Here is a 50,223-nt window from a genome sequence, read left to right as displayed (position 1 = left end):
CCCCTGGCCGCCCCCCGCCCCCTGCTCGCCCTCGTGGCCGAGCCCCCCGCCGCCGGCCGTGCCGCCCTCGCGCCGGCCGCCGCCGGCCGCGCCCGCGAACCGCGCCCGTCGGCCGCCGTGCTGGTCGGTGACGGCCCCGCCGCCACCCCTTTGGCCTGCGGCTTCGCTCCCGCCACCGTGCTGATCGGCAACGCCCGCCGCCACCCCTCCGGCCTGCCGCGCACCCCCGCCGCCCCCGGCTCCCCGCTCGTCCTGGTCGCCGTCAGCGGCGGCGCGGACTCCATGGCGCTGGCCACCGCCACCGCCTTCGAGGCCCCCAAGCTCGGCCTGCGGGTCGGCGCGGTCACCGTCGACCACGGCCTCCAGGACGGCTCCGCCGACCGGGCCCGCCAGGTCGCCGACCGGCTGCGCGCGCTGGGGCTGGATCCGGTGGAGTCCGTCCCGGTGCGGGTCGGGCGCCAGGGCGGCCCCGAGGCCGCCGCCCGCGACGCGCGCTACGCCGCGCTCGACGAGGCCGCCGAGCGCCACCAGGCCCTGGCGGTCTTCCTCGGCCACACCCGCGACGACCAGGCCGAGACCGTGCTGCTGGGCCTGGCCCGCGGCTCCGGTGCCCGCTCGCTGGCCGGGATGCCCGCGCAGAAGGGCCGCTACCGCCGCCCGCTGCTCGACCTCGACCGGGCCGCCACCCGGCAGGCCTGCAACGCCCAGTCCATCCCGGTCTGGGACGACCCGCACAACCTCGACCCCGCCTACACCCGTGCCCGGGTGCGCCACGAGGTCCTGCCGGTGCTGGAGAAGCACCTGGGCCACGGCGTGGTCGAGGCGCTGGCCCGCACCGCCCGGCTCTTCCGCGACGACGCCGACGCCCTCGACCAGTGGGCCGCCCGCGCCGAGCAGGAGCTCTACCGCCGCGATCCGCAGGGCGGCCAGGGCACCCTGGCGGTGGCCGGGCTCGCGGAACTGCCCTCCGCGGTGCGCCGCCGGGTGCTGCGCCGCACCGTGCTGCGCACCGGTTCCCCGGCCGGCGACCTCTTCGCCCGGCACCTGGAAACGGTGGACCTGCTGGTCACCGGCTGGCGCGGTCAGGGACCGCTGCACCTACCCGGGGGCGTGGAGGTCACCCGCAGGTGTGGCAACCTGGTGTTTCGGCGGCAGAACGACTGACCGCCGACACAGGACCACGAACCCTTGAGGACGTACTCCCGGTGGACGACAAGGACATGGGCGCCGACCTGGCGAAGGTGCTCATCAGCAAGGACGAGATCGACGCCAAGCTGATCGAGCTGGCGGAACGGATCGACCGGGACTACGCCGGGAAGGACCTGCTGATCGTCGGCGTCCTCAAGGGCGCGGTGATGGTCATGGCCGACCTGGCCCGGGCGCTGCACTCGCAGGTCACGATGGACTGGATGGCGGTCTCCTCCTACGGGATGGGCACCAAGTCCTCCGGTGTGGTGCGGATCCTCAAGGATCTGGACACCGACATCGCCGGCCGGGACGTGCTGATCGTCGAGGACATCATCGACTCCGGCCTGACCCTGTCCTGGCTGCTCGGCAACCTGGGCTCGCGCGGCCCGGCCTCGCTGGAGGTCTGCACCCTGCTGCGCAAGCCGGACGCGGCCAAGGTCGAGATCGACGTCAAGTACGTGGGCTTCGACATCCCCAACGAGTTCGTGGTGGGCTACGGGCTCGACTACGCCGAGAAGCTCCGCAACCTGCCGTTCATCGGTACGCTCGCCCCACACGTCTACGGCGGCTGACCCCGCTCGTCGGCGCTCGCGGAGCCGGTGGGCCAGTTCCCACCGGCCCTTTGGGGAACAGTCTGCCGATTCCACCCGTTGGAGTCGGCGGACGCACAACTACACAGGCCGTACCGCCACGCTGCCACAGAGCGTGGCAGCACTGAGGTACGGTCCCATTACCCGCTCTTCCTACAGATTCCCAGGTGGCTGGGGCGGGGTGCACTCGCACATACCGGATGCGCCGACGGCCGAAGGCCGTGCGACGCCGTTGAGTGGCAGGAGGGACGGGGCGGCAACGCCCCGCATGGATGGACGTCAAGCGATACTTCCGCGCGCCGATCGCATGGATCCTCCTGGCAGTCGTCGCCGTCATTGTGCTGATGAACGTCGTTTCGGACTCGAACGGCTACAAGACGGTGGACACCGGCCAGGTGGTGGCAGCGATCGACGCTGGCCAGGTCAAGCAGGCCCAGCTCACCACCGGTGACTCGAACACCATCAAGATCGAACTGAACTCCGGCGCGACCCTGACCAACATGGGGTCCGGCGGCAAGAGCCCCTCGGGCAGCAAGTTCCAGGCCTCCTACATCGGGGACCAGGGCCAGAACCTGGCCGACAAGCTGCAGGCCCAGGTGGACAAGGGCACGCTCGCCCAGGGCTACACGGTCAGCCCCGAGAAGCAGTCGACGATCGTCAGCCTGCTGCTGTCGATGCTCCCCATCGTCATCATCGTGCTGGTCTTCCTCTTCCTGATGAACCAGATGCAGGGTGGCGGCTCGCGGGTCATGCAGTTCGGCAAGTCCAAGGCCAAGCTGCTCACCAAGGACACCCCGAAGACCACCTTCGCGGACGTCGCGGGCGCCGACGAGGCCGTCGAGGAGCTCCACGAGATCAAGGAGTTCCTGCAGGAGCCGGCCAAGTTCCAGGCGGTCGGCGCCAAGATCCCCAAGGGCGTGCTGCTCTACGGCCCGCCCGGGACCGGCAAGACCCTGCTGGCCCGTGCCGTGGCCGGCGAGGCCGGGGTGCCGTTCTACTCGATCTCCGGTTCGGACTTCGTCGAGATGTTCGTGGGTGTCGGTGCCTCCCGGGTGCGCGACCTCTTCGAGCAGGCCAAGGCGAACGCCCCGGCGATCGTCTTCGTCGACGAGATCGACGCGGTCGGCCGGCACCGTGGTGCCGGGCTCGGCGGCGGTCACGACGAGCGCGAGCAGACCCTCAACCAGCTGCTGGTCGAGATGGACGGCTTCGACGTCAAGGGCGGCGTGATCCTGATCGCCGCCACCAACCGCCCGGACATCCTGGACCCGGCGCTGCTGCGCCCGGGCCGCTTCGACCGCCAGATCGCGGTCGAGCGCCCCGACCTGCAGGGACGCCTGGACATCCTCAAGGTGCACCAGAAGGGCAAGCCGGTCGCGCCGGACGTCGACCTCAAGGCCGTCGCCAAGCGCACCCCCGGCTTCACCGGTGCCGACCTGGCGAACGTGCTCAACGAGGCCGCGCTGCTGACCGCCCGCTCCGACAAGAAGCTGGTCGACAACTTCACCCTCGACGAGGCGATCGACCGCGTGGTGGCGGGGCCGCAGAAGCGCACCCGGATCATGTCCGAGAAGGAGAAGAAGATCACCGCGTACCACGAGGGCGGTCACGCCCTGGTCGCGGCGGCCTCCCCCAACGCGGACCCGGTGCACAAGATCACCATCCTCTCGCGCGGCCGGGCCCTGGGGTACACCATGGTCCTGCCGGAGGAGGACAAGTACTCCACCACCCGCAACGAGATGCTCGACCAGCTGGCCTACATGCTGGGCGGCCGCGCGGCGGAGGAGCTGGTCTTCCACGACCCGACCACCGGCGCCTCGAACGACATCGAGAAGGCCACCGCCACCGCCCGTGCGATGGTCACCCAGTACGGCATGACCGAGCGGCTCGGCGCGATCAAGTTCGGCTCGAGTGACTCCGAGCCGTTCCTGGGCCGTGAGATGGGCCACCAGCGCGACTACTCGGAAGAGGTCGCCGGGCTGGTGGACGAAGAGGTCAAGAAGCTGATCGAGAACGCCCACAACGAGGCCTGGGAGATCCTGGTCGAGAACCGGGACGTGCTCGACAACCTGGTGCTGGAGCTCCTCGAGAAGGAGACCCTGAACAAGGAGCAGATCGCCGAGATCTTCGCCCCCGTGGTGAAGCGCCCGGCGCGGCCCGCCTGGACCGGCTCCTCGCGCCGCACCCCCTCGACCCGGCCGCCGGTGCAGTCGCCGAAGGAGCTGGCGCTCACCAACGGCGCGGCCGCCTCCGTCGAGGCGACCCAGGTCGACATCGTCAAGCTGCCCCCCGTGACCGGGGAGTCGTCCGGCGAGGTCTGACGGCGCAGTTGAACGGAATGGAAGCCGCGCCTGCGGGGTTTGTACCCTGGAGGCGCGGCTTTCGTGCTGCTCAGACCACCCGTCCAGAGAATAGTGAGGCTCGCATGATCGACCCGGTGACGCTCGACGGGCAGTCCGCCATCGGAACCTTCGACCAGAAGCGGGCCGAGAACGCCATCCGCGAGCTGCTGATCGCCGTGGGGGAGGACCCGGACCGCGAGGGTCTGCTGGACACCCCGGCCCGGGTGGCCAGGGCGTACCAGGAGATATTCGCGGGCCTGTGGCAGGAGCCCGAGGACGTCCTGACCACCACCTTCGACCTCGGCCACGACGAGATGGTGCTGGTCAAGGACATCGAGGTGTACTCGACCTGCGAGCACCACCTGGTGCCGTTCCGGGGCCTGGCCCACGTCGGCTACATCCCCTCGACCTCGGGGAAGATCACCGGGCTGTCCAAGCTGGCCCGCCTCGTCGACGTCTACGCCCGCCGGCCCCAGGTGCAGGAGCGCCTGACCAGCCAGGTCGCCGACTCGTTGATGCGGATCCTGGAGCCGCGCGGCGCCATCGTGGTGATCGAGTGCGAGCACATGTGCATGTCGATGCGCGGCATCCGCAAGGCCGGCGCGAAGACCATCACCTCGGCCGTCCGCGGCCAGCTGCGCGACCCCGCCACCCGCGCCGAGGCGATGAGCCTGATCATCGGCCGCTGAGGGCTCCCTCTCGGGGGCTCGGTTCGCCTCCGGGCGCTCTGGTCCCGGTGTCCACGCCCCTCACTCGCCCCTGTCCTCAGCCGCGCGGTTCGCGGTCGGGGGCGGGGGCGAGGTGGTCGCTGAGCCACTCCAGGGCGGCCGGGAACTCGCGGCGCCAGGTGTCGAAGCTGTGGCCGCCGTCGGGCAGGAAGAGCGAGTCGATCTTGAGGTCGGGGTGCGCCGCGGTGACCGGTGCGGTGGCGTTGAGGAACTGCTGGGTGGCGGGGAAGTTGTCCTCCGTCCGGGTGCTGACGATCAGCAGCGAGGCCTTGGGCACCGGCAGGTTCTGCAGGCGCCAGGCCAGGTCGTACTGCTGGGCCAGGCCCGGGTTGCCGCTGAACAGGTCACCGCTCTCCCACGGCTGGGACACCACCTGGTAGTCGGCGTGCAGGGCGGCCGCGGTGGTGTAGGCCGCGGGGTCGCGCAGGGCCAGGCGCAGGGCGCAGCTGCCGCCCGTGGAGTACCCCAGGACGCCCCAGGACTCGGCGGAGCGGCTGACCCGGTAGGCGGAGCGCAGCGCGGCCGGGACGTCCTTGGCGAACCAGGTCTCGGTCTGCGGGCCGCCCGGGACGTCCAGGCACTCGGTGTCGCGCGGGGCCGCCACGGTGGGTCGGGCCATCACCACGATGGTGGGCGCCATCTTGCCGGTGCGCTGCAGGTCCCAGACGGTCGTCGGGGTGTGCAGTTCGCTCAGCAGGTGCAGGGCGGGGCCGGGGTAGCCGGCCAGGGTGAGCAGGACGGGGAAGCGCTCGCGGGAGTACTTCGGGTTGAAGTACTCGGGTGGCAGGTAGATGAACATCTGGTCGGAGAGGCCGCTCTGCTTACCGACCACCCGGATGGAGTCCACCCGTCCGACCTCCTCCGGCTTGCCCTGCGGCAGGTCGGTGATGGTGGACAGGCCGCCCTCGGTGGTCGGCTGGACCAGTGCGTCGCTCTGCGGCGGGCCGCCGCGGGTGCCGCTGCCGGAGCCGGTGGGGCCCAGTGCCAGTTGGCTGCCGCCGGGGTGGACGAGGTCGTGCCACGAGGAGTAGAAGCCGTACGTGTCATTGACCGTCAGGCCGCAGACGGCCAGGACCGAGAGTTGGACCGCGGCCAGCAGCGCGACCCGCCCCAGCACCGGCAGGGGCCGCTGGCGGGCCAGCCGCGGCCAGAGCCACAGGGTGGCCAGCAGGGCCAGCACGGCGGCTGCGGCCAGTGCGTACACCAGCCCGCTGCTGGTCAGTTCCATCAGTGGGTCTCCCCCTGGCAGGCCGGCGAGGTGCCGGTACGTCAGTTCGGTTCGTCGGGGTACGGCGTGGTTGGCCACGGTGGTGACGGGTACTGCTGACTCATCATCGGAGACCTGCCGGGGAGCAGCCACCCGAGCCGTGACGTCCACAGGGGCAACGCGGCGTGAACGTCGCGCGGCACGGTCGGGCCGCCGGCCGGGCCCCGGCTTCACCCACAGGAACCAAAGCCCTAGACTTCGGCGTCGCACCTCCGAGGGGCCCCGCCCCGTCCGCCGGACGATCTCCGTCAGACGGATCGGCGCTGGTGGGCCCACGGATTACCCCCTCTTGACGGATCCTTGGTCAAGGTAAGGAAATAAGCATGAAGGTCCATCACGGCTCATCCTCCGGGGTGACCGGTCACCCCGCCGGAGCCTCTACGCTGAGCTTCCATGAGCGTTCCCGTGTCCGCTGAGTCGTCCCCGGAGCAGCCCCCCCGTCGGGGCCTCCAGACGCTGCGCAGCCAAGCCGCCGCCGTTCCCCGAGCCTGGCTGCCGGGTGCGGTGGGCTACGCCTGTCTGTTGATCGGCCTGGTGGACATCGCCAGCGCGATCTTCCCCAAGCTCCGCAAGACCCGGATGCACAGCTGGGCCGGCCAGCTGCCGGGCGGCACCACCACGCTGGCCACCGCCGGCACCCTGGTGGTCGGCATCCTGCTGGTGCTGCTGGCGCACGCGCTGCGCCGCCGCAAGCAGCGGGCCTGGCGGATGGTCTGCGTGCTGCTGCCGGTCGGCAGCGCGCTGCACATCCTGCGCTGGCACCAGGTCGGTCCGGCGGTGGTCTCGCTGACCCTGCTGGCCGTGATGCTGCTGCACCGCCGCGAGTTCTACGCCAAGGCCGACCCGCGCACCCGCTGGCGGGCGCTGCTCAACCTGGTGGTGATGGGCTCGATCAGCCTGGGCCTGGGCCTGCTGATCGTCAGCGCCCACCCGCCGCGCGAGATGGGCCGTCCGAGTCTGTTCGACCGGCTGCACGAGACGGTCTGGGGCCTGTTCGGCCTGGACGGCCCGATCGTCTACCACCCGGACCGGATCGGCGACGTGGTCGGCTACTCGCTGGCCGGACTCGGCCTGCTGACCGCCTTCTCGACCGCCTACCTGCTGCTGCGCCCGGAGAAGCCCGAGCCGGAGCTGACCGCGGCCGACGAGGTGAAGGTGCGCGCCCTGCTGGAGCGGCACGGCGAGCGCGACTCGCTGGGCTACTTCGCGCTGCGCCGGGACAAGAGCGTGCTCTTCTCGCCGACCGGCAAGGCGGCGATCTCCTACCGGGTGATCTCCGGCGTGATGCTGGCCTCCGGCGACCCGGTGGGTGACGTGGAGGCCTGGCCGGGCGCGATCAAGGTCTTCATGGCGCAGGCCCGCGAGCACGCCTGGGTGCCGGCCGTGGTGGGCTGCAGCGAGGTGGGCGGCGAGGTCTGGACCCGCGAGGCGGGCCTGGACGCGCTGGAGCTGGGCGACGAGGCGATCGTGGACGCGACCACCTTCTCGCTGGCCGGCCGGGCGATGCGCAACGTGCGCCAGATGGTCAAGCGGATCGAGCGCAACGGCTACTCCTGCCAGGTCCGCCGGGTCAGCGAGCTGACGCAGGCGGAGAAGCACCGGATCGCCGACGCGGCCGCCCGCTGGCGCGGCACCGACACCGAGCGCGGTTTCTCGATGGCGCTGGGCCGTTTCGGTGACCCGGGCGACGACGCCTGCGTGGTGGTCACCGCGCACAAGGCCCCCGACGAGGCCGAGGCCGCGGCCGGCGCCGTGGACGACCTGCGGGCGGTGCTGCACTTCGTGCCCTGGGGACCGGACGGCATCTCGCTGGAGCTGATGCGGCGCGACCGGGCGGCCGACCCGGGGCTGAACGAGCTGCTGATCGTGGCGGCGCTGCAGGCGGTGCCGGAGCTCGGCATCCGCCGGGTCTCGCTGAACTTCGCGATGTTCCGCTCCGCGCTGGCCCGCGGTGAGCGGATCGGTGCGGGCCCGGTGCTGCGGGCCTGGCGCGGTCTGCTGGTCTTCCTGTCGCGGTGGTTCCAGATCGAGTCGCTCTACAAGTTCAACGCCAAGTTCCAGCCGGAGTGGGAGCCGCGCTTCCTGGTGTACCCGAACACCCGCGACCTGCCGCGGATCGGCTTCTCGGTGATGCAGGCGGAGGCCTTCATCACGCTGGGGATGCCGCGCTTCGGCCGCAAGCGCCAGCGCGAGGGCCTGATGCCCGCGCCGGTGGGTCCCGAGTCGATCGCTCCGGCGGCCTGAGCCGCCCACCCCCGGGCACCGTCCGACGGGTGTCCACGAGGCCGTCCGCCGTCAGGTGGGCGGCCTCGGCCGATAATGGCTCCATGAACAACCCGCTGCCCGGTCTTCCCCCGCTCGAGCGCTGCGCCGTGATGGGCGTGGTCAACGTGACCCCGGACTCGTTCTCTGACGGCGGCCTCTGGCTGGATCCGACGGCCGCGGTCGCGCACGGACTGGACCTGGTGGCGCGCGGCGCCGACCTGGTGGACGTCGGTGGCGAGTCGACCCGGCCGGGCGCCCAGCGGGTGACCGAGCAGGAGGAGCTGCGCCGGGTGCTGCCGGTGGTGCGGGAGCTGGCGGCGGCGGGCGTGGTGGTCTCGGTGGACACCATGCGGGCCGCGGTGGCCGAGCGGGCGCTGGCGGCCGGTGCGCGGCTGGTCAACGACGTCTCGGGCGGACTGGCGGACCCGGCGATGGCCGGGGTGGTGGCCGCCGCCGGCACGCCGTTCGTGGTGATGCACTGGCGCGGCCAGTCGGTGGACATGGACCGGCACGCGGTCTACGGGGACGTGGTGGCCGAGGTGGTGGCGGAGCTCTCGCAGCGCGTCGAGCAGTTGGTGGCGGCCGGGGTCCGCGAGGAGCAGCTGGTGCTCGATCCGGGGCTGGGTTTCGCCAAGACCAGCGAGCACAACTGGGCCCTGCTGGGAGGTTTGGACGCTCTCACCGCCTTGGGGCGCCCGGTCCTGGTGGCCGCATCGCGCAAGCGCTTCCTGGGTACGCTGCTCGCCGACCCGGAAACCGGGGAGCTGCGGCCGGCCCGGCGGCGTGACGACGCGACGGCGGCGGTCTCGGTACTCTCGGCCCGGGCCGGTGCCTGGGCGGTGCGCGTGCACGACGTGGCGGGTACGGCGGACGCGGTCCGGGTGGTGGCGGCCTGGCGGGCCGCCGGGTCCAGCTGAATCCGAGGGAGTGGGTGGTCGCGTGACTGGTGAGGGCACAGCGGGGAACGGGTCGCCGGCGAGCGCGCTGGAGGCGGACCGGGAGGCCGTGCTGGCGGCCAACCAGCGGCTCTACGAGGCGCTGGAGAACGGTGACCTGGAGGCGATCGAGGGCGTCTGGCTGTCGGCCGCCGACGCCGACGACAAGAACGGGGTGACCTGCGTCCACCCGGGCTGGCCGGTGCTGCGCGGGCGGGCGCAGGTCACCCGCTCGTACATGTTGATCATGATGAACACGGAGTACATCCAGTTCTTCCTGACCGACGTCGAGGTCGAGGTGCAGGGCGATGTGGCCCTCGTCACCTGCACCGAGAACATCCTCTCCGGTGGAGAGGCCGAGGAGGACGGCGAGTTGGGGCCGCTGGTGGGCGGCAAGGTGGTCTCCACGAACCTCTTCCGGCGCACCGCGGCCGGCTGGCGGCTCTGGTCGCACCACGGGTCACCCGTGTTGACCAGCGGGGATGACGAGGACGAGGACTGAGCCGGGCGGCCGGGCCCGCCCTGGGGGAATGGTCACCAGGTCACCTGATGTTCATCCTCTTCGACGCCCCGCCGCGCGTGGCCGCGGCCGGCGCCGGGTAGGAGCGCTCCGTCCGTGGCGCCGCCATGTCGGCGCACACGGGTAGATTCGATGGACGGCGGGCGATGGCGCCTGCCGTTCCAAGATCAGGAGCAGTGATTCAGTTGCTGGACCGCGTCAGCCTTCGGGGCCTGCGTGCCCGTGGTCACCACGGTGTGTTCGAGCGCGAGCGGATCGAGGGGCAGACCTTCGTGGTCGACCTCGTGCTCTACCTGGACACCCGTCCGGCTGCCTCCGGCGACGACCTCACCCGCACGGCCCACTACGGGATCGTGGCCGAGGAGGTCACCGCGATCATCGCCGGCGAGCCGGTGGACCTGATCGAGACCCTGGCCCAGCGGATCGCCGACCAGTGCCTCAAGCACGAGGCGGTCGAAGAGGTCGAGGTCACCGTGCACAAGCCCGACGCGCCGATCACCGTGCCGTTCGACGACGTGACCATCACCATCCACCGGGGCCGCGCGTGAGGGCTCCCGTGCTCCCCGCCGCCGCGCTTCCTGCCGCAGAGGACATCCGATGAGTACCAGCGACCCGACGGCCTCGCCGACCACCTTCGACCTGGAGCGCCGGGTGGACAGCGCCGACACCACGCTGCACAACCCACGCACCGCGGTGGTGGCGCTGGGCAGCAACCTCGGCAACCGGCTGGAGACCCTGCAGGGGGCGGTGGACGCCCTCGCCGACACCCCCGGCCTGCGGATCACCTCGGTCTCCGCGGTCTTCGAGACCCCGGCCCTGGGCGGCCCCGACGAGCAGCCCGCCTACTACAACGCCGTGGTCGTGCTGCGCACCACGCTGCCGCCCTACTCGCTGCTCGAGCGCGCGAACGCGATCGAGGACGCCTTCGGCCGGGTCCGCACGGTCCGCTGGGGTGCCCGCACCCTGGACGTCGACCTGCTCACCTACGAGGGCGTCACCAGTGAGGACCCGGTCCTGCTGCTGCCCCACCCGCGGGCCCACGAGCGCGCCTTCGTCCTGGCGCCCTGGGTCGACGCCGACCCGGACGGCGAGCTGACCGGCCACGGCAAGGTGGCCGAACTGCTCGCGGGTCTCGGCGGCGAGGGCGCCCAGGGGGTCCAGCGCCGCGCCGACATCCAGCTGCGTCTGCCGGAGTAGGCTCCCGGTAGCCGCGATCGAACCGTACGGAAGGACGCTGTCCGCGTGAAGCCGCTCCGCCTGCGCCTGCTGCTGGGCATGGTCGTGGTCTCGACCGCCCTGGCCTGGGCCGGTGCCAAGCTCTGGAACTCGCTGGACGCGGCGCCCGCGGTGCCCGCCGCCGCCCCGGTGGTGCTGGCGGTGATCGCGGTGGTGCTGCTGGGCACCGCGCTGTCGCTGCGCGCGCGGCTCAAGGCGGTGCGCGACCGGGTCCCGGGCGCGAAGCCGGTCGACCCGCTCGGCGCGGCCCGGGCGGTGGTGCTCGGTCAGGCCAGCGCACTGGTCTCCTCGGTGGTCACCGGCATCTACGCGGGCCTGGGGATCTTCCTGCTCACGCTGCCGGACCTCGGCGCGCACCGCAGCGCGGTGATCACCGCGGGGCTCGCGGTGCTGGCCGGCGGGGGTGTCATCGCGGCGGCGCTGTGGCTGCAGCACATCTGCAAGCTGCCGCAGGACGGCGGCGGCGAGGGCAAGGGCGCGGCCCCCTCGGCCCGCTGACGCACCGTCCGCCACCGGGCACGCCCGGTGGCGGACGCGGGCTGTCAAGGCCCGGATCGGGCCCGAGGCTGACAGGGCCTCTATTCGCACGCTAGTTTCTTGTCCATGCCTCGCGGACGCCACCGACACTCCTCACTCCTCAGCCGGGCCCTGCCGCCCGCCACGGCCGCCGTCCTCACGGTGGGCGCACTGGCCGCACTGGCGGTCAGCGGGGACGAGGTGGTGGTCAGGTCGGTGGGTGTCGCGGCGGTACTCGCGGTGCTGGGACTGGGCCTGGTGCTCCGTCAGCGCGACCGCGCCGCCCAGGCGGCGGCCGACGTCGCCGCGGTGCGCCGGATCCGCGACGAGGAGCGCTTCGAGGAGCAGCTCGCCGAGGCCGAGTACGCCGCCGAGGTCGCCGAGGAGCGGGCCACCCGGCTCGGCCGGCGGCTGACCGCGGAGAAGTCCCGGCTGGCGAAGGCGGAGACCGAGATCGCCCGGCTGCTGCGCGAGCGCGCGGTGCAGGCGGCCGAGCAGGCCCTCAAGGAGGCCGAGGCGGTCCAGCGGGCGATCGAGGCGGCGCGCCCCAAGCACCCGGTGACGCCGGTGGCCTACCTGCGGGCGGCGAACGCGCTGCGCGCGCTGGCCCGGCGGGCCGAGGAGGCCGAGCGCGAGGCCCAGCGGGCCGCCGCCCGGCGCTCGCCGGCGGTGCCGCGCGAGCTGTCCGCGCCGCGCGAGATCGTGGTGGGCCCCAGCGCGGCCGTGGCGGGGGCACCGGCCGAGGCCCGGCCCTCGCACGAGCAGGCGGCCCCCTCCCAGCGGATCGGCCGGCTGGAGCCCGCCGTGCGCCGTCCGGCGCCCGGCGAGCGGGCCGCGGTGGCGGCCTCCCCGGTGCGTCCGGTGCTGACCGCCCCGGCGGAGCAGCAGGCCGGCGCGCCGAGCAGTTCGATGGTCCCCGTCGAGCGCCAGCGCCCGCGCCCGCAGCCGAGCGGTGCGCGCGGCTCGGGCTTCAGCTTCTTCGGGCGCGGCGCGGCGGCGGGGGCGGCCCTGCGGGCGGCCACGCCGGCGCCGGCGGTGGGTTTGGCCGGCGAGCTGGCCGAGCAGCTGGGAGCGCCGGCCGGGCGCCCGGACGACCTCGCCGACGTGCTCGGTGACGAGGTGGCCGGTGCCGAGGCGCAGGAGGCGGACGAGCAGCACCGCGCGGTGGTCGACCTGACCCCCGAGGACGAGACCGAGCTGCTGGACCTGCCGGAGCTGCGCGCCACCCGCTGAGGGCCGCCGGGGGTGGGACGGACGGGCCCCGCGGGCGCGCGCAGCGCGTGCCCGCGGGGCCCGTCGTGCCGGGGGAGCCGAGCCGGGCCCGGCTTCTTCGCTCGGGTCAGACGTCGACGCCGAAGTCCTGGGCGATGCCGACCAGGCCGGAGGCGTAGCCCTGGCCGACCGCGCGGAACTTCCACTCGGCGCCGTTGCGGTACAGCTCGCCGAAGATCATCGCGGTCTCGGTCGCGGCGTCCTCGGACAGGTCGTAGCGGGCGATCTCGGCGCCGCCGGTCGCGTTCAGCACCCGGATGTAGGCGTTGCGGACCTGGCCGAAGCTCTGGTTGCGGGCGATGCCGTCGTAGACGGTGACCGGGAAGACGATCCGGTCGGCCTCGGCCGGCAGGTTCGCCAGCGCCACGTTGATCGCCTCGTCGTCGCCCGCGCCGTCACCGGAGCGGTTGTCGCCGGTGTGCACGACGGTGCCGTCGGGGGTCTTCAGGTTGTTGAAGAAGACGAAGTGCCCGTTGGACAGGGCCTTGCCCTCGGCGCTGAGCACGATCGCGCTGGCGTCCAGGTCGAACTCCGTGCCGGTGGTGGTCCGGGCGTCCCAGCCGAGACCCACGGTGACCGCGGTCAGGCCCGGGGCCTCCTTGGTCAGAGAGACGTTGCCGCCCTTGGAGAGGCTCACTGGCATGGTTCTGGTGTCCCTTCGTTGACGGTTCCCCTGCGGGTAGGAACGCGGGGCACCTCGGCCGCGGTTCCCGGGGCAAGCCAACCACCTTCCGGTCACACCCGGGGGAAGCGGCCCTGAACGGTCCAGATGTTCGCGTTGTCGGCCAGCTCGGGGTGCAGGTCGAAGAGGTCGGCCAGCACGTCCTGGAGGAAGTCGCGGGCCTCGCGGCGCAGCTCGGCGTGGCGCATCACGGCCGGCGGGCCGTCCAGCCAGGTCGCCGAGACCTCCACCAGGCCGAAGCGGCGGGCGAAGCGCAGCAGTTCGGTGGACTGGGTGAAGTCCAGGTCGGCGGTGCGGATGGTGGCGGCCCGGCTGCCGCGCGGGTCCTCGTCCAGCAGTTCGACGATGTCGCACAGGGCCCAGGCGAAGTCCAGCACCGGCACCCATCCCCAGGCTGTGGAGAACTCCTGGCCGTCGGCGTCCAGGTAGACGTCGCCGCAGAACAGGTCGTGGCGCAGCGCGTGGACCGAGGCCGAGCGGTAGTCGGTCTGCGGGGGGTCCGGGAAGCGGCGGGAGAGGGAGTAGCCGAGCTCGATCACGTCGCTCATTGTCCGGCACCGGGCGGGCGGGGATAACCACGTGACGGCGCCCTCGCCGGGCGGGGATGATGGAGCCATGCCCGAGCCCATACGCGTGCGGGGCTCGGTGATCGTCCCCGACGCCGAGCTCGTCTGGCGCTTCTCCCGGTCCAGTGGCCCCGGTGGCCAACACGTCAACACCTCCGACACCCAGGTCGAGCTGCGCTACGACCTGGCCGCCTCCGACGCGCTGCCCGAGGTGTGGAAGCAGCGCGCCCTGGAGCGGCTGGCCGGCCGCCTGGTGGACGGCAGGGTGCTGGTGGTGCGCGCCTCCGAGCACCGTTCGCAGTGGCGCAACCGCGAGGTGGCCGCGGCCCGGCTGGCCTCGCTGCTGGGCGAGGCGACGGCCCCGCCGCCCAAGGCCCGGCGGGCCACCAAGCCCAGCCGCGGCATGGTCGAGCGCCGCCTGACGAACAAGAAGCACCGCGCCGAGCTCAAGCGCGGCCGCACCGCCCCCCGGGGCGAGTGAGCCGAAGGGCGCCGACGGCTGAACCGCCCGCAGGGGATGCCCGCGGGACGGATACGCGCGGGGCGGGGGCGAACGCGAGCCCTCCCACTGACCCCAGCCAGGCACCTCGGCACCGGGTCAAGAGCGCCCGGAGGCGAACCGAGCCACAAAAAAGTCAGCCCAGCTTGCGGTAGCCGCCGCGGAAGTAGAGCAGCGGGCGGCCGTCCGGGGCGGGGACCCGGGCCTCCAGGACGCGACCGATCACCAGCGTGTGGTCGCCGGCGGGTATCCGCTGCTCGGTGCGGCACTCGACGGTGGCCAGCGCCCCGGTGACCAGCGGCGCGCCGCTGGCCGGGCCGCGCTCGTGCGGGGTGTCCGCGAAGAGCAGCCGGTCGCTCAGGCGTCCCTTCATCGCGAACCGCGAGGCCAGCGTGCGGTGCTGCTCGCCGAGCAGCGAGACCGCCCAGCAGTCGACCCGGGAGAGCAGCTCGTCCATCCGGGAGTCCTCGCGCACCGAGACCAGCACCAGCGGCGGCTCCAGCGAGACGGACAGGAACGAGGTCGCGGTCATGCCGGCGTCCTCGCCCGGCCCCCCGTCGTCGGGGTCCCGGTCGTGGACCGTCACCAGCGCGACCCCGGCGGCCAGCTGGGACAGGGCGGCCCGGAACTCGTCCGGCGTGGCGAGGGAGGCAGCGGCGGGCTGCGGCGACATGGACACGTACCGCACGGTAGCCGCAGGCCGGGCCCGGTGGCATCCGGCCGAGGACCTAGGTCCGGCTGCGACCATCGGCCGAGTGGCCGGGCGGTTTCACCCCGTGAGGGCCGCCGCTCACCCCCGGGGGTGAAGCCGTAGGGCCCGGCGGCGGGCAGGGTGCTACAGATCAGGCCGTTCACGACCGACCTCGAAGGTGGCCATCGCAACATCGTGTCCGGGCATGACCGAGATGAACCGGGTTTGCCTGTCTATGCGTTCTGTGATTTGAGTCACAAGTGACGACCTATTGCTGACCGAGCGTGCCGAATGCTGTGCTCGCTGTGATTCAGTTCTTCTGGCAATCGGACGATAACCATCAAGACCTATCCGAAGCAGCCGGGGAGCCCCCGCATGGAAGCCGAGTCGGAGCCCTACGTCCGCCTCGCGACCCTCCGCACCTTGCACCGGGTCGTGGCGGACCTCAACGCTGCCCGCAGCCTGGCGGGCACCCTGCAGGCCGTCGTCGAGGGTTCGGTGCACGGGCTCGGCTTCGACGCCGCCGCCGTCAGCCTGGTGCGGCCGGACGGCGACCTGGTGGTGGCGGCCGTCTGGGAGTACGAGGACCGCGAGTTCGGCGGGCCCGCGGTGCTGCTGGGCCAGGTCGGCTCGCGCGAGTCCTGGGACCGCCTGCTGAGCGTCAGCGACCACTGGGGCACCCTGCGCTTCCTGCCGCACGACCGCGGCTGGGCGGTCGGCGCCGACATCCCGCGCTGGACGGGCGACGGCCCGCTGCCGGTCTACGCCAACGACTGGCACCCCGAGGACGGCCTGCTGGCCCCGATGTACAGCGCCGGCGGCGACCTGCTCGGGGTGCTGAGCGTGGACCGCCCGCGCAGCGGCAAGCGGCCCGGCGCCTGGACCCGCGAGGCGCTGGAGATGTTCTCCCTGCAGGCCTCGATCGCGATCGGCAACGCCCGGCTGCGGGCCGAGATGCAGCGCGCGCTGGCGCGGCTGGAGAAGGAGCAGCAGGCGCTGCGGGCCAGCGAGGAGAGCTTCCGGCAGGCGTTCGAGTACGCCCCGAGCGGGATGGCCATCACCGAACTGCACGGCGCCGCCCGCGGTCAGCTGACCCGGGTCAACGACGCGCTCTGCCGGCTGCTGGGCCGCCCGCGCGCCGCGCTGCGCCAGCAGAGCTTCCTGGACCTCGTGCACCCCGAGGACCGCGCCCTGCTGGAGCGCACCAGCGCCGAGAGCGGCCGCGCCGAGCTGCGGCTGTCCCGGCGCGACGGCGGTTACCAGTGGGTCTGCCTGCGCAACTCGATCGTCGCCGACGCGGCCGAGGGGCCGAGTTTCCTGCTCACCCACGTCGAGGACATCGAGGACCGCAAGCGGCACGAGCTCCAGCTCGCCCACCGGGCCAGCCACGACGCGCTCACCGGCCTGCCGAACGGCTCCGAGCTGCGGGCCCGCCTCGCCCGGCGGATCTGCGCGCTGCCGCAGGGGCCGGGCGGCGCGGCCGCGCACGGGGCCGCACCGCCCGGCCCGTGCGCGCTGGAGGGGGCGGCCGCCTCGCACGGCTCCTCGGGCTCCTACGGGCCGCACAGCCCGCGGACCGGGCAGCAGGTGCTGGAGGGCGCGGCCGGTCCGTACGGCCAGGGGCCCGGCGGTGCCGCGGCCGCCTACGGCGCGGGCCCGCGCAGCGCCCTGGTGCACGGCTACTCGGACCGCGGCCCGGCGCCCGAGCGGCTCGGGTACGGCGGGTACGGCGGCCCGGTGGGCCGCGCCGCCGCGCAGCCCGAGCACGTGCACGCGGTGGTGCCCACCGAGCTGGAGGGGGCCGCGCCCGAGCCCTGGCAGGGTCCGGCGGCGGGCGGACGCGGCCGCCCGCACCGGGCCGGCGCCGGCGCGCTGGGGCCCAAGGGGCTCGCGGTGCTCTTCTGCGACCTGGACGGCTTCAAGTCGGTCAACGACCGGTTCGGCCACAACGCCGGCGACGCGGTGCTGGTGGAGGTGGCCCGCCGGCTGCAGCAGGTGGTCCGTGAGGGTGACACGGTGGCCCGGCTGGGCGGCGACGAGTTCGTCGTGCTGGCGGACGGCATCGGCAGTGAGGAGGCCACCGACCTCGCGGTCCGGCTGCGCAACGCGATCATCCCGCCGATGCGGATAGCCGGGCGGGTGATGCGGGTGGGGGTCAGCCTGGGCATCGGCTGGGCGGGCTGCGGCATGAGCATCGAAGAGGTGCTGAACACCGCCGACAAGCGGATGTACGACGAGAAGCGGGCCCGCGGCGGCGCCGTGCGCGGGGCGCGCGGCGAGCGCTCGCACCGCCGCGCCGTGTAGGACTTGTCGGACAAGCCCCACGGCCGGGCCCGGCGCGGTGTTGAGCGTCCGTTGAGGCTGGCTTTTCGCCCTGTCATGTGCTGCGGGTAGGGTGCCGTGGTACGGCCCGACACGGCTCTGGGGCAGACACGGCTTGGGGAGTTGACCACCGGGATGACGGACGGCAGCAGCGGAGCGCCCGAGGGCGGTGCGGGCGAGGCCCCGCAGGACGACGACCCGTTCGCCTACCTCTACCGCCCGGCGGAGGGCGAGGCGGCGCCCGACCGCGCGCCCGTCGCGCCGCGCACCGCGTACAACCGCCCGATGGAGGTGGGCCGCGCCCAGTACGGGCAGCCGGCCCAGACCCCCTACCAGCAGCCCGGCCGTCCCCCGCAGCAGCAGCCGCACCGGCCGCACGGCCCGGGCGGCGAGCAGACCACGCAGGTGCCGCACCAGCAGTCCCGCTACGCCGAGCGGTCGCGCCCGCAGCCGGGCGAGGACGCCCCGCGCGGGCGCGGCAAGGGCCCGGTGATCGGCGTGGTGGCGGTGGTCGCGGCCATCGCGATCGGCTCCGGCATCGCGCTGTCCGGCAACGACGGCAAGAGCCCCAAGACCGGTGCGGCCGGCTCGCCGGCGACCGCGGCGAGCACCGCGAGCCACTCCCCGTCGGCCCCCGCCAGCGCCTCGCCGTCGCCCTCGCCGTCCGGCGCGGCCAGTGCCACCACCGGTTCGACCACCTTCATCGACGCCTCCAAGGCGCAGGCGCAGAACGCCCCGGCGGCCAGCACGGTCAAGGGCGCGATCTCCGCCGACGGCAGCTACCTGACCCTCCAGCAGGGCTCCACGGCGAGCTGGTCGGTCACCGTGCCCAGCGCCGGGCAGTACAAGTTCTGGGTGCACTACAGCAACAACGGCGACCCGGTGAAGGCCCCGGTCAGCGTGAACGGCCAGGACCACCCGGGCGGCACCACCTTCAAGAGCTACAGCGCCAAGGGCGCCGACCCCTCGACCTCCTGGACCTACACCAACATATGGCCGCAACTCCAGGCCGGGACCAACACCGTGACGGTGACGATCCCGGCTGGAGGTCCGGTGCTGGTGGACCAGGTGGCGGTCACCGGGATGGACGTGAACGGCTCCTACCCGAGCGCGGCCGCGGGCTGAGCCCGGTGCGGCCGGGCGTCAGCGGGTGAAGCGCTCGGCTCCCCTGATCCACTCGCCGCGGCGGACCACGGCGACCAGCTCGTAGCTCTCGGAGTCGAGCACGGCCAGGTCGGCGTTCTTGCCGACCTCCAGCGAGCCGGTGGAGTCGGCGAGTCCCAGCAGCGCGGCCGGGACGGTGGAGATGGACCGCACGGTCTGCGACAGGCTCAGCCGGTTCACCGTGACCGAGCGCCGGAAGGCCACGTCCAGGGTGAGCGTGGAGCCCGCGATCGAGCCGCCCTCGACGAGGCGGGCCACCCCGTCGGTGACCCGCACCTGGAGCGGGCCCAGCGGGTAGAGGCCGTCACCCATGCCGGCCGCGCCCATCGCGTCGGTGATCAGCGCGACCCGGCCGGCGCCGGCTGTTCCGTAGGCCAGGTCCAGCACCGAGGGGTGCAGGTGGGTGCCGTCGTTGATCAGCTCGACGGTGACCCGCTCGTCCTCCAGCAGGGCGACGATCGGACCCGGGGCGCGGTGCTGGATGCCCGGCATCGCGTTGAACAGGTGGGTGGCCACGCTCGCGCCGGCCTCGATCGCCTCCAGCGTCTTGGCGTAGTCGGAGTCGGTGTGGCCGACCGCGGCGATCACCCCGAGGTCGGCGAGCATCCGCACGGACTCCAGGCCGCCGGGCAGCTCGGGCGCGAGGGTGACCATCTTGGCGGTGCCGCGGGCGGCGTCCACCAGCTTGCGCACCAGCGCCGGGTCCGGCTCGCGCAGCAGGTCCGGGCGGTGCGCCCCGCACCGGCCGGGGGAGATGAAGGGGCCCTCGAAGTGGACGCCCGCCAGGACCCCGTCCTCGACCAGCTCGGAGAGCACCGCGGCCTGCCGGCAGACCTCGTCGATCTCCCCGGTGACGGTGGAGGCGACGGTGGTGGTGGTGCCGTGCTCGAGGTGGGTGCGTGCCGCGGTCAGCGCCTCCTCGGCGATGCCGGCGGCGTAGGACGCGCCGCCGCCGCCGTGCACGTGGAGGTCGACGAAGCCCGGCACCACCGTGTAGCCGGTGAGGTCCAGGTCCCCGGCGGTCCGCTCGCCGCCGATCTCCTCGATGGCGGCGCCGGAGAAGACCAGCCGGCCGTCCTCGACGACGCCGCTCGGCAGGACCAGCCGGGCCCCGGCCAGCGCGGTACGCACAGTAGTCACACGATCACTCTCCACTCGGAAGCAGGGTCGCCGCGCCGCCGGGTACCGGTTCGGCCGCGGGCGTGGTCACGGAGAGCAGGTCCCAGGCCAGGAGTCCCGCGCCCAGGGAGGCTGCCGTGTCCTTGAGCGCGGCGGGGACGACCTCCGGTGGCATCTGGAAGGTCAGCCGCTCGGCGATCGCCGCGCGCAGGGGAGTGAAGAGCGTGTCGCCGGCCTCGGCCAGCCCGCCGCCGACGATCACCGTCGAGGGGTCGAGCAGGCTCTGCGCCACCACGATGCCGTCGGCCAGGGCGTCCACCGCGTTCTGCCACAGCGCGATCGCGCGCTTGTCGCCGGCCTCGACGGCCAGCGCGCAGCCGGCCGCGTCGGCGTCGAGGTCCCCGCTCGCCTCGGCCCAGGCCCGGGAGACCGCGGAGGCCGAGGCCAGCGTCTCCAGGCAGCCGCGGGCGCCGCAGCCGCAGAGCGGGCCGCCGGGGCGGACCACCACGTGGCCGATCTCGCCGCCGTAGCCGTGCGCGCCGGCCTCGATGCGTCCGCCGATCCCGATCGCCCCGGCGATGCCGGTGCCGAGCGCGATGAACAGGAAGCGGTCGACCCCGCGGCCGGCGCCGATCCGCCCCTCGGCCAGCCCGCCGGAGCGGACGTCGTGGCCCAGGGCGACCGGCAGGCCGCCGAGCCGCGCGCCGAGCAGGGCGCGCATCGGCAGGTCCCGCCAGCCGAGGTTGGCCGAGAAGACCGCGATCCCGTTCTCCTCGTCGATCGTGCCCGGCACGGCGACGCCGGCCGCCAGCGGGGCCTGCCCGAATCGGGCCAGCCCCTCGGCGGCCAGGTCGGCGGCGAAGTCGAGGATGGTGGCGACGACGGCGTCCGTGCCGTGCTCCCGCCCGGTCGGTCGGCGTGCCTCGAACAGCACGGAGCCGTCCTGGGCGAGCAACGCGGCCTTCATGCCGGTTCCGCCTACATCGAGTGCGATGACGTGCTTCACGGGGGACAGTTTCCCTTGACCGAGGAGGAGAGGTCTAGTCCAGTGGTCGGATTGGTCTGGTCCGGATGGGGTGAGTTTCGTCGCTTCGGGGGCGGTGTGCCCCGAAAATCGGTCAGAGCTGCACCGACCTGGTCAGGCTGCGCGGGTTGTCCGGGTCCAGTCCGCGCGCCGCGGCCAGGGCCACGGCGAGGCGCTGCACCCGGACCAGGTCGGCCATCGGGTCCAGCCCCGAGGTGCCGGAGTCGGCCACCAGCAGGCCGCCGGTGCGGGCGACGTCCTCGGCCAGGCCGGCGGGCAGCGAGCCGAACATCCAGGTCGCCCGGCCGGGCGCGGCGATCGCGATCGGACCGTGCCGGTACTCCATGGCAGGGTACGCCTCGGTCCAGAACCGGGCGGCCTCCCGCATCTTGAGGCCGGCCTCCAGGGCCAGGCCGTTGGTCCAGCCGCTGCCCAGGAAGCTGATCTGATCGACCGTCAGCACCGTTGGCGGCAGTGGTTCGGCGACGGCCCGCTCGGCGTCGGCGGCGGCCTGCGCCAGGGTGCCCACGCCGGGTGCCGCCGGACCCTGGCTCTCCAGGTGGGCCCGCAGCAGGGCGAGCGCGGTGGTGGCGAAGCGGGTCTGCACCACCGAGCGCTCGTCGGCGAAGTCCAGTACCACGACCCGGTCGGCCGCGGACATCACCGGCGTGGCCGGGTCGCCGGTGATCGCGGTGCTGGGCACGCTGCCGCGCAGGCGCTCCAGCAGGGCGAGCACCTCCGTGGTGGTGCCCGAGCGGGTGATCGCCAGGACGCGGTCGTAGCGGCGGCCGTAGGGGAACTCGGAGGCCGCGAAGGCGTCGGTCTCCCCGAGCCCGGCCCCCTCGCGCAGCGCGGCGTAGGACTGCGCCATGAACCAGGAGGTGCCGCAGCCCACCACCGCGACCCGCTCGCCGACCCGCGGCAGGGCGGCGGCCGAGGTCTCGACCAGCGCCGCCGCGCGGCGCCAGCAGGCGGGCTGGGTGGCGAGCTCCTCGGCGGTCAGTGAGCTGTCCGTGCTGGAGCCGTCCGTGGCGGTCATGCCGGTCATGGTCCGCTTCTCCCTTAGTCGTCTGCGTGAAACTGATTGATTTATAGCTCTTTCGCGCAGGATTGCGCAATAGTCTGGACGGTGGCGGCGGACCCGCGGGTCCCGGCGGCGCCGCTGTGCGACGCTGAGCACGCAGTCGTGGCCGAATCGAAGGGATCCAGGCGTGTCCAGATACGAGCGGTGGAACGGGCTCCTCGAACTCCTTGCCGAGCATGGCAAGTTGGAGGTCGAGGAGGCGGCAGCCGCGCTGGGCGTGTCGGCGGCCACGATCCGCCGCGACCTCGACCAGCTGGCCCGCCAGCAGATGGTGACCCGTACCCGGGGCGGCGCGGTGGCGCACAACGTCTCCTACGACCTGCCGCTGCGCTACAAGACGGCGCGCAACGCCGGCGCCAAGCAGCGGATCGGCGCCGCGGTGGCGGACCTGATCGCCCCCGGCGAGGTGGTCGGCCTCAACGGCGGCACCACCACCACCGAGGTGGCCCGCGCGCTCGCGGTCCGTCCCGAGCTGGCCGAGCGCGGCGAGGCGGGGGCCGGCCAGTCGCTGACGGTGGTCACCAACGCGCTCAACATCGCCAACGAGTTGACGGTCCGTCCGGCCGTCAAGATCGTGGTGACCGGCGGGGTGGCCCGCCCGCAGTCCTACGAGCTGATCGGCCCGCTGGCCGCCGCCGTGCTCAACGAGCTCACCCTGGACGTCACGGTGCTGGGCGTGGATGCGCTGGACGTCGAGGCGGGCGCCACCGCCCACCACGAGGGCGAGGCCAGCGTCAACCGGCTGCTGGCCGAGCGGGCCCGCCGGGTGGTGGTGGCCGCGGACTCCTCGAAGCTGGGCCGGCGCGCCTTCGCCCGGATCTGCGGCCTGGACCGGATCGACACCCTGGTCACCGACGAGGCGGTCGACGAGGAGCTGGCGGCGGCCTTCGCCGACGCCGGCGTGCGGGTGCTGGCGGTCTGAGCGGTGCCGGCGGGGCCCCGCCGGGCCCCGCGGTGCCGCGCCCGGTCGTTGCGTGGTGTGCAACGCGAGGTGGCACTTGTGTAACGTTCCGCGCTCGAGGGCATCTGGTGTGGACCACCGGGGGTCGCCTTTGGCAACCTTTGCGCCACCTTCCGTCCCCCCGGCAGGCCCCCACCCTCCCCGTGTGCGTCTAAGGCGGTCTCCGCGTTGAAGTCCCGACTCTGTGCTGCCGTGGCGACCGGCACCCTGCTGCTCTCCGGTTGCGGAACCCTCGGTATCGGCGCCGGAGGCACGGTGACCCTCAAGCTGGTGGCCGCCGACTACGGCGACAGTGACGCCAACAGCTCCAAGCACTACTGGGACGACGTGGCCAGCCGCTTCCAGGCGGCCAACCCCAAGATCAAGGTCGACGTCCAGGTCATCAGCTGGAGCGACATCGACAAGCAGGTCGCCGCGATGGTCAAGGCCGGCCACTCGCCGGACATCGTGCAGACCGGCGGCTTCGCCGACAAGGTCGCCGCCAACCAGCTCTACCCGGCCCGCGACGTGCTCTCGATCGACACCGAGGCGAACTTCCCGGACGTCTTCACCCGGGCCGGCCAGGTGCTCGGCACCCAGTACGGCATCCCGTTCGTCTCCTCCTCGCGGACTTTCTTCTACAACAAGACGATCTTCCAGAAGGCCGGCATCAGCCAGCCCCCGGCCACCTGGGCCGACCTCAAGGCGGACGCCGAGCTGATCCGGGCCAAGGTGCCCGGGGTCACCCCGTACGCGCTGCCGCTGGGGCCCGAGGAGGCTCAGGCCGAGGCGATGATGTGGACCATGAGCGGTGGCGGCGGGCTGACCGACGACTCCGGCGTCTACACCCTGGACAGCCCGGCCAACGTGAGCACCTTCAGCTGGCTCAAGGCGAACCTGGTCGACACCCACCTGACCTATCCCGACCCGGGCACCACCAACCGGCAGACCGCCTTCGACGACTTCGCGGCCGGCAAGGTGGCGATGCTCAACGGGCACCCCGGACTGGTGCAGAAGGCCCAGCAGGGCAAGATCGACTACGGCACCGCGTCGATCCCGCGCAAGGACGCCCAGACCAGGCCCAGCACCCTCGGGGTGGCCGACTGGATGATGGCCTACAGCGCCAACGGGCACCGCGCGGAGATCCGCAGCTTCCTCAACTTCGCGTACACCAAGGAGAACACCCTCAAGTTCGACGAGGAGTACAACCTGCTCCCGGTCACCCAGGACACCCTGGACGACATGACCAGCAGCGGCAAGCACCCCGACCTCAAGCCCTTCCTCGACGCGCTGCCGGCCGCCAACTTCTACCCCCTGGGCGACCCCGCGTGGGACACCATCAGCGGGCGGATCAAGAAGGAGATCGGCGGGGCCGTCAAGGGCGACCCGACCCCGGTCCTCGGCGGCCTGCAGCAGTTCGCCACCGACGAGTACAAGAAGGCGCAGCCCAAGTAGCCGCTGCCCGGCCCCGGGCCCGCCCCGCCGCCCGGTCCGGGGTACGGTCCGGGGCCCGCACGGGCGCGTCGGGCCCCGGCGGCACAATGGGCGGATGACCGCACTGACCGAACGCGACCTGGCCGTGCTCGCCCTGGAGGCCAGGAGCTGGCGGACCCAGGGCGCCAAGGAGCAGGCCGTCCGCGAGGAGCTGGGGATCTCCAGCACCCGGTACTACCAGCTGCTGAACGGCCTGCTGGACCGGCCCGAGGCGCTGGCGCACAGCCCGGTGCTGGTCAACCGGCTGCGCCGGATCCGCGAGGTCCGCCGCGCCGAGCGCTGACCGCCCCCGGCGCGCCGACCGCCGGCCCGGCGCCGACCGGCGGCCGTCCGGCGCGGGCCCGCATCGCCGCGGGCCCGCCTGGGTAGGGTGCGGCCATGGCTATCGCGCTGCACCCGAGCACCGCCGCCGGCCGGGACGCCCTGGCCGCCCTGCTGGCCGACCCCGCCGGCGCCGTCGTCGCGCTGGACTACGACGGCACGCTGGCCCCGATCGTGGCCGACCCCGAGCAGGCCCACCCGGCGCCCGGGGCGCTGGCCGCGCTGGCCGCGCTGGGACCACGGGGCGCCGCGCTCGCGGTGGCCACCGGCTGGCCCACCGCGAGCGCGCTGCGACTCGGCGGCTTCGCCGGGGTCGCGGGACTGGAACGGCTGACCGTGCTGGGGCACTACGGCGCCGAGCGCTGGGACGCCGCCACGGGGGAGTTCACCGCTCCCCAGGTGCCGCCGGGGGTGGCCGCGGTCCGCGCCGAACTCCCCGCGCTGCTGGCCGAACTGGCCGCCCCGGCGGGCGTCGGGATCGAGGACAAGGGCCGGTCGCTGGCGGTGCACACCCGCCGCGCGGCCGATCCGCAGGGCGCGCTGGAGTTGCTGCGCGGCCCGCTGGGCGAACTGGCCGCCCGGCACGGGCTGAGCGTGGAGCCGGGCCGGCTGGTGGTCGAACTGCGGCCCGGCGGCGCCGACAAGGGGGTGGCGCTGACCGGTTTCCTGCGTGAGAGCGGCGCGCGGTCGGTGCTCTACGCCGGCGACGACCTGGGCGACCTGGCGGCCTACGCGGCGGTGGAGGAGCTGCGCGGCGAGGGGCTGCCCAACCCGCTGGTGGCCAGCGGGCCGGTGACCGGCGAGCCGCCGGTGCGCGAGGTCGCCGAACGGGCGGACCTGGTGGTGCCCGGACCGGTCGGCGTGGTCGAGCTGCTGAACGGGCTCTACGGGGCGCTGAGCGCCGCGAGCTGATCGAGGAACCACTGCTGCGGCGAGAGCGCGGTCGCCGCGGCGGCCAGCCGCTTGGTGCGCTCGGTGCGCTCGTCGGCCGGCATGCTCAGCGCCCGGTGCAGTGCCTCGGCGGTGGCCGACACGTCGTAGGGGTTGATCACCAGGGCGTCCTCGGCCAGCTCCGCGACGGCCCCGGCCTCCCGGGAGAGCACCAGCGCGCAGCCCCGGTCGGAGACCACCGGGACCTCCTTGGCGACCAGGTTCATGCCGTCCCGGATCGGGTTGACCAGGGCCACGTCGGCCAGCCGGTAGGCGGCCAGCGAGCGGGCGAAGTCGTCCTCGACCTGGAGTATCAGCGGCTGCCAGGAGTCGGTGGCGAACTCCTCGTTGATCTGCGCGCTGAGCCGGCGCACCTCCTGGGTGTAGGAGCGGTACTCGGCCAGGTCCTGCCGCGAGGGGTAGGCGAAGGCGATGTGCACCACCTTGCCGCGCCACTGCGGCCGCTCGCGCAGCAGCTGGCGGTAGGCCAGCAGGCCGCGCACGATGTTCTTGCTCAGCTCGGTGCGGTCCACCCGGACCACGGTGCGGCAGTCACCCACCTGGGCGCGCAGCGCCGCGAGCCGCTCCGCCACGTCCGGGCGCTGCGCCCGCTCGCGCAGGAACTCGCCGTCCGCGCCGAGGCTGTGCACCCCGAGCCGGGTGGTCCGCCCGCGGTACTCGACGGTGAGTTCGGCGCCGTCGCCCGCCCCGCGGCCCGCCACGGTGGCGCCGAGCACCGTCGCGCAGCAGTCGGCGAAGGCCTCGGCCCAGCGCCGGGTGTGGAAGCCGGCCCGGTCGGCGCCCAGCACGCCGGTCAGCACCGCCTCGGCGACCGCGTCCGGCAGCAGCCGGAAGTAGTCGGCCGGGGCCCACGGGATGTGCAGGAAGTAGCCGATCCGCAGGTCGGGGCGCAGCTCGCGCAGCAGCGCGGGGACCAGGGTGAGGTGGTAGTCCTGCACCAGCACCGCCGCGCCCGGGGCCGCCTCGTCGGCCAGTGCCCGGGCGAAGGCCGCGTTGTAGGCCTCGAAGGCGGCCCAGCCCTTGGTGAACCCGGCGTCGAAGGCGGGCGAGGTCGGGGTGGCGTAGAGCAGGTGGTGGACGAACCAGAGGGTGGAGTTGGCCACGCCGTTGTAGGCCAGGTCGAAGATCTCGGGATCGATGTCCAGCATCCGGACGGCCTGCCGGCCGACGTCGAAGCCGCCGCGGTCCAGCCGCCCCTGCGGTGAGCGCCGGGCGGCCGCGCGGTCCGCCTCGCCGAGGGCCGCGCAGACCCAGACGGCGTTCGGATCGTCGATCGCGGAGAGCCCGGAGACCAGCCCGCCGCCGCCGCGGCGCAGCGTCAGCGACCCGTCGGGCCCGCTGCTGAAGGAGACCGGACCCCGGTTGGAAGCCACCAGGACACGAGCACTCGTGAGATCGGCCATGTCTTCAACCTTGCCGTGGTCCACCGGTGCCAAACGTCGGGTACTCCGGCAGCTCGATCATCGGCGGGCGCTCCACGGCGGTCACCGGGTGGCTGTGGGCGATGAAACCGCTGGTCCGCGCGGAGCGGGAGAACTGGGTCAGCACCGGGCGGGCCAGGTCGTCGGAGGCCTTCAACCGGTGGGTGCGGTCCAACCGTTCGAGTGCGGTGCGGTAGATGGTCGCGGCCATCCGGCCCAGTGCCTGACCGTCCTGGTGGCGGTGGTGGCGCACGCCGACGTCCACCTGGGCGAGTGCGTCCAGGCCCACCAGCTCCAGCGCGTCCACCAGCAGGCCCAGCTCCACGCCGTAGCCGGTCGGGAAGTGCAGCCGCTCCAGCAGCGAGCGGCGGGCCGCGTACTCGCCGCCGAGCGGCTGCACGAAGCCGGCCAGCTGCGGCCAGTGCAGGTTGAGCAGCGGCCGGGCGACCAGCTCGGTGACCCGTCCGCCGCCGGCCGGCACCACCGCGCCGTCGGTCTCCAGCGGACGGTCGTACATCGCCTTGACCAGCTGGATCGCGGGGTCGGTGAGCAGCGGGCCGACGATCCCGGAGACGAAGACGGGGTCGAACTCGCGCAGGTCGGCGTCGACGAAACAGACGATCTGGCCGCGGGTGACCAGCAGCGAGCGCCAGAGCACCTCGCCCTTGCCGGGCACCGCCGGCAGGCGCGGCAGTATCGCGTCGCGGTGCACGACCCGGGCGCCGGCGGCGGCCGCCACCTCGGCGGTGCGGTCCGCGGAGCCGGAGTCGACCACCACCAGCTCGTCCACCAGCGGCAGGCGCTCCATCAGCTCGCGGCGGATCACCCGGACGATCTCACCGACCGTGGACTCCTCGTCCAGCGCGGGCAGCACCACGCTGACCGTGCCGGCCGCCCCGGCCGCCCGTTTGGCGGCCAGCAGGTCGGTCACGGGTCGTTCGGCCGCGGTCCAGGACCGGCGGCTCAGCCAGCTGGCGGCCTCCGGAAGGAGCGCGGGGTTCGGCTCGGCAGGCAAGATCTCACTCCTTGTAGAAAGCGTCTCGCGTTGCGGACACCCGGGGTCTGCGTCCCGGCCTTCGGATACAGTCTTCGTACCGCGATCAGACCTTCGCACGCCGGGGTCGGTCGCCGAGCAGGACCACAACTTCACAGAGCTCATCCAGAGGGACTGAGGGAACGGCCCGTCGACGTCCCGGCAACCTTCTCGTCCGGCGCCTTCGGCCCGGCGGGACAGGTGCCAATTCCGGCCTGTGGCGCGACCGCGTCACGGGGAAGATGAGGAGAGAGGCCTCCGCCATCATGGCTACCGCTACCCCTGCTTCGACCACCGTCGACCTCGGACCCGCCACCGCGCTGTCCTGTCGTGAGTGCGGCACCCGGTTCCCCCTCGGTCCCAGCTTCGCGTGCCTGGAGTGCTTCGGCCCGCTGGAGATCGCCTACGACTTCGAGGGCTACGACGCGGCCGAGCTGCGCAAGCGGATCGAGGCCGGCCCGGCCTCGATCTGGCGTTACGCCCCGCTCCTGCCGGTGCCCGCGGACGTGGCCGGCAAGCCCAACCTGAACCCCGGCTGGACCCCGCTGGTCAAGGCCGACAACCTGGGCCGCGAGCTCGGGTTCACCGCTCAGCTGCACGTCAAGGACGACTCCGGCAACCCCACCCACTCCTTCAAGGACCGGGTGGTGGCCTGCGCGATCGAGGCCGCCCGGGCCTTCGACTTCACCACGCTCTCCTGCTCCTCCACCGGCAACCTGGCCGGCGCGGTGGGCGCGGCGGCCGCCCGGGCCGGGTTCAAGTCCTGCGTCTTCATCCCGCACGACCTCGAGCAGGGCAAGGTCGTCATGGCCGGGGTGTACGGCGGCGAGCTGGTCGGCATCGAGGGCAACTACGACGACGTGAACCGGTTCTGCTCCGAGCTGATCGGCGACCCGGCCGGCGAGGGCTGGGGCTTCGTCAACGTCAACCTGCGCCCGTACTACGGCGAGGGCTCCAAGACGCTGGCCTACGAGATCTGCGAGCAGCTCGGCTGGCGGCTGCCGGAGCAGCTGGTCATCCCGATCGCCTCGGGCTCCCAGCTGACCAAGATCGACAAGGGCCTGCAGGAGCTGATCAAGCTGGGCCTGGTCGAGGACCGGCCCTACCGGATCTTCGGGGCCCAGGCGGCCGGCTGCTCGCCGGTCTCCACGGCCTTCAAGGCCGGCCTGGACGTGATCCGCCCGGTCAAGCCGGACACCATCGCCAAGTCGCTGGCGATCGGCAACCCGGCCGACGGACCGTACGTGCTGGACATCGCGCGGCGCACGGGGGGCGCGGTCGAGGACGTCACCGACGCCGAGGTGGTCGAGGCGATCAGGCTGCTGGCCCGCACCGAGGGCATCTTCGCCGAGACGGCCGGTGGCGTGACCATCGGCGTGCTGAAGAAGTTGGTGGAGAGCGGTCAGTTGGACCCCTCGAAGGAGACGGTGGCGATCAACACCGGGGACGGTCTCAAGACGCTGGACGCCGTCTCGGACGCCGGGCTGACCACGACCATCCGGCCGACCCTGGAGTCCTTCCGGGCCGCCGGCCTGGCGTCCTCCTGACCGTCGGCCGCCCCGTTTCGACGCTGCGGGCAGCGGGCTGTCCGCCGGCGTCCTGACCAGCTTTGCAAAGTTTGCAAACGAGGAGATCCCCCATGAGTGCCACCGTCCGCATCCCGACCATCCTGCGCACCTACACCGGCGGATCCGCCGAGGTGAGTGCCGAGGGCGCCACCCTGGCCGAGGTCATCGCCGACCTGGAGAAGAACCACGCCGGAATCAGCGCCCGCGTGCTGGACGACGCAGGCAAGCTGCGCCGTTTCGTGAACGTCTACGTGAACGACGACGACGTGCGTTTCGCCGAGGGGCTGGCCACCGAGATCGCGGACGGCGCGAGCGTCTCGATCATCCCGGCCGTGGCCGGCGGCTGCTGACGAGGACTCAGTCCCCGGGGCACAGCGCCCCGTTCACGACCCCCGCAGGGCGTCGTGCCATCCGGCCCACCGGCCGGCCGGTGCGGCGCCCTGCGGGGCGTCCGGGGCCCGGAGGCCCCGCGCGGGGCGCGCGGTCCGAGCCGGTCGCCGGCAGGGCATAGGGTGGTGTCCGTCCCATGAGACATGGCTTCCGTGCTCTCCTCCGAGGCCTGTCGGCGACTCGTCAGAATTCTTTGGACAATTCGCGGTTTTCGTCCGCTATGTCCCGGCCGGAATGCAGACTTCTGTCGCATTCCTCCCCGCATATCCCTTAGCGGCCCGACCGAATTTGCGGTGAGTGGGCCTGTTGCAGAGGGCGCCGATGCGGATACATTCAGCCGCGGTCGACGCACTCGCCTGCTTCGCCAGCGCCAACTGGCGCTCGGGGGTGGGCTGGTGCGGCGTAAAGGATCGCGCCCAGGGGGGTTTCCTTCGGAGCGGTCCGACCAGACCCGGGCCCGCGACCTGCGGGCACGTGAAGGGCCAGCACAGCACTAGGGGAGTTCGGAATGGCTCAGGGCACCGTCAAGTGGTTCAACGCGGAGAAGGGCTACGGCTTCATCGCGGTCGACGGTGGTGCGGACGTGTTCGTCCACTACAGCGCGATCCAGATGGACGGCTACCGCACCCTCGAGGAGGGCCAGCGGGTCGAGTTCGAGATCTCCCAGGGGCAGAAGGGCCCGCAGGCGGACATGGTCCGCGCGGCGGTCTGACCTTTCCGAACCTCGGAGCCTCGGCTCGGCCTTGAGCTGGTCGGTTCTGTTCGGCGCAGGCCCGCACCCGTCCCCGCTGGGGACCCGGTGCGGGCCTGCCGCCGTTCTGGCGCGTTGCCCCATAGAGCTTGCACTCGCCATGCGAGAGTGCTAATCATTGGCGTTAGCACTCTCAGCTTGAGAGTGACAAACGGACCGGCCGGTGAGGCCCCCGGGAGCGGTAGGGGACAGGACCCCCGCATACCAGGGCCGTCCGTCGCGGGCACCTCTGGTCCGAGCAGTCGACCGTGTCCTGGAGGACCACTTCCGATGGCCAAGATCATCGCGTTTGACGAGGAAGCTCGCCGCGGCCTTGAGCGCGGCATGAACCAGCTTGCCGACGCCGTCAAGGTGACGCTGGGCCCCAAGGGCCGCAACGTCGTCCTTGAGAAGAAGTGGGGCGCCCCCACGATCACCAACGACGGCGTCTCCATCGCCAAGGAGATCGAGCTCGAGGACCCCTACGAGAAGATCGGCGCGGAGCTCGTCAAGGAGGTCGCCAAGAAGACCGACGACGTCGCGGGCGACGGCACCACCACCGCCACCGTGCTGGCCCAGGCGCTCGTTCGCGAGGGCCTGCGCAACGTCGCGGCCGGCGCCAACCCGATGGCGCTCAAGCGCGGTATCGAGAAGGCCGTCGCGGCCGTCTCGGACCAGCTGCTCGCCCAGGCCAAGGACGTGGAGACCAAGGAGCAGATCGCTTCGACCGCCTCCATCTCGGCCGCCGACACCCAGATCGGCGAGCTCATCGCCGAGGCCATGGACAAGGTCGGCAAGGAAGGCGTCATCACCGTCGAGGAGAGCAACACCTTCGGTCTGGAGCTCGAGCTCACCGAGGGCATGCGCTTCGACAAGGGCTACATCTCGGCCTACTTCGCCACCGACCTGGAGCGGATGGAGGCGTCGTTCGACGACCCGTACATCCTGATCGCCAACTCCAAGATCGGTTCCGTCAAGGACCTGCTCCCGCTCCTCGAGAAGGTCATGCAGAGCGGCAAGCCGCTGCTGATCATCGCCGAGGACGTCGAGGGCGAGGCCCTGTCGACCCTGGTGGTCAACAAGATCCGTGGCACCTTCAAGTCCGTCGCCGTCAAGGCCCCGGGCTTCGGTGACCGCCGCAAGGCCATGCTCGGCGACATCGCCATCCTCACCGGTGGCACCGTGATCTCCGAGGAGGTCGGCCTCAAGCTCGAGAACGCGGGCCTGGACCTGCTGGGCACCGCCCGCAAGGTGGTCATCACCAAGGACGAGACGACCATCGTCGACGGTGGCGGCGACAGCGACCAGGTCGCCGGCCGGGTCAACCAGATCCGCGCCGAGATCGAGAACAGCGACTCGGACTACGACCGCGAGAAGCTCCAGGAGCGCCTCGCCAAGCTGGCCGGCGGCGTGGCCGTCATCAAGGCCGGCGCGGCGACCGAGGTCGAGCTCAAGGAGCGCAAGCACCGCATCGAGGACGCCGTTCGCAACGCGAAGGCGGCCGTCGAGGAGGGCATCGTCGCCGGTGGTGGCGTGGCGCTGCTGCAGGCCTCGGTCGCGTTCGACAAGCTGGAGCTCGAGGGCGACGAGGCGACCGGTGCCAACATCGTGCGCGTGGCGCTCGAGGCCCCGATCAAGCAGATCGCGATCAACGCCGGCCTCGAGGGCGGTGTCGTGGTGGAGAAGGTGCGCAACCTCCCCGCCGGCCACGGCCTGAACGCCGCGACCAACGAGTACGTCGACCTCATCGCCGCGGGCATCATCGACCCGGCGAAGGTCACCCGCTCCGCGCTGCAGAACGCCGCCTCCATCGCGGCGCTCTTCCTCACCACCGAGGCCGTCATCGCCGACAAGCCGGAGAAGGCCGCCGCGGCCGCCGGCGGCGGCATGCCGGGCGGTGACATGGACTTCTGATCCTGAATCGCTGATTCGGGACCAGCTGGTCTGATCGTCCGACAGGGCGGCCTCCTCCGGGAGGCCGCCCTGTCGGCGTTGGCGGGTGCGGTCGCGGCGCCGGTGGGACGTGGCGGCCCGTGGCCCGACGTGGCACGACGTGCCCCGGCGTGCGGGAGAATGGCGGGTATGCCGGATATCGAAGACGCCCTGCACCGCGCCCGGGCGCTGGTCCTCGCCGACCTCGCCGCCCGGGACGTCGCCGACGCCGCCGTGGTCTCGCTGGTCGAGGACGCGGTGACCCACCGGCGCTGGTGGCTGGAGCAGTGGCCGGACGGCGCCGAGTTCGTGCTCGGCCTGGTCGCCCAGGACGTGCAGGACGCGTTGCTGGAGGCGTACGGGCGCTGGCCGCTCTGCGCGGCCTGCGCGGACCAGGGCGATCCGCACGCGCTCGGCGTGGAGCCGGAGTTGGGGCCCGACCCGCACTGGGTGTGCGGCAAGCAGGGCATCGTGGTGGCCGCCGTGGGCGCGCTGGTCTGAGCCGCGCCGCGGGCCCGCCGCTCAGCGCGCGGGCTCGGTCGGCTCGGTCGGTTAGGCCGGCCCGGTCGGCTCGGCGAGTTCGGCGAGTTCGGCCGCCAGGTTGGCCCGGGCCTGCCCGTCGTGGCGCCGGTGCGCCGCGGCGGTGCGGTAGAGCGCGGGCAGCGCGAGCAGCTGGCGCAGGATCCTCGCCCGCTCCCGGCGGAAGACCTCCTCGGGCACGAAGGCGTACTCCGCGCGGATGGCCGCCGCGTAGGCGGCGTACTGCTGCGGCGGCCGGCCCAGCACGGCGAGGTCGGCGTCGCAGAGCACCTCGCCGTCCCGGTCGCCGCGCAGCGGGTGGTGGCTGACGGTCAGCCGCACCAGCCGGACGGTCCCCTCGATGCGTTGCTGCGCCAGCCCGGCCTCGCCCAGCGCGCGGATCGCCAACTGGGCGCTGCGCTCCTCGTTCTCCGAGCGGTCCGGCTGGTAGACGGCGTCGTGGAACCAGGCGGCCAGCCGCACGGTGTCCGGGTCGTCGGCGTCCCCGGCGAGCGCGTCCACCTCGTCGAGGACCGCCAGCAGGTGGTCGGTGGTGTGGTAGCGGCGCTGCGGCTCGGCCCAGCGCCGCAGCAGCTCCCGGCCGTAGGGAGCCGGGTCGACCCTCGCCCCGCAGCGGGTCAGCAGCGCGTTCCAGCGCTCCAGCAGGGCATCGGTCGCGGGATGCGGTTCGGTCGCCATGGCGGCCATTGTCCTCGGCGGGCCGCGGGCCGCGGCGTCGGGGTGGGCGATCGCCACCACGCGGGTGGGGCCGGTCTTTCGGTCACGGGGGGCTCGCCGCAGGGGCGGGTGGTGTGGCAGGGTAAGCGATATGTCTAGACCAATCTTCGAAGTCATCGCGCTGACCGCGCACGATGCCCAGGCCGCGCAGTCCGGCGGTGCCGACCGCCTCGAACTGGTCACCGACATGGCCGCCGACGGGCTCACCCCCACGGTGGCCGCATTCGCCGCCATCCGGGCGGCCGTCGACCTGCCGCTGCGGGTGATGCTGCGGATCCGCGACGGCTTCACCCCCGGCGACCTGGAGGAGCTGCTCACCCGGACCGCCGCGCTGCGCGCCGAGGGCGCCGAGGAGTTCGTCTTCGGCTTCCTGGACGCCGAGGGCGCCGTCGACCTGCCCGCCGTGCGGGCGCTCGCGCAGGCGGTCCAGGGCTGCCCCTGGACCTTCCACCGGGCGATCGACCACAGCGCGGACCGCTCGGCGGTGCGCGCCGCGGTCGGTGAACTGCCGGGCCTGGACACCTTCCTCACCTCGGGCGCCGCGGCCGGCGTGGCGGCCGGGCGCGAGGTGCTGGCCGGCGAGCTGGTCAAGGCGGGCGAACCGGGCTACCGCCAGCGGCTGCTGATCGGTGGCGGCCTGCACGCCGAGCACGTCCCGGAGCTGCGCGCGGAGGGCTTCGACGCCTTCCACGTGGGCGGCGCGGTCCGGGTCGCGGGCTGGGACAGCCCGGTGGACGCCGCCAAGGTGGCGCAGTGGCGGGAGCTGATCGGGGTCTGAGCTGGGCGTGCCCGGGCCTGGTGTGCGGCCCGGCGGGTCACCGCGCTGTCCCGCCGCGCGGTTGCCGCGCGGCGGGAGGGGGCCGGCTCAGCCGAGCTGCGCCGGCAGCGGCTCGGCGTGCAGCACCGTGAGGCCGGAGACCGCGCGGGTCAGCGCCACGTAGAGCCGGCGCAGCCCGGTGCGCTCGTCCGGCTCGCCGGCCACCACCGCGGCCGGCTCGTCCAGGACCACGTAGTCGTACTCCAGGCCCTTGGCCAGCGAGGCCGGCACCAGGGTGAGCCGGGACTCGGCGGTGGTCTCGGTCCCCGGCGTCAGGTAGTCCAGCCCCTCCCCGGCGAGCGCGGCCTCGTAGCGGGCGATGCGCGCGTCGGCCACGATCAGGCCGGTGGAGCCCTCGTGCGCCAGTGCCGCGCGGCAGGCGGCGACCACCGAGCCGACCAGGTCGTCGGGGGTGTGACGGATCGTCAGCGAGCCCTCGGCGTCACGGATCGAGGTGGCCGGCGCCAGGCCGGGGGCGATCGCGGGCAGCAGCCGCGAGGCGTAGGCGATCACCTCACCGGGCACCCGGAAGCCGGTGGTGAGCTCCTCGACGTGCGCGCCCGGCTTGCCCAGGTGGTGCAGCGCCTCGGGCCAACTGGCCGTCGCCCAGGGGGTGGTGCCCTGGGCGAGGTCGCCCAGCACGGTGGCCGAGCCGGTGCTGCAGCGGCGGCCCACCGCGCGGTACTGCATGGGCGAGAGGTCCTGCGCCTCGTCCAGCACCACGTGGCCGAGCGAGGGGGTGCGCCGCACCAGGTCGTTGGCCTCGTCGACCAGCACGGCGTCCGCGGCGGTCCACGGCGCGGTCTTCAGCGACCGGCCCGGCTTGGCCCAGAGGATCGCGGCCTGCTCCCGCTCGTCCAGCAGGTCCTGCGCGCAGGCGGCCAGGAAGTCCCGGTCGGTGAGCAGCCGGTGCACCAGCTTGGCCGGGTCCACGGCCGGCCAGCAGGCCCGGACGGTGGCCTTGACCTGCGGCGAGCGCGCCACCGCGTCCTGCACCCGGTCGTCGGGCGCCTCGCCGCCCTGCTCCATCTTCAGCAGCACGGCGTGCGCGATCCGCTGCGGCAGGGCCTCCATGGCCGCCCCGTAGCGGATCTCCCGGGCGGACAACTCCTCGATGATCTCCACCAGTTCGTAGGCGGGAACCCGCCAGCGCCGGGAGCCGCGGACCACCACGCAGGGCTCGGCCGGCAGCGTGATGCCGGACCGCACCGCGCGCCGCAGCACCTCGGCCATCCGCGCGTCGCCCTTGATCCGGGCGGCCTGCGCGCTGTCCTGGCCGCGCACCTCGACGTGCGCCACCAGGTCCTGCACGGTGGCCTGGGCGACCTCCAGCTCGCCGAGCGCGGGGAGCACCTGCTCGATGTAGGAGAGGAAGGAGGTGTTCGGCCCGATCACCAGGGTGCCGGCCTTGGCCAGCCGCTCGCGGTGCGCGTACAGCAGGAAGGCGACCCGGTGCAGGCCCACGGCGGTCTTGCCGGTGCCGGGGGCGCCCTGGACGCAGACCGTGCCGCCGACGTCGGCGCGCACGATCTCGTCCTGCTCGGGCTGGATGGTGGCCACGATGTCGCGCATCGGGCCGACGCGCGGCTTCTCGATCTCGGCCGCCAGCAGCGCGGAGGCGCTCTCGGCCTCCGCCGGGTCGCTCAGGTGCTCGTCCTCGTACGCGGTCAGCTCGCCGCCGGTGTAACCGAAGCGACGGCGCCGCTCGATGTCCATCGGGTCCTTGCGGCTGGCCTGGTAGAAGGTCTGCGAGACCGGGGCGCGCCAGTCGATCACCATCGGGTCGCCCTGGTCGTCGTGCACGTGCCGGCGTCCGATGTAGAACCGCTCGCGGGTGGCGCCGGTGGCGGTGTCACCCGCGCCGGCCGGGCCCACGGCGTCGGGCACGTGGGCGTGCAGGAAGTCGAGCCGGCCGAAGAAGAGCGGGGTGTGCGCGAGGTCGGCCAGCGCGGCGATCCGCCGCTGGATCTGGTTGTGCAGGACGGCGGCGGTGACCCAGCTGCCGGCCACGTCGGAGATGTCCAGGGACTGCGCGTCCTCGCGCATGGCGCGCAGGGCGGCGCGCGAGGAGGAGAGGTGGTCGCGCTCGCGCTGCAGGGGGTCGGCGGCGTCGGGGGTGGCGGGGGAGTGCACAGCGAACCTTCCCGGCCGCGCCGGTGCACGGTCGCGGCGGTCTCGTCGTAGCTCACGGTGAGGAAACCTGGCCGGTTGCCGAGCGGTCAGGGCCTCCCACGGCTGCCACGAGCGGCACCACGGTTCGGGAGGGGGCAAGACCGGACAGCTTAGACCCCGGGCGGTGCCCGCGCGAACGGATTTCCCCGGGCCGGATCCGCGGTGCGCCGCCGCGCCGGCCCCGCACCGCGCCCACCGCCGTAGGGGACGGCCGTAGGGGGCGGGTGGGGGAGCGTACGCCCGCAGGACGACTTCGCCGGATGGAACAGGGGTCCTTGGACCGATGTGTCCGGGCCCGGCGAAAACTACCGTGGAACCCATGAGCACCGTTCACCTCACGGCGCCCCCGGCAGCGGCCAAGACCCCCCGGGCGCGCACCACCACCGAGTCCCTGTCCACCCCTCCCGCGGGCGCCACCCAGCTGGAGCGCCCCCGCCGCCGCAAGCCCCTGACCACCGCGGTCCGCAACGTCGGCATCGCGCTCGACACCGCCGCGCGCGTGGTCTTCCTCGGCCGCGACGGCGTCAAGCTCTAGCCCCGCGCCGGACGTCGTCAGACGTCGTCGGCGTCGATGATCCGGTAGGCGTACCCCTGCTCGGCCAGGAAGCGCTGCCGGTGGGCGGCGAAGTCCTGGTCGACCGTGTCGCGGGCCACCACCGAGTAGAAGTGCGCCGAGTGCCCGTCCGCCTTGGGGCGCAGCACCCGGCCCAGGCGCTGGGCCTCCTCCTGGCGCGAGCCGAAGGTCCCCGAGACCTGGATGGCGACGGTCGCCTCCGGCAGGTCGATGGAGAAGTTCGCCACCTTGGAGACCACCAGCACGCTGATCTCCTTGGACCGGAAGGCCTCGAAGAGCTTCTCGCGCTGGGCGTTGCTGGTCTCGCCCTTGATCACCGGGGCGTTCAGCACCTCGCCCAGCTCGTCCAGCTGGTCGATGTACTGCCCGATGATCAGCGTCTGGTCCTTGGCGTGCTTCTTGACCAGCGACTCCACCACCCGGCGCTTGGTCGCGGTGGTCGAGCAGAAGCGGTAGCGCTCCTCCGGCTCGGCGGTGGCGTAGGCCAGGCGCTCGGAGTCGCTCAGGGTGACCCGCACCTCGCAGCAGTCGGCGGGCGCGATGTAGCCCTGCGCCTCGATCTCCTTCCACGGCGCGTCGAAGCGCTTGGGGCCGATCAGGCTGAAGACGTCGCCCTCGCGGCCGTCCTCGCGCACCAGGGTCGCGGTCAGGCCCAGCCGGCGGCGGGCCTGCAGGTCGGCGGTGAACTTGAAGACCGGCGCGGGCAGCAGGTGCACCTCGTCGTAGACCACCAGGCCCCAGTTGCGGGCGTCGAAGAGCTCGAGGTGGGCGTAGACGCCCTTCCGCTTGGTGGTCATCACCTGGTACGTGGCGATGGTGACCGGGCGGATCTCCTTCCTCGTGCCGCTGTACTCGCCGATCTCGTCCTCGGTCAGCGAGGTCCGCTTGACCAGCTCGTGCTTCCACTGCCGGGCCGAGACGGTGTTGGTGACCAGGATCAGCGTGGTCGACTTGGCCTCGGCCATCGCCGCCGCGCCGACCAGCGTCTTGCCCGCGCCGCAGGGCAGCACGACCACGCCGCTGCCGCCGTGCCAGAAGCCCTCCACGGCCTGCTGCTGGTAGGGCCGCAGGTGCCAGCCGTCCTGCTCCAGGTCGATCGGGTGCGCCTCGCCGTCCACGTAGCCGGCGTGGTCCTCGGCCGGCCAGCCGAGCTTGAGCAGCACCTGCTTGATCTGGCCGCGCTCGGAGGGGTGCACCATCACGGTGTCCGGGTCGACCCGGTTGCCGACCAGCGGCATGATCTTCCGGGACTTCAGGACCTCCTCCAGCACCGGGCGGTCGGTGGTGGTGAGCACCAGGCCGTGCACGGGGTGCTTGCTCAGCTGCAGGCGCCCGTAGCGCGCCATGGTGTCGGCCACGTCCACCAGCAGGGCGTGCGGCACCGGGTAGCGCGAGTAGTTGACCAGCGCGTCCACCACCTGCTCGGCGTCGTGCCCGGCGGCCCGCGCGTTCCACAGGCCCAGCGGCGTCACCCGGTAGGTGTGCACGTGCTCGGGCGCCCGCTCCAGCTCCGCGAACGGCGCGATGGCGCGCCGGCAGTCGGCGGCCTTGGGGTGGTCGATCTCCAGCAGGAGAGTCTTGTCGCTTTGGACGATCAGGGGCCCGTCGTTCACGTTGAGCAGTCCTCCATAGGGTCAGGCGCAGACCCTCCAGTGTCGCGCATCGGCGGGGCTTCCGCGGGGGAGCGCGGGATCGCGGTCGGTGGGCCGGGTTCAGCCGGTCAGCCAGACGTAGCCGGCGAACCGGCCGGTGGGCTGGTCACGGCGGTGCGAGAAGAGCGCGCCGTCCTCGATGGTGCAGCGGTCGTCGTGGCGCACGGTGCCCACGCCGGCGGTGGCGAGCTGCGCGCCGATGCCCGCGCGCAGGTCCAGGGCCGGGGTGCCGCGGCGGGTGGTGGAGCCGGTCTGCGGCAGGGCGGCGACCGCCTCCTCGCGCATGGCCGCCGGCACCTCGTAGCAGCGCCCGCAGGCCATCGGCCCGACCAGGGCGGTCATCCGGGCGGGCTCGGCGCCGGCTTCGGCCATCGCCGCGACCAGCGCGGGCACCACCCCGCCGAGCGTGCCGACCCGTCCCGAGTGCGCGGCGCCGACCATCGCGGCCACGGGGTCGGCCAGCAGCACGGTGGCGCAGTCGGCGCCCAGCGCGGCCAGCGCGAGGCCGGGCTCGGTGGTGAAGACCGCGTCCAGCCCGGGCGCCTCGGCGCCGAAGGGCCGGCTCACCCGGGCCACGGTGGCGCTGTGCACCTGGCGCATCCAGACCACCCGGTCCGGGTCGAGGCCGAGTTCCGCGGCGGTCAACTCCCGGTTGCGCCGGACGTCCTGGGGCCGGTCGTCGGTACCGAAGCCGAGGTTGCGCGAGGCGTACGGGGGCCGGCTCACGCCGCCGAGCCGGTCGGTGACGGCCCAGCGGATCCCCGGGGCGAGCTCTGCGATCTCCATGCGCCGAGCCTACGTCGCCGGCCGGGTGCGTTGAGGCGGATGGGTGACGTATCGGGGCGGCTGTCGTTGGGTCAGGTATGAAGAAGCGCAGCATGCTCGCCGTCGGATCCCTGGTGGTCGGGGTGGCCGCCTCACTGGCCGCGCCCGCGGCGCACGCGGAGGGCCTGGCCCAGTCCGGCCCGCCGAGCACCCGGGAGTCCGGCCGTCCGGTGCTCGACCGGGTGCAGGACGTCCTGGGCACCGCCGTCGGCGGCGCGACCGGCGGGGCCACCAGCAGCGGGACCGGCACGGCGGCCTCGGGGCTGACCGGCGGCGGCCTGTAACCGTCCGCCCGTCACCGTCCGCCCGTCACCGTCCGCCGGAGCCTGCCGGCCTCGTCCTCAGTCCTCGTCGAGCTCGGCGACGCCGGTGATCCGGTGCAGCGCGAAGGTGTTGAGCTTCTCGGCGTGGTGGTCGTAGGCGGTGACGTAGCCGCCCTCGACCTTCACCGGGTCGACCACCCGCTGCGAGGCCAGGCCCTCGGCGTTGATGTAGCCGATCCACATCCGCTCGCCGAGCAGCACGGCGGTCTGCAGCGCGGCCAGCGTGTCGGCGGCGGCCGTGCGCGGCAGGTGCCGGGTGTCGGTGCGGGCCTGGGCCTGCTCGGTGCGGCCGGCCGCGGGGCCGGCCACCGTCTCGCGCCGGGTCGCGGTGGCGGCCCGGTCGCCGGCCCGGATCGCCTTGACGGCGGCGCCGAGCAGCACGTCGTCGGGGCCGGTGGGCCCGTCGGCGACCGGCACCGGCGCGGTGCGCGGCGGGGTGCGGTGGCTGTCGGGGCGGGTGATCACCAGGTCGCCCTCGGCGGACTCGGCGGCCGGCGCGTAGCCCATCGCGCGCAGCACCGAGAGCACCGTGTCGGGCGCGGCCTGGGCGGCCAGCACGGTGGGGGCCAGCAGCCGCAGCCGCAGCTCGGCCGCCCGCCGGTCGGCGAGCACCTCGGCCAGCAGCGCCGGGTCGTCGCAGCGCAGGTAGGCCGAGGCGGCGCCGATCCGCAGCACGCCGTGCCGCCGGGCCACGTCGTCGATCAGGTAGCCGAGCGGCTGCGGGACGGGGGTGCGCGAGTGCTGCTCCAGGAAGGCGTGCAGGTCGGCGGCGGTGCGCCCGGCGTCCAGGGCGCGGCGCACCGAGGTGGCGGTGAACCGGTAGACCGTCGCGCCGCCCTTGGACTCGATGTCGGCGCAGAGCGACAGCGCCTGGGCCAGCGGGGTGAGCAGCGGCCCGGGGGCGATCGCGGTCAGGTCGGGCTGCAGGATCACGTGGTCCAGCGGCTGCGGCAGCAGCGGGTCCAGCGCGGGCGCCGGATCCTGGCCCGCCAGCAGGGCGCGGGCGTGCCCGGCGAGCGCGCCGCGCCCGGTCACGCCGAGCAGCTCGGCCTCGGCCAGCGTCCAGTGCGTGAGGTGCTCGCGCAGGTCCAGCCCGTCGGGGCCCACCGCGCCGCCGCGCAGCGGGCGGGTCCAGCGCTGGACGGGCAGCAGGACGGCCGCGTCGGCCACCGAGCCGGGCGGCAGCGCGGCGAGCAGGCTGAGCACGGCGCGCCGGGTGGCGGGGGCGGGCACCCGGTCCAGCTCGGGGCCGAGCGCGGCGCGCGGCTTGCCCTTGCCGTCGGGCGCGCCGACCAGGCCGGCCACCCGGCTGGCGGCCAGCCAGGCCCGGGCCAGCACGGTCCAGCGCTCGGCCACCGGCTGCTGCAGCCACAGGTCGTAGGCGGGGGTCGGCGCCCAGACCTCGCCGGTCCGCGCGGCGGACTCCCCGCTCTCCCCGTCGGGGGCCAGCAGGCCCGCGCAGTAGGCCAGTTCGAGCCAGAAGGCGGCCTGGCTCTCGCCGGTCTCCAGAGCCAGCGCGGCCCGCTTGAGGTCACGGACGCCGACCCCGCCGGCCCGCAGCACGGGCGGCGGCTGCAGGCCCCAGAGGTCGAGCAGCTCCTCGATGGTGCGCACCGCGGTGTACGCCTGCCCGGCGGCCGCCCGGTCCACCGTCTGCGGGTCGCGCTCGACGGTGGCGACCAGCGCGGGGGCGGTGGGCTCCACCCGCTGGTGGCTGCGCCCGCCGCGCAGGTACAGGGCCAGCTCGCGGGGCAGCACCACGGTGCCGGCGCCGGAGGGCAGCAGCAGGCCGCGGGCCAGCAGCCAGTCGACGGGGCTGCGCGCCTCCGTGGCGGTGACCGGGCGGGCGGCGTCCGGGACGGTGCCCGTCGGCGGGCCCCAGACCAGCTTGTCGAGGACCCCGAGGGCGGCCGGCGGCGCCTGCGCGAGCAGGGCGGCGCACCGCTTGCGGTCGGTGAACAGGGCGCTCAGCGCGGCGACGGCGGTGACCGGGTCGGCGGTGCCGCCCAGGCCCGCGCCGGCCAGCAGTTGCTGCAGGCGGGCCGGGGACATCCCCAGGGTGGCCTCGCCGAGCGTGGGGCCCAGCTGGGTGCCGCCGGGGGAGAGGCTGGTGGGGGCCAGCGCCTCGCGCACCGCGATGACCAGGCGCAGGGCCGAGTCCGGACCCCAGAGCAGGGCGCGCTCGCGCAGCGCGGCCAGCGCCGCCGGCAGCGCCGCGATCACCGCCGGCCGGCTCACCGGCTCGGCGGCGGGGTGCGCCTTGACCCGGGCCGGACCGGCCAGCAGGTCGCGCAGCACGGTGTCGGGGCAGCCGTCCGGCGCGGCCGCCAGCGCCTCGGCGACCTGCAGCGTGAAGCGGTCCAGCCGTTCCAGCGCGCGCAGCGCCGAGGCCCGGCTGGAGAGCCGGGCGGCGAGCTGGGTCAGGTCGGTGGGCACGGGGTTGAGCAGATCGGGGCGCAGCCGCAGCAGGGTGGCGATCGCCTGGTCGCTGCGGGCGCGGAGCTCTTCGGCAAGGGTGCGGGCCCTGCCGGGCTGTCCGTTCGGCTCGGTGGTCATCCGATCCAGAGTAGTCGGCGTGAGTGTCCCCGGGCTGACCACGGACCGGCGGATCCGGTTTCGGGCAGGTGGCGAGGGTGGCGCGGGGGCGCCCTGGGCATAGGGCGGATGGGGCTCGCGCGGCTGGACGCCAGTCGGTAGCGTCAGCGGACGGTGGGGCCTGGAGCGCGGAACAGGGTGGCGGGCGATGGCGGGTGCAGGGTCGGGCGGGCCGGGTCCGGACCGGTCGGAGGGGTCCGGCCGGGCGCCGGGCGGGTCCGGCGCGGGGCTGACCGGCGGGCTGTCGGGCGGCGAGTGGTGGCGGGTGGACGGGCCCTGGCGGGTGCTGGGCACCCCGCCCGGCGGTCAGCCGCCCGACCGGGAGCCCGGGGAGGACGGGGTGTACCTGGCGGAGCCGGCCGTGCACCGCTCGGTGCCGCCACCGCCCCTCGCACGGCCCGGCCGTGGGCCCGCGCCGGGTGCCGCGGCGGGACCCGAGGTGCCCCGCCAGTCGGGCGCGCGTTCGATCTTCCGCAAGCGGCCGGCGCCCGCACCGGGATCCGGCCCGGACCGCCCGGTCGAGCCGGCGGCCGCCGCCGCGGCGTGGCTGATCGCGCCGGCCTCGCCCGTGCTGGACGAGGACGGCCCGGTCCGGCCGCCGACGCTCGCCGACTTCCCCGGCTGGAGCGAGGTGTCGATCAGCTACCCGCCCGACGACACGCTGCCGCCGGAGCCGGCGGCCGATGAGGCCGACCAGGACGAGCCGGTGGGACAGGCCGCGCCGGTCCCCGGCCGGCGCCGGTGGCGACGGCGAGGCGCACCGCAGCCGGTGGCCGAGCCCGGCGCGGCAGTCGGCCGCCCGCGCGGTCCGCTGACGGGCCGCCGGCCCTCGCCGCTGCTGCTGCTGGCGGCCCTGGTGCTGGTCGGCGGCACGGTCACCGGGCTGATCCCGGTCCTGGCGGCCGGCTGGGTGCTGACCTACTTCTCGCAGGCGCTGGGCGACCTGGCCAAGAAGTTCGCGGTCTTCGGGGTCCCGATGGTCTGCATGACCGGCTCCACCCTCTGGTTCTGGGGACGGGCGCAGCACCGCTGGGGCGCGCCGCTGGCCCAGGGCGCGCCGCTCACCCACGCCACCGTCGCCGCGTTGCCGGGGGTGCTGCGGCTGGCCGCCGCGCTCTCCGCCGTCTTCCTGCTGGCCCTCACCCTGCGGCGGCGGGCGGCTCAGGGGTGACCGCGCCGAGTCGGCGGGCCATGGTGACCAGGGCGGCACGCCGGCTGGCGTGGTCGTCCTGCGGCAGCCCGGACATCACCATGGCGATCACCTTGGGCGCGGCGAACCACCAGGCGGAGAGCGCGAAGACGCCGTAGAGCAGGTGCTGCGGGGGCAGCTCGCCGCCGATCGCGCCGGTGTGCTGGGCCCGGGCGATCGCGGCGACCCGCTCGGCGTAGTACGCGGCGCGGGTGGCGTCCTGGGCGGTGGGCTGCTCCTGGACCAGCAGGCCCTCCCAGCGCAGCAGCCGCAGGAAGGTCGGGTTGGCGGCGTGCCAGTCGAAGAGCTGCCCGGCGAACTCGCCGAGGTCCGCGCAGTTCTCCGGCGCCGGTGAGGCGACGGCCATCACCTTGGCCAGCTCCTGGTCGATGACGTGGCCGAAGAGCTGCTCCTTGTTGCCGAAGTACTGGTAGATCCGCTCCTTGTTGACGCCGGCGAGCCTGGCGATCCGGTCCACCCGCGCGCCCTCGGGGCCGTACTCGGCGAACTCCTGGACGGCCGCGTCCAGCAGCAGCTGCTTGGTCCTCTCGGTGTCCCATGCCATGGGTCCACCCTACGGCAATCCCCAACCAATTCGTTGGAGTCTGCCCGACGACTGTGGCAGACTCCAACCAAGCGGTTGGGGATTGGCCCCGGCCCGCTGCCCCCGGGGGTCTGTGATGTCCGTTCCCACCGTGCACCACCGCGCCGTGATCACCTGGCTCGCCGTCTACCCCACGATCACCGTGACGCTCGCCCTGATCGGCCCGCACACCACCCGACTGCCGCTCTACGTGCGCACCCTGGTGCTCACGCTGATCGTCGTGCCGGTGGTGGTGTACGGGCTGACCCCGCTGCTGCTGAGGGCCAGGACCGCGCTGCTGGGCCGGCGCGCCCGCACGGCGGACGTCGGACCGGACGCTCAGTCGCGCAGCGCCGTCGTGTAGCGGATCGCGGTGCGCCGCACCAGGCCGCCGTCCGGTCCGGCGAGCGGGGCGAGCTCCGCCAGCGCGGCCCTGCGGGCCGCCTCCAACTGCTCGGCCGGGATCGCGTCCAGCACCCCGCGCCAGCCGCCCGCGTGCAGCGAGCGCCACCAGGCGGTGGCGTCCGGGTAGTGGGTGGCGGCCGGGTGCTCGACGGTGCGGACGTCGGTGAAGCCGGCCCGGTGCAGCAGTTCGGCGGCCTCCTCGGGGCTGCGGCCCAACTCGTTGAAGCGGGCCGCCCGGCTCTGCCGGCGGCGCGCGGCCGACGGCGGCAGGAAGGCGTTGAGCGCGGCCCCCGGCCGCTCCCAGCCCGGTTCGTCCGCGCCGAAGGCGGTGAAGCCGAACCGCCCGCCGGGCACCAGCACCCGGTGCAGCGAGGCCAGCGCCGCGGCCGGATCGGGCGTGAAGATCACCGCGCACGAGGAGAGGGCGGCCTCGAAGGAGGCGTCCGGGAAGCCCAGCGACTCCGCGTCGTCGACCCGGACGCTGACGTTGCGCAGGCCGCGTCCGGCCGCCTGCGCGGCGGTCGCCCGGACCATGCCGGGAGCCAGGTCGATGCCCGCCACGTAGCCCTCGGGGCCGACTTCGGCGAGCGCGGCGAAGAGCACCGCGCCGCGGCCGCAGCCGACGTCCAGCACCCGGTCGCCGGGGCGCAGGCCGGCGAGGCGGGCCAGCCGGGCGCCGATCGGATTGAAGAAGCCGCCGTTGGCCTCGTCGTACTCCTCGGCGGCGAGCGAGAAGGTGTGGGCCAGGGCCGCCTTGCGGCGGCGGGCGGCCGCTGCGGAGTCGGCCGGTGACTCACCTCGGGTCTGAGTGTTCGTCATACCGCCATGGTGGTCCCCGTGTGGTGCGCGTCACAAGGGCGCGGAGGTGGTCACCGGGCGCACCCCAGCCGCACTCAGGCGCCGAGCAAGTGCTGCAGTTGGGCCAGCACCAGGCCGGCGCCGGTGTAGCCGATGCCCTCGAACCAGAGCTGGTCGTCCACCTGGAAGGCCCGGTGCGCCCGGACGGCCGCCAGCTCGCGCCAGGCCGGGCCGCCGAGCACCGCGTTCGCCCCGGCGGCGTCCGCGTCGCCGTGGACCGCGTAGAGCAGCAGGTCGCCGTCGGCGCCGCCGAGCTGGTCGGGGGTGACCTCGACGTCGAACTGGTCGACGTTCTGCGCGTCCGGGCGCCCGAGCTGGAGGTCGGCCAGGATCGTGCCGAGGAAGTTCAGCCGCCCGTACAGCCGGATCCGGCCGCCCGGCACGAAGCGCAGCAGGCTGACCCGGCGGCCCGCGGTGGCTCCGGTGCCGCCCAGGGCGCGGGAGACCTGGGCGAGCCTGGCGCGGTAGCCGGCGACCACCGCGTCGGCCTGCGCCTGGCGGCCCAGCGCCTTGGCGTGCAGCTGGAAGTTGTCCTTCCACGGGTAGCCGGTGGTGCCGCTGAGCACGGTGGGGGCGATCGCGCGCAGGGCGTCCAGGCGGTCGCCGTCGCGCAGCACGCTGCTCAGGATCAGCTCGGGGCGCAGCGCCCGCAGCCGCGCCAGGTCGGGGGCGGCGACCGCGCCGACCCCGACCACCGAGCCGAGCCGGGAGTCCGGCCAGTAGCCGGGCAGGGCGCGGTCGGCCGCGGCCCGGCAGGCGGCGACCGGGGTCAGGCCCAGCGTCATCGCCGAGTCGAGCTCGGCGGTGTCCAGGACGGCCACCCGCAGCGGTGCGCCCGGGACGGTCACGGCGCCGGTGGCCGCGGTGACGGTGGCGCTCGGTACGGGCGGGGTGGGTGCCCCCAGCGGCGGGACGGTCCCCGGTGTCCGGGTGCAGGCGCCGAGGGTGGCGGCCACCGCGCCCAGCACGGCCCGGCGCGACAGCTGACGGTGCATGGGTCTCCCTGACTGGCGGTCAGGGGGAGCATATGTCGCAGATGCGTGCTATGTCGGTATGCCGGGCAGATCATCGGCGTCGACGCGCTCGTTACGCTGGCCCCATGTCTGCGACCAGCGCGCCCGTCCCGTTCACCGTCGGATTCGACCTCGACATGACCCTGCTGGACACCCGTCCCGGCATCAGGGCGACCTACCTGGTGCTCGCCGAGGAGACCGGGGTGCGGATCGACGCCGACCTGGTGGTCAGCCGGCTGGGTCCGCCGCTGGCCGACGAGCTGGTGAACTGGTTCCCCGCCGAGCAGGTGCCGGCCGTCGCCGACCGCTACCGGGCGATCTACCGCGACCACGCCTTCGCGCCGACCGTGCCGCTGCCCGGCGCGCTGGAGGCGGTGGAGGCGGTGCGGGCGGCGGGCGGCCGGGTCGCGGTGATCACCGGCAAGTACGAGCCCAACGCGCGGCTGCACCTGGAGCACGCGGGCATCGCCTACGACGCGCTGGTGGGCGACCTGTGGGCCGAGACCAAGGGGGCGGCGCTGCGCGAGCACGGGGCGAGCGTCTACGTCGGCGACCACCTCGGCGACATCGTCGGCGCCCGGGCGGCCGGCGCGGTGGCGGTGGCGGTGGCCACCGGCCCGTACGCCGCCGACGCGCTCACCGAGGCCGGCGCGGACGTGGTGCTCGCCGACCTGACGGCCTTCCCGCAGTGGCTGGCCGACTACCGGCTCACCGCGCAGCCGGGCTGAGGCGGGCCGGCCGCACCCGGTCGCGACGCGGCCGGTCGGGACTCAGCCGGTCGGGGCGTCGGCCCGCCGGCGCTGGGCGCGGGCCGAGCGGAAGAGGCCGGCCAGCGCCAGCAGGAAGCCCAGCGGCATCAGCATGCTCGCGAAGTAGGCCGGGGTCGGCAGCGGCGTGAGGTGGAAGAAGAGCGGGACGAAGGTGGCGACAGTGGCCAGCATGCCCACGGCGAAGACCACGGCGCCGATCCGTACCAGGCGCTCGCCCGACTCGTTGCTGCTGCTCACCACGGACTCCTCGACGACGACCCACCCATGCGACGCTCCAGTGTCGCAGAAGCGGCGAAGGCGCACGGATCGGCCGCCGGCCGCCACCGCGCGGCCCCTCGCCGACGCCCTTGCCACCAGCCCGGATGTCGCCTCCGTCACTGCCTGCGGTTTCCCGGGGACAGGGAGTTTCGGACTCCGGGTGGCGGGGGTATGCAGGTTTCGCACGGGGTCGCCCGACCCCGTTTCCGGTCAGGGGGTGTGAGCCAGTGGACGGTGCCGCGTCGCGATCCGGCCGCGCCACCTGCGTGCCGGCCCCCCTCGCCAGAGCCGGACTGAAACCCCCGGGCGCGTGCGAGTGAAACCCCTGAGCGGTCGTTAGCCCCCGGCGGCGCACCGCCGTTCCACGGCCCGACCGCTGCCGCCGTCCGATCCGCGACCCCCGCCGGTCGCGCGGACGCGCCACCCGCACCACGTCATCCAGCCACGGTTCCCCGGAACGCTCCGGGGTGCCTCCACACCCACACCGAGGACAGTCGAGATGCCCACCGGCCAGGTCAAATGGTTCAACGAGACGAAGGGGTTCGGCTTCCTGTCGCGCGACGACGGCGACGACGTCTTCGTCCACAGCAAGGCCCTGCCCGCCGGGGTGAGCGCGCTCAAGCCGGGGCAGCGGGTGGAGTTCGGGGTGGTCGCGGGGCACCGCGGCGACCAGGCGATGGGGATCACCCTGCTGGACGCGCTGCCCTCGGTGGCGGCCGCGCAGCGGCGCAGCGCCGACGACATGGCGCCGATCGTCCAGGACCTGATCACCATGCTGGACGCCGTGCTGCCCGGCCTGCAGCACGGCCGCTACCCGGCCAAGCCCTCCGGCCCGACGCTGGCGGCCGCGCTGCGCGCGGTGGCCGACCAGTTCGACGTCTGACGCCGGGACCGCACGCGCCGGCCCTCCCGCAGCGGACCGCGGTCCGTCACGGGAAGGCCAGCGCGTCCGGCTCGACGGCCGGGACCAGACCCTCGGCGGCCGCCCGGGTCAGCAGCGCGCGCACCGCCGCGTAGCCGTCCTCGCCGAGGTCGGCGGTGAAGGCGTTGACGTACAGCTCGATGTGCTGGTCGGCGACGGCCGGGTCCATCTCCTGGGCGTGCGCCAGCACGTAGTCGCGGGAGGCGGCGGGATCGGCCCAGGCGGCCTCGACCGAGCCGCGCACGGTCGCCGCCAGCTCGCGCAGCCGCGCGGCGCCCAGGGAGCGGCGGGCCACGATCGCGCCGAGCGGGATCGGCAGGCCGGTCTCGCGCTCCCACGCCTCGCCCATGTCGGCGAGCCTGACCAGCCCGTAGCGCTGGTAGGTGAAGCGGGCCTCGTGGATCACCAGTCCGGCGTCCACCCGGCCGTCGCGCACCGCCGGCATGATCTCGTGGAACGGCAGCACCACGATCCGCCCCAGCCCGCCGGGCACCGCGCCGGCCGCCCAGAGCCGGAAGAGCAGGTAGGCGGTGGAGCGCTCGCTGGGCACCGCGACGGTCCGCCCGCTGAGGTCGGCGGGCGTGTCGGGGCGGGTCAGCACCAGCGGGCCGCAGCCGCGCCCCAGCGCTCCGCCGCAGGGCAGCAGCGCGTACTCGTCCAGCACCCAGGGCAGCGCGCCGTAGCTGATCTTGAGCACGTCCAGCTCGGCCCGCTCGGCGAGCCCGTTGGTGACGTCGATGTCCGCGAAGAGCACCTCGGGCGCCTCACTGCCCGGCAGCAGGCCGTGGGTCCAGGCGTGGAAGACGAAGGTGTCGTTCGGGCAGGGCGAGTACGCGATCCGCAGCGGCTCAGCCACCGTCGGCCTCCTGGGTCACTGGGTCGGTGGGGTGCCGGGTGCGCCGGACGGCAGCCGGTCGTAGGGCAGGGCCGCGAAGGCGCGCTCCAGCGCCCCGAGCGCCTCGCCGATCCGCCAGGCGGCCCGGTCGCGCGGGCCCACGGTGTTGGAGACACTCCGCAGCTCGCCGAACGGCACCGCGAACCGCACGGCGGCCTCGGCCACGCCGAACCCCTCCATCGCCTCGGCCACCACGCCCGGGTGGCGGGCGGCCAGCTCCGCGGTGCGCGCCGCGCTGCCGGTCACCGTGGAGACGGTCAGCACCGGCCCGGTGACCGCGCCGGCGGCCCGCGCCAGCAGCGTCACCAGCGCGGGGTCCGGACGG

50 protein-coding genes and 1 riboswitch are annotated in these 50,223 nt (G+C 73.9%); of the genes, 30 read left to right on the top strand and 20 right to left on the bottom strand.

Annotated elements, in window-relative coordinates; all coding sequences use genetic code 11:
- Positions 1-33 precede the first annotated feature (33 nt).
- The 4 genes from tilS (at position 34) to folE (ending at position 4,809) form a co-directional block, all read left to right on the top strand.
- The gene (gene tilS / locus ABD323_RS15315) at positions 34-1,164 is read left to right on the top strand and encodes a tRNA lysidine(34) synthetase TilS (RefSeq protein ID WP_425556001.1); all 1,131 of its coding nucleotides are present in this window, start codon (positions 34-36) and stop codon (positions 1,162-1,164) included.
- A gap of 41 nt (positions 1,165-1,205) precedes the next feature.
- Positions 1,206-1,760 carry a hypoxanthine phosphoribosyltransferase gene (gene hpt / locus ABD323_RS15310; protein WP_344442114.1) on the top strand — a complete coding sequence of 185 codons (555 nt, stop codon included), beginning with the start codon at positions 1,206-1,208 and terminating at the stop codon, positions 1,758-1,760.
- Between the two features lie 290 nt (positions 1,761-2,050).
- Complete coding sequence (gene ftsH / locus ABD323_RS15305; RefSeq protein ID WP_344442113.1) at positions 2,051-4,099, top strand: ATP-dependent zinc metalloprotease FtsH; 2,049 nt, start codon at positions 2,051-2,053, stop codon at positions 4,097-4,099.
- 104 nt (positions 4,100-4,203) lie between these two features.
- Positions 4,204-4,809, top strand: a complete 606-nt coding sequence (gene folE, locus ABD323_RS15300; protein ID WP_344442112.1) for a GTP cyclohydrolase I FolE — start codon at positions 4,204-4,206, stop codon at positions 4,807-4,809.
- Positions 4,810-4,885: 76 nt separating this feature from the next.
- Here the strand turns inward: folE and ABD323_RS15295 are convergent, their stop codons facing one another.
- Entirely contained in the window at positions 4,886-6,076 is a 1,191-nt protein-coding gene (locus tag ABD323_RS15295) for an alpha/beta hydrolase (protein WP_344442110.1), read from the bottom strand.
- Positions 6,077-6,508: 432 nt separating this feature from the next.
- On the opposite strand from ABD323_RS15295, the gene ABD323_RS15290 reads away from it, so the two are divergent.
- The 7 genes from ABD323_RS15290 (at position 6,509) to ABD323_RS15260 (ending at position 12,820) form a co-directional block, all read left to right on the top strand.
- A complete protein-coding gene (locus tag ABD323_RS15290) occupies positions 6,509-8,359 on the top strand; it encodes a phosphatidylglycerol lysyltransferase domain-containing protein (protein ID WP_344442109.1) in 1,851 nt (616 codons plus the stop codon).
- Positions 8,360-8,442: 83 nt separating this feature from the next.
- Positions 8,443-9,297 carry a dihydropteroate synthase gene (gene folP / locus ABD323_RS15285; protein WP_344442108.1) on the top strand — a complete coding sequence of 285 codons (855 nt, stop codon included), beginning with the start codon at positions 8,443-8,445 and terminating at the stop codon, positions 9,295-9,297.
- Between the two features lie 22 nt (positions 9,298-9,319).
- Positions 9,320-9,817, top strand: coding sequence for a nuclear transport factor 2 family protein (locus tag ABD323_RS15280; protein ID WP_425555999.1), 498 nt, complete (start codon positions 9,320-9,322; stop codon positions 9,815-9,817).
- A gap of 206 nt (positions 9,818-10,023) precedes the next feature.
- Positions 10,024-10,383: a dihydroneopterin aldolase gene (folB, locus tag ABD323_RS15275; protein WP_344442118.1), complete on the top strand. Its 360-nt coding sequence runs from the start codon at positions 10,024-10,026 to the stop codon at positions 10,381-10,383.
- 49 nt (positions 10,384-10,432) lie between these two features.
- Positions 10,433-11,032 carry a 2-amino-4-hydroxy-6-hydroxymethyldihydropteridine diphosphokinase gene (gene folK / locus ABD323_RS15270; RefSeq protein WP_344442107.1) on the top strand — a complete coding sequence of 200 codons (600 nt, stop codon included), beginning with the start codon at positions 10,433-10,435 and terminating at the stop codon, positions 11,030-11,032.
- Positions 11,033-11,077: 45 nt separating this feature from the next.
- On the top strand, positions 11,078-11,569 hold the full coding sequence (locus ABD323_RS15265) for a DUF3180 domain-containing protein (protein ID WP_344442105.1): 492 nt from the start codon (positions 11,078-11,080) through the stop codon (positions 11,567-11,569).
- A gap of 105 nt (positions 11,570-11,674) precedes the next feature.
- Entirely contained in the window at positions 11,675-12,820 is a 1,146-nt protein-coding gene (locus ABD323_RS15260) for a hypothetical protein (RefSeq protein ID WP_344442103.1), read from the top strand.
- Between the two features lie 106 nt (positions 12,821-12,926).
- On the opposite strand, the gene ABD323_RS15255 is transcribed toward ABD323_RS15260, so the two are convergent.
- On the bottom strand, positions 12,927-13,502 hold the full coding sequence (locus ABD323_RS15255; protein ID WP_344442102.1) for a TerD family protein: 576 nt from the start codon (positions 13,500-13,502) through the stop codon (positions 12,927-12,929).
- 92 nt (positions 13,503-13,594) lie between these two features.
- On the bottom strand, positions 13,595-14,080 hold the full coding sequence (locus ABD323_RS15250; protein ID WP_344442116.1) for a hypothetical protein: 486 nt from the start codon (positions 14,078-14,080) through the stop codon (positions 13,595-13,597).
- A 76-nt stretch (positions 14,081-14,156) separates the two neighbouring features.
- Between ABD323_RS15250 and arfB the strand changes: the two genes are divergently transcribed.
- Positions 14,157-14,588 carry an alternative ribosome rescue aminoacyl-tRNA hydrolase ArfB gene (gene arfB / locus ABD323_RS15245; protein WP_344442101.1) on the top strand — a complete coding sequence of 144 codons (432 nt, stop codon included), beginning with the start codon at positions 14,157-14,159 and terminating at the stop codon, positions 14,586-14,588.
- A gap of 154 nt (positions 14,589-14,742) precedes the next feature.
- On the opposite strand, the gene ABD323_RS15240 is transcribed toward arfB, so the two are convergent.
- Entirely contained in the window at positions 14,743-15,279 is a 537-nt protein-coding gene (locus ABD323_RS15240; protein WP_344442115.1) for a flavin reductase family protein, read from the bottom strand.
- Positions 15,280-15,672: 393 nt separating this feature from the next.
- Between ABD323_RS15240 and ABD323_RS15235 the strand changes: the two genes are divergently transcribed.
- Both ABD323_RS15235 and ABD323_RS15230 read left to right on the top strand, forming a co-directional pair.
- Positions 15,673-17,601 carry a GGDEF domain-containing protein gene (locus tag ABD323_RS15235; protein WP_344442100.1) on the top strand — a complete coding sequence of 643 codons (1,929 nt, stop codon included), beginning with the start codon at positions 15,673-15,675 and terminating at the stop codon, positions 17,599-17,601.
- 153 nt (positions 17,602-17,754) lie between these two features.
- Positions 17,755-18,744 (top strand): carbohydrate-binding protein, encoded by a 990-nt coding sequence (locus ABD323_RS15230; protein WP_344442099.1) that lies wholly within the window; start codon positions 17,755-17,757, stop codon positions 18,742-18,744.
- 18 nt (positions 18,745-18,762) lie between these two features.
- On the opposite strand, the gene nagA is transcribed toward ABD323_RS15230, so the two are convergent.
- From nagA to ABD323_RS15215, 3 genes are all read right to left on the bottom strand, one after another.
- The gene (nagA, locus tag ABD323_RS15225; protein WP_344442098.1) at positions 18,763-19,923 is read right to left on the bottom strand and encodes an N-acetylglucosamine-6-phosphate deacetylase; all 1,161 of its coding nucleotides are present in this window, start codon (positions 19,921-19,923) and stop codon (positions 18,763-18,765) included.
- Positions 19,924-19,927: 4 nt separating this feature from the next.
- Positions 19,928-20,908, bottom strand: coding sequence for an ROK family protein (locus ABD323_RS15220; protein WP_344442097.1), 981 nt, complete (start codon positions 20,906-20,908; stop codon positions 19,928-19,930).
- 112 nt (positions 20,909-21,020) lie between these two features.
- Positions 21,021-21,965, bottom strand: a complete 945-nt coding sequence (locus tag ABD323_RS15215; protein ID WP_344442096.1) for an SIS domain-containing protein — start codon at positions 21,963-21,965, stop codon at positions 21,021-21,023.
- 172 nt (positions 21,966-22,137) lie between these two features.
- Here ABD323_RS15215 and ABD323_RS15210 point away from each other — a divergent pair, with 172 nt between their 5' ends.
- The 4 genes from ABD323_RS15210 (at position 22,138) to otsB (ending at position 25,677) form a co-directional block, all read left to right on the top strand.
- Complete coding sequence (locus ABD323_RS15210) at positions 22,138-22,932, top strand: DeoR/GlpR family DNA-binding transcription regulator (protein ID WP_344442095.1); 795 nt, start codon at positions 22,138-22,140, stop codon at positions 22,930-22,932.
- Between the two features lie 231 nt (positions 22,933-23,163).
- Complete coding sequence (locus ABD323_RS15205) at positions 23,164-24,405, top strand: extracellular solute-binding protein (protein WP_344442094.1); 1,242 nt, start codon at positions 23,164-23,166, stop codon at positions 24,403-24,405.
- 94 nt (positions 24,406-24,499) lie between these two features.
- Positions 24,500-24,727, top strand: coding sequence for a DUF3263 domain-containing protein (locus ABD323_RS15200; RefSeq protein WP_344442093.1), 228 nt, complete (start codon positions 24,500-24,502; stop codon positions 24,725-24,727).
- 95 nt (positions 24,728-24,822) lie between these two features.
- Positions 24,823-25,677, top strand: coding sequence for a trehalose-phosphatase (gene otsB / locus ABD323_RS15195; protein ID WP_344442092.1), 855 nt, complete (start codon positions 24,823-24,825; stop codon positions 25,675-25,677).
- Here otsB and ABD323_RS15190 read toward each other — a convergent pair.
- Together ABD323_RS15190 and ABD323_RS15185 are read right to left on the bottom strand one after the other, a co-directional pair.
- Positions 25,650-27,119 (bottom strand): alpha,alpha-trehalose-phosphate synthase (UDP-forming), encoded by a 1,470-nt coding sequence (locus ABD323_RS15190; protein WP_344442091.1) that lies wholly within the window; start codon positions 27,117-27,119, stop codon positions 25,650-25,652. The two genes, otsB and ABD323_RS15190, sit on opposite strands and share 28 nt — an antisense overlap.
- Before the next feature lie 4 nt (positions 27,120-27,123).
- Complete coding sequence (locus tag ABD323_RS15185) at positions 27,124-28,152, bottom strand: glucosyl-3-phosphoglycerate synthase (protein ID WP_344442090.1); 1,029 nt, start codon at positions 28,150-28,152, stop codon at positions 27,124-27,126.
- Between the two features lie 137 nt (positions 28,153-28,289).
- A riboswitch (SAM riboswitch) is annotated at positions 28,290-28,419 on the top strand.
- Between the two features lie 17 nt (positions 28,420-28,436).
- Here ABD323_RS15185 and thrC point away from each other — a divergent pair.
- The 5 genes from thrC to ABD323_RS15160 all read left to right on the top strand — a co-directional run bounded on the left by thrC (position 28,437) and on the right by ABD323_RS15160 (position 33,291).
- The gene (gene thrC / locus ABD323_RS15180) at positions 28,437-29,717 is read left to right on the top strand and encodes a threonine synthase (RefSeq protein WP_344442089.1); all 1,281 of its coding nucleotides are present in this window, start codon (positions 28,437-28,439) and stop codon (positions 29,715-29,717) included.
- A gap of 92 nt (positions 29,718-29,809) precedes the next feature.
- Complete coding sequence (locus ABD323_RS15175) at positions 29,810-30,088, top strand: MoaD/ThiS family protein (protein ID WP_344442087.1); 279 nt, start codon at positions 29,810-29,812, stop codon at positions 30,086-30,088.
- A 548-nt stretch (positions 30,089-30,636) separates the two neighbouring features.
- Positions 30,637-30,840 carry a cold-shock protein gene (locus ABD323_RS15170; RefSeq protein WP_030289665.1) on the top strand — a complete coding sequence of 68 codons (204 nt, stop codon included), beginning with the start codon at positions 30,637-30,639 and terminating at the stop codon, positions 30,838-30,840.
- A 309-nt stretch (positions 30,841-31,149) separates the two neighbouring features.
- A complete protein-coding gene (gene groL / locus ABD323_RS15165) occupies positions 31,150-32,772 on the top strand; it encodes a chaperonin GroEL (protein WP_344442086.1) in 1,623 nt (540 codons plus the stop codon).
- Positions 32,773-32,931: 159 nt separating this feature from the next.
- Positions 32,932-33,291 carry a hypothetical protein gene (locus tag ABD323_RS15160; RefSeq protein ID WP_425555998.1) on the top strand — a complete coding sequence of 120 codons (360 nt, stop codon included), beginning with the start codon at positions 32,932-32,934 and terminating at the stop codon, positions 33,289-33,291.
- A gap of 51 nt (positions 33,292-33,342) precedes the next feature.
- On the opposite strand, the gene ABD323_RS15155 is transcribed toward ABD323_RS15160, so the two are convergent.
- Positions 33,343-34,017, bottom strand: a complete 675-nt coding sequence (locus ABD323_RS15155; protein WP_425556000.1) for an HD domain-containing protein — start codon at positions 34,015-34,017, stop codon at positions 33,343-33,345.
- A 121-nt stretch (positions 34,018-34,138) separates the two neighbouring features.
- Between ABD323_RS15155 and ABD323_RS15150 the strand changes: the two genes are divergently transcribed.
- The gene (locus ABD323_RS15150; protein ID WP_344442082.1) at positions 34,139-34,825 is read left to right on the top strand and encodes a copper homeostasis protein CutC; all 687 of its coding nucleotides are present in this window, start codon (positions 34,139-34,141) and stop codon (positions 34,823-34,825) included.
- Positions 34,826-34,912: 87 nt separating this feature from the next.
- Here the strand turns inward: ABD323_RS15150 and ABD323_RS15145 are convergent, their stop codons facing one another.
- Positions 34,913-36,997 carry a HelD family protein gene (locus tag ABD323_RS15145; RefSeq protein ID WP_344442081.1) on the bottom strand — a complete coding sequence of 695 codons (2,085 nt, stop codon included), beginning with the start codon at positions 36,995-36,997 and terminating at the stop codon, positions 34,913-34,915.
- A gap of 358 nt (positions 36,998-37,355) precedes the next feature.
- On the opposite strand from ABD323_RS15145, the gene ABD323_RS15140 reads away from it, so the two are divergent.
- Positions 37,356-37,571, top strand: a complete 216-nt coding sequence (locus tag ABD323_RS15140; protein ID WP_344442079.1) for a hypothetical protein — start codon at positions 37,356-37,358, stop codon at positions 37,569-37,571.
- 17 nt (positions 37,572-37,588) lie between these two features.
- Here the strand turns inward: ABD323_RS15140 and ABD323_RS15135 are convergent, their stop codons facing one another.
- Complete coding sequence (locus ABD323_RS15135) at positions 37,589-39,223, bottom strand: DNA repair helicase XPB (protein ID WP_344442078.1); 1,635 nt, start codon at positions 39,221-39,223, stop codon at positions 37,589-37,591.
- Positions 39,224-39,322: 99 nt separating this feature from the next.
- On the bottom strand, positions 39,323-40,048 hold the full coding sequence (pgeF, locus tag ABD323_RS15130) for a peptidoglycan editing factor PgeF (protein WP_344442077.1): 726 nt from the start codon (positions 40,046-40,048) through the stop codon (positions 39,323-39,325).
- A gap of 77 nt (positions 40,049-40,125) precedes the next feature.
- On the opposite strand from pgeF, the gene ABD323_RS15125 reads away from it, so the two are divergent.
- Positions 40,126-40,371 (top strand): hypothetical protein, encoded by a 246-nt coding sequence (locus tag ABD323_RS15125; RefSeq protein WP_344442075.1) that lies wholly within the window; start codon positions 40,126-40,128, stop codon positions 40,369-40,371.
- A gap of 57 nt (positions 40,372-40,428) precedes the next feature.
- On the opposite strand, the gene ABD323_RS15120 is transcribed toward ABD323_RS15125, so the two are convergent.
- On the bottom strand, positions 40,429-42,966 hold the full coding sequence (locus ABD323_RS15120) for a helicase-associated domain-containing protein (RefSeq protein ID WP_344442074.1): 2,538 nt from the start codon (positions 42,964-42,966) through the stop codon (positions 40,429-40,431).
- Positions 42,967-43,153: 187 nt separating this feature from the next.
- Here ABD323_RS15120 and ABD323_RS15115 point away from each other — a divergent pair, with 187 nt between their 5' ends.
- Positions 43,154-44,176: a hypothetical protein gene (locus ABD323_RS15115; protein WP_344442073.1), complete on the top strand. Its 1,023-nt coding sequence runs from the start codon at positions 43,154-43,156 to the stop codon at positions 44,174-44,176.
- Here ABD323_RS15115 and ABD323_RS15110 read toward each other — a convergent pair.
- The gene (locus tag ABD323_RS15110; protein WP_344442072.1) at positions 44,145-44,759 is read right to left on the bottom strand and encodes a TetR/AcrR family transcriptional regulator; all 615 of its coding nucleotides are present in this window, start codon (positions 44,757-44,759) and stop codon (positions 44,145-44,147) included. The genes ABD323_RS15115 and ABD323_RS15110 overlap by 32 nt on opposite strands.
- A gap of 115 nt (positions 44,760-44,874) precedes the next feature.
- On the opposite strand from ABD323_RS15110, the gene ABD323_RS15105 reads away from it, so the two are divergent.
- On the top strand, positions 44,875-45,141 hold the full coding sequence (locus ABD323_RS15105; protein ID WP_344442071.1) for a putative antibiotic biosynthesis monooxygenase: 267 nt from the start codon (positions 44,875-44,877) through the stop codon (positions 45,139-45,141).
- Here ABD323_RS15105 and ABD323_RS15100 read toward each other — a convergent pair.
- Both ABD323_RS15100 and ABD323_RS15095 read right to left on the bottom strand, forming a co-directional pair.
- Positions 45,117-46,001, bottom strand: coding sequence for a class I SAM-dependent methyltransferase (locus tag ABD323_RS15100; protein ID WP_344442069.1), 885 nt, complete (start codon positions 45,999-46,001; stop codon positions 45,117-45,119). The genes ABD323_RS15105 and ABD323_RS15100 overlap by 25 nt on opposite strands.
- Positions 46,002-46,075: 74 nt before the next feature.
- Positions 46,076-47,035 (bottom strand): ABC transporter substrate-binding protein, encoded by a 960-nt coding sequence (locus ABD323_RS15095; protein ID WP_344442067.1) that lies wholly within the window; start codon positions 47,033-47,035, stop codon positions 46,076-46,078.
- A gap of 104 nt (positions 47,036-47,139) precedes the next feature.
- On the opposite strand from ABD323_RS15095, the gene ABD323_RS15090 reads away from it, so the two are divergent.
- Complete coding sequence (locus ABD323_RS15090) at positions 47,140-47,781, top strand: HAD family hydrolase (RefSeq protein WP_344442066.1); 642 nt, start codon at positions 47,140-47,142, stop codon at positions 47,779-47,781.
- A gap of 42 nt (positions 47,782-47,823) precedes the next feature.
- Here the strand turns inward: ABD323_RS15090 and ABD323_RS15085 are convergent, their stop codons facing one another.
- Positions 47,824-48,060 (bottom strand): hypothetical protein, encoded by a 237-nt coding sequence (locus ABD323_RS15085; protein ID WP_344442065.1) that lies wholly within the window; start codon positions 48,058-48,060, stop codon positions 47,824-47,826.
- A gap of 520 nt (positions 48,061-48,580) precedes the next feature.
- On the opposite strand from ABD323_RS15085, the gene ABD323_RS15080 reads away from it, so the two are divergent.
- Positions 48,581-48,964, top strand: a complete 384-nt coding sequence (locus ABD323_RS15080) for a cold-shock protein (RefSeq protein ID WP_344442064.1) — start codon at positions 48,581-48,583, stop codon at positions 48,962-48,964.
- A 46-nt stretch (positions 48,965-49,010) separates the two neighbouring features.
- Here ABD323_RS15080 and ABD323_RS15075 read toward each other — a convergent pair whose 3' ends face one another.
- Together ABD323_RS15075 and ABD323_RS15070 are read right to left on the bottom strand one after the other, a co-directional pair.
- Positions 49,011-49,859, bottom strand: a complete 849-nt coding sequence (locus ABD323_RS15075; protein ID WP_344442063.1) for a 1,4-dihydroxy-6-naphtoate synthase — start codon at positions 49,857-49,859, stop codon at positions 49,011-49,013.
- Positions 49,860-49,874: 15 nt separating this feature from the next.
- A partial coding sequence (locus ABD323_RS15070) for a phosphorylase family protein (RefSeq protein WP_486327150.1) occupies positions 49,875-50,223 on the bottom strand: 349 nt, incomplete at its 5' end.

It is taken from the genome of Kitasatospora nipponensis, assembly GCF_039528135.1.
In the GTDB taxonomy this organism is placed as follows: domain Bacteria; phylum Actinomycetota; class Actinomycetes; order Streptomycetales; family Streptomycetaceae; genus Kitasatospora; species Kitasatospora nipponensis.
Note: the sequence above shows the minus strand (reverse complement) of the source record. Positions and strands in the feature narration are given on the sequence as shown.

What these genes read in the sequence shown, in the direction of transcription:
- ABD323_RS15240 (WP_344442115.1), bottom strand. Translation starts at nt 15,279, where the DNA reads ATGTCGCCGCAGCCCGCCGCTGCCTCCCTCGCCACGCCGGACGAGTTC.
- ABD323_RS15095 (WP_344442067.1), bottom strand. Translation starts at nt 47,035, where the DNA reads ATGCACCGTCAGCTGTCGCGCCGGGCCGTGCTGGGCGCGGTGGCCGCC.
- ABD323_RS15200 (WP_344442093.1), top strand. Translation starts at nt 24,500, where the DNA reads ATGACCGCACTGACCGAACGCGACCTGGCCGTGCTCGCCCTGGAGGCC.
- ABD323_RS15110 (WP_344442072.1), bottom strand. Translation starts at nt 44,759, where the DNA reads ATGGCATGGGACACCGAGAGGACCAAGCAGCTGCTGCTGGACGCGGCC.
- ABD323_RS15235 (WP_344442100.1), top strand. Translation starts at nt 15,673, where the DNA reads ATGGAAGCCGAGTCGGAGCCCTACGTCCGCCTCGCGACCCTCCGCACC.
- folP (WP_344442108.1), top strand. Translation starts at nt 8,443, where the DNA reads ATGAACAACCCGCTGCCCGGTCTTCCCCCGCTCGAGCGCTGCGCCGTG.
- thrC (WP_344442089.1), top strand. Translation starts at nt 28,437, where the DNA reads ATGGCTACCGCTACCCCTGCTTCGACCACCGTCGACCTCGGACCCGCC.
- ABD323_RS15150 (WP_344442082.1), top strand. Translation starts at nt 34,139, where the DNA reads ATGTCTAGACCAATCTTCGAAGTCATCGCGCTGACCGCGCACGATGCC.
- ABD323_RS15155 (WP_425556000.1), bottom strand. Translation starts at nt 34,017, where the DNA reads ATGGCCGCCATGGCGACCGAACCGCATCCCGCGACCGATGCCCTGCTG.
- ABD323_RS15175 (WP_344442087.1), top strand. Translation starts at nt 29,810, where the DNA reads ATGAGTGCCACCGTCCGCATCCCGACCATCCTGCGCACCTACACCGGC.
- otsB (WP_344442092.1), top strand. Translation starts at nt 24,823, where the DNA reads ATGGCTATCGCGCTGCACCCGAGCACCGCCGCCGGCCGGGACGCCCTG.
- ABD323_RS15080 (WP_344442064.1), top strand. Translation starts at nt 48,581, where the DNA reads ATGCCCACCGGCCAGGTCAAATGGTTCAACGAGACGAAGGGGTTCGGC.
- ABD323_RS15125 (WP_344442075.1), top strand. Translation starts at nt 40,126, where the DNA reads ATGAAGAAGCGCAGCATGCTCGCCGTCGGATCCCTGGTGGTCGGGGTG.
- ABD323_RS15120 (WP_344442074.1), bottom strand. Translation starts at nt 42,966, where the DNA reads ATGACCACCGAGCCGAACGGACAGCCCGGCAGGGCCCGCACCCTTGCC.
- ABD323_RS15170 (WP_030289665.1), top strand. Translation starts at nt 30,637, where the DNA reads ATGGCTCAGGGCACCGTCAAGTGGTTCAACGCGGAGAAGGGCTACGGC.
- groL (WP_344442086.1), top strand. Translation starts at nt 31,150, where the DNA reads ATGGCCAAGATCATCGCGTTTGACGAGGAAGCTCGCCGCGGCCTTGAG.
- ABD323_RS15215 (WP_344442096.1), bottom strand. Translation starts at nt 21,965, where the DNA reads ATGACCGCCACGGACGGCTCCAGCACGGACAGCTCACTGACCGCCGAG.
- ABD323_RS15090 (WP_344442066.1), top strand. Translation starts at nt 47,140, where the DNA reads ATGTCTGCGACCAGCGCGCCCGTCCCGTTCACCGTCGGATTCGACCTC.
- folE (WP_344442112.1), top strand. Translation starts at nt 4,204, where the DNA reads ATGATCGACCCGGTGACGCTCGACGGGCAGTCCGCCATCGGAACCTTC.
- ABD323_RS15290 (WP_344442109.1), top strand. Translation starts at nt 6,509, where the DNA reads ATGAGCGTTCCCGTGTCCGCTGAGTCGTCCCCGGAGCAGCCCCCCCGT.
- ABD323_RS15255 (WP_344442102.1), bottom strand. Translation starts at nt 13,502, where the DNA reads ATGCCAGTGAGCCTCTCCAAGGGCGGCAACGTCTCTCTGACCAAGGAG.
- ABD323_RS15160 (WP_425555998.1), top strand. Translation starts at nt 32,932, where the DNA reads ATGGCGGGTATGCCGGATATCGAAGACGCCCTGCACCGCGCCCGGGCG.
- ftsH (WP_344442113.1), top strand. Translation starts at nt 2,051, where the DNA reads ATGGACGTCAAGCGATACTTCCGCGCGCCGATCGCATGGATCCTCCTG.
- ABD323_RS15115 (WP_344442073.1), top strand. Translation starts at nt 43,154, where the DNA reads ATGGCGGGTGCAGGGTCGGGCGGGCCGGGTCCGGACCGGTCGGAGGGG.
- folK (WP_344442107.1), top strand. Translation starts at nt 10,433, where the DNA reads ATGAGTACCAGCGACCCGACGGCCTCGCCGACCACCTTCGACCTGGAG.
- ABD323_RS15105 (WP_344442071.1), top strand. Translation starts at nt 44,875, where the DNA reads ATGTCCGTTCCCACCGTGCACCACCGCGCCGTGATCACCTGGCTCGCC.
- ABD323_RS15295 (WP_344442110.1), bottom strand. Translation starts at nt 6,076, where the DNA reads ATGGAACTGACCAGCAGCGGGCTGGTGTACGCACTGGCCGCAGCCGCC.
- ABD323_RS15140 (WP_344442079.1), top strand. Translation starts at nt 37,356, where the DNA reads ATGAGCACCGTTCACCTCACGGCGCCCCCGGCAGCGGCCAAGACCCCC.
- arfB (WP_344442101.1), top strand. Translation starts at nt 14,157, where the DNA reads ATGCCCGAGCCCATACGCGTGCGGGGCTCGGTGATCGTCCCCGACGCC.
- ABD323_RS15260 (WP_344442103.1), top strand. Translation starts at nt 11,675, where the DNA reads ATGCCTCGCGGACGCCACCGACACTCCTCACTCCTCAGCCGGGCCCTG.
- pgeF (WP_344442077.1), bottom strand. Translation starts at nt 40,048, where the DNA reads ATGGAGATCGCAGAGCTCGCCCCGGGGATCCGCTGGGCCGTCACCGAC.
- ABD323_RS15230 (WP_344442099.1), top strand. Translation starts at nt 17,755, where the DNA reads ATGACGGACGGCAGCAGCGGAGCGCCCGAGGGCGGTGCGGGCGAGGCC.
- ABD323_RS15190 (WP_344442091.1), bottom strand. Translation starts at nt 27,119, where the DNA reads ATGGCCGATCTCACGAGTGCTCGTGTCCTGGTGGCTTCCAACCGGGGT.
- ABD323_RS15100 (WP_344442069.1), bottom strand. Translation starts at nt 46,001, where the DNA reads ATGACGAACACTCAGACCCGAGGTGAGTCACCGGCCGACTCCGCAGCG.